The sequence below is a fragment of the Natronobacterium texcoconense genome (assembly GCF_900104065.1).
In the GTDB taxonomy this organism is placed as follows: domain Archaea; phylum Halobacteriota; class Halobacteria; order Halobacteriales; family Natrialbaceae; genus Natronobacterium; species Natronobacterium texcoconense.
In genome coordinates, this window is the sequence record NZ_FNLC01000002.1 from 1 (window position 1) to 55,075 (window position 55,075).

Genomic DNA, 55,075 nt, shown 5'->3' on the forward strand with positions numbered 1-55,075 from the left:
CGTAGAAGACGAGTTCGATAGACTCGGGGTGTACGCGCCAAGGCAACGAGGCGTTGAGCCCGCGAGCACTAACAGATCGAGCCACACACTCATACACTACATCGCATTGGATCCGTGACGCGAGAACGGGTCCGGACGCAAACTGGACTACACGTACACTACGGTCACAGCCTACCGGCATTGGTATGATCGCGGTTCGATTCCGCGAGTCGGCGTTAGGCGGCCAGAGCGGCGGGGTTCCTCCCGTACCCATCCCGAACACGGAAGATAAGCCCGCCCGCGTATCGGTAACTACTGGAGTGGGAGACCCTCTGGGAACGCCGATTCGCCGCCCCATTCATACTCCATTTCAGTAATTGAGAGCCGCAGGTACCGTCGTGGTGCCTGTGGCTTTCTGTATTTATACACAGAAACAGTGACAACGCATCCACTGACGACAGATTCGTCTCATCGTCGAGGAAACGTATCGCCCGGAACACTAACGTCCAGCGTCATCCCGTGGCGGCATGCCGCGTCGGCTGGCTAACCCTCGTGCCGGGCGGAGGAGCGACGAGCTCCTCGATCGGGTGGGCGAAGCCCACCGAGTTACTGTCGCGTGCCCGGGTTCGCCGTACTGTCATCGCACCCGAATGGGTTTGCTCGGACGGGGACTAAAGGCACGCACTCCCTCTAGGAACGTACGCCGTTTAACCCTTTCAGTGATCGTCGTTCGAATCTAATCCGCGCTCATTTCAGTACTTACCGCTGATCGTCAGTCGGATCGTTGTACGTCTTCGGATCCGGTTCCGGAGCGACGACTTCGCCATCACCCGGCTGTTCGGGCACGTACGAGAACTCGCCTCTGCTGTCCGGCGTATCACCCTGCGTCCAGGGGGCGTCTGGATCGGGCTGTGGTTCTCGTCGGGTCGACATGAACGCGTAGTTGAACTCCTGGTTTTCTTCTTCCTGTGGGAAACTCGAGGGGATCGGCACTGGATCGTCGAGGGCTTCGAGCGCCTCGAGCCACTGGTTTTGATGCATCGTATCGCGGGCGATGAGATAGGAGAGCATTTCTCGCATGCCAGGGTCGTCGGTGAGTTCGTAGAGGCGTGTGGCCAGGAGTCGGCCAGTGGATTCGGCCATGACGTTGGCGTAGAGGTCGGCGGCGAGGTTGCCGGAGGCAACGATCTGGCCGGCATCGAAGGGAACGCCGTTGCTGTCGATCGGCATCGCGGATTGGCCGGAGGAAAGCAGGTGTCGTGGCGTCTGTCCGGTCATCGACGCGGCCATAGCTGCGTGTTCTCTGGCCTGTTCTGTCTCTTCTTGGAGTTCATCGGGTGCGCCACGGAGGTTTTCCGTCACGGCGGTCGCGAGCATCTCGATGTGGCCGAGTTCTTCGGTGGCGGTTTCGAGCAACAGGTTTCGAAATTCGCCGTATTCGGGTGGGAGTGCCCAGGCCTGGAACATGTACTGCATGGCGACCCTGATTTCGCCTTCCGCGCCGCCGATGGCTTGCTGAAGTAGTTTCGCGAAGTGGGGGTCTGGCTCTTCGACGGTAACGTCGTATTGCAGTTCCGGCTCGTGGAAGAACATCGGTAGTCTCTGCCTCGAGAACGGGAATAATGGTGTTACTTGCGAATTCGCTACCGTCGGTTATCGTTGTGTTCCCAGGGCAAACGACTATATCCGGAGTGGTGGTCGAGAACGGCGGATCCGAGACATGCGAGAGAACGCGACGACACGGCGAACGATACTCAAGTACGGCGTTGCGTCGACGGGAGCGTTCGCTGGCGCGACGACTGGTGTGACAGCCACAGAATCGACGGCTTCGGACGAGCGACGGACCAACGAAATCGACCGGGCGGTGATGTTTTCCTACCAGTACGTACCGGGGGGTCGGTTTACGATCGAGGATGTACTGGAATGGCAGCCACGAAGCCTCGAGGGGGCCTACCGAACGTATACGATCACGTACGAGAACGCACCGTCGTATCGCGCGTATCTCTTCGTCGACGTGGACGATGACCGAGAGAGTGAAACCGGGGGTCCGGAGTCAGGAACGACGCTTACCACTGGTCGGATTACGGGATCTCCACCCGAGACAAACAGAAGCTACGTTACCGTCGACCTCGAGAAGCCAGCGATGGGGTGAGCATCGCGCGTGACGTGGTGGGGGATTTTCCCACTGAGCGTCGTAGGAGTACGAGGGTAACTCGTGGACGAAAACGGAGAAAAGCGGCGTGCTCCGGTACAGTGTACGAACTGTGGAACGATCGGCATCGTTCGGATTTCGGCCGACGAAACGTACACGCCGATCGGTCAGTCGACGATCTGTGACTGTGACGGGGGGACGCTTCGCGTTCTCGACGAAGAGATAGACGATGGATTCCCCGACGAAACGGTTCGATAGCGATTCCGACGTTGGTTCGTCGTCGAACTGACGGTGTTTTCCGACTCAGTAGACGTAGTCGTCTTCCGCGAACTGGACGTAGCGACCGTTGCGGTAGGTGAATTTGCGCTTCTTGTAGCTCGCGAGGATCTTGGTCGCGTCGATGCCGGCGGAGTACTTGTTCGAGATCAGGGCGTTGTCGCCGCCGTTGCCTTGCATGTCGTTGACGACGCCGAAGGCCCAGTCCCAGTCGTCGGGTTCGTAGTCCTCGACGATGTCGGCGAAGGCGATGTTCCGGAGGAGTTCGTCGCCGATGGCGTCCTTCCAGACGTCGTTGTAGTTCTCGAGCGAGTCGGTTGCGGCGAGTCGGCCGGCGATCTTGCCCGAGCGGACGGCGACGTGATAGCCGCCCTCGTGGAATGCGGAGGTGGTCCCCATCGCGCCGCCGGCGACGGCGATGTTCGCGCCGACGGGCGAGTCGATTGGTCGCGTCGAGGAGATTGGATAGGTCTCGGTTCCCTTGGACTTGCCGCGATCCTCGACGATCGGGATGTCCTCCTCGATGTCGTATTCGTCGCCGTACTCGAGTTCGAGCAGTCGGCTGATGTACTCCGAACCCGACGGTAGCTGGTCGTCGTCGGGCCGGAGGAGTTTGTAGGAGTCGGGGTTCTCGACGTCGTCGAGGGTCATGCCGATAGGCATCGTCAGGCCGACGCGGGCGACCGTACCGTCGTTGGGGAAGACCCACGGGTACGCGGTCTCGCCGGGCATGTATCCCCACCAGAACTTGAGTCGATCCTCGAACTCCTCGAATAGCTCGGGAGGGAACTCCCGGTACTCCTGATAGGCGATGTGGTTTGCCTCGGGCGGCGAAAGGTGATCGGAGGCGCTTCGGCCCGGCGGCGTGAACTGGTCGAGCGCCTCGAGCGTGATTCGGCGCTGGGGGCCGTCCGCGAGGACGACGTACTGGGCTTCGATCTGGTCGCCGTTCGAGAGCGTCAGCGTGTGGGTCGGACCCTTCGAGCTATCGGACCGGAGGTCGGTCTCGAGATCCGAGACGCCGGTACCGACGCGCAGGTCGGCACCCGCGTCGACCGCGCGTTCGTGGAGCCAGTCGTCCATGCGCGCGCGGTGGAAGGTGTAGCCGAACTTCGGATACGCGGCGTCGATCCCGGTCGTCGTCATTTCGACGCTCGTCGAGGGGCCGATGAATTCGGTGGCCTCGAGTTCCCGGTGGATCACCTCGTCGGGGATCTCCTCGTAGTCGAAGTCCATGATATCGATCCAGTAGTCGAGCATCCCGGCGGCGTCGGTCGAGTCGGGACCGAGTTCTTCGCGGTCCTCTCGTGGGACCCCCTGTTCGAACAGGACCGTCTCGGCACCGTGAGACGCGGCTCGTTCGGCCGCAGAAGCACCCGCCGGACCGCCACCGACGATCGCAACGTCGACGTGTTCCATACTCCGTTGGGAGTCCTCGGGCTATATTAAACTGCGTGAAATTCGTGGCCGATGGGGTAACGTGGAATCCGTGTCTCGATTTCCGGGACGAGGGCACGGAGGAGGTCGAACGGCGAGGACGAACCGTTTTGATCGTTCCGTCCGAGTGGACTCACATGGTCGAACGTGAGTCCGACGACAGTACCGAACCGGCGGACGTCCTCGTCCTCCGGAAGGGAACACACGGCGTGCCGATCGAACGGTATGCCGACGCGCTTCGCGACCGGCTTCCAGACCTGACCGTCCGTCTCGCACGGACGCCGGCGGCCGAACGCGAACTGATCCGGGACGCCGAGTTCGTCACGGGCATGGCTCTCGAGGAGGACCGCCTCGAGCGCGCCGAGAACCTCGAGGTGTTCGCGTGTGCCTACGCGGGGACGGGCCACCTGCCGATGGATCGACTCGAGCAGCAGGGAGTGGCGGTAACGAACGCGTCGGGCGTCCACGGCCCGAACATCGGCGAACACGTCCTGGGATCGATCCTCCGATTTACCCGACGGTTCCACGTCGGCGATCGTAGACAGCGCCGACGGGAGTGGCGACACTACCAGGCCCACGAACTCCAGGGGTCGACGGTGACGGTCGTCGGTCTCGGCGCGATCGGCGAGGCCGTCTGTGAGCGACTCGAGCCGTTCGGCGTGGAGACGATCGGCGTCCGCTACTCGCCGGAGAAGGGCGGGCCGACGGACGAGGTCGTCGGCTTCGAACCGGATCCGTTCCACGAGGCACTCGCCAGGACCGACTACCTCGTGCTCGCGTGTCCGCTGACGGAGACGACGCGCGGACTGGTCGATCGCGACGCCCTGGTGACGCTGGATCCCGGTGCCGTTCTGGTCAACGTCGCCCGCGGACCAGTGGTCGACACCGACGCGCTCGTCGACGCGGTGCGCTCGAACTGGATTCGCGGGGCGGCACTCGACGTCACGGATCCCGAACCGTTACCGGAAGAGCATCCACTCTGGAATTTCGAGAACGTCCGTATCACGCCTCACAACTCCGGCCACACGCCGAAATACTACGAGCGACTCGCCGACATCGTGGCGGAAAACGCTCGCCGCTTCTACGAAGATTCTGGCGTAGAACTCGAGAATAGAGTCGATTTCTGATACGGATTGCTGTAACGATGTACCGGCGCAACCGCCGCCTGGATCGTGGTTGCGCCGGAAATGACTTACAGTAAACCGTATGAATCGATCAGGCCGCTGCGTTCTGCTCGGCGAGCAGGGCCATCCCTTCCCCGGTGACCGTAACGGTGTTCGCGTCGGTGTTGAAGGTGACGGCGTCGGCCGCTGCCAGGCGGGGGACGTGATCGTGTCGCAGCGAGATGTGGATACGGCGGTGGGCACCGAGCAGCGCGTCGCCGTACTCTGCGAGTTTGCCCCTGTCTTCCGTTCGCTCCTCGAACGCCACGTGGTCCGCGAGGTCCGAGAGCGAAACGGCCTCCCCGTCGTCCTGCTCCGCGAGATATCGAAGCACCGTCCGGCGGCGGTCGTTGTCCAGCACGCCGGCGGCCGGGCCGCTTTCGTCGGCGGCCGTCGAGGATGTGGTCGACAGGGATTCCGGTTCGGAAGTGACTGGGATCATACTCTCCGTTAGAAGTAGACGCAGTTGTACCCGCTGCCAAACTGTGCAGGTAAACCAGTCACTCGCGTGAAATCTCGGATGATCGTAATCGAACGATAGGGAAGCCGAAAAGCAGCGACGGGTTAGATGTAGCCGTTCTCGAGCAACAACTCGCCGTTCAACACGCTCGCACCGGCGGCACCGCGGATCGTGTTGTGGGCGAGACAGTTGTACTGCAGGCCGAACGGCGTCTCCTGGAGTCCGCCGGCCGCGATAGCCATCCCGTCGCCAAGCGTGCGGTCCATCCGTGGCTGTGGTCGGTCGGGCGCATCGAAGACGTGGATGAGCGGGTCCGGCGAGGAGCGAAGGTCGAGCGAGGGGTACGACTCCATCGCGCCGGCGGCCTCCGCGATGGAGACGTCCTCTTCGGTCTCCACCCAGACGTTCTCGAGGTGGCCGTCGATCGTCGGGATCCGGTTACAGGACGCGGAGACGGACATCTCGTCGTGGGTGAGTTCGGCACCGTCGAACTCGCCGAGCAGTTTCCGGGACTCGGTCTCGAGTTTGTCTTCTTCGCTGCCGATGTGGGGGATAGCGTTGTCGATGATCTCCATCGAGGAAACGCCGTCGTAGCCCGCGCCGGAGACGGCCTGCAGCGTCGCGACGTGGACCTTCTCGATGCCGTACTCTGCGAGTGCGGCCAGCGTCGGGACGAAGGTGATCGTCGAGCAGTTGGGGTTCTTGACGAGCGCGCCGTCCCAGCCTCGCTCGTCGCGCTGGACCTCGAGCAGGTCGAGGTGGTCGGCGTTGACCTCTGGAATCACGAGCGGAACGTCGTCGGCCATCCGCGCGTTCGAGGAGTTCGACGAGACGACGTAGCCAGCCTCACAGAATCCGGGTTCGACCGCCGCGCCGACGCTCGAGGGGAGCGACGAGAAAAGCAGGCCGACGTCGTCCGGTACCTCGTCGGGGTCGGTCGCGGTGACGGTCATCTCCGCGACGTCGTCTGGTATCGGGCTGTCGACGCGCCACTTCGCTGCCTGTCTGTACGTCTTGCCCTCACTGGATTCGCTCGCCGTTAGAGCGGCGATTTCGAACTCCGGATGCGGGTCGAGAAGCTGAATGAGTCGTTGTCCGACGGCACCGGTTGCGCCGAGTACGCCTACACGTGCTGCCATTTTCCGTCCCTCGGAGTTGTGTCCGCAAAACGGTTTGGGTTTCCGACTCACACCTGACAGTGACACGATGAGACATTGGCGGAGCCGCGCATAGAAGAAATTAAGAAATCAGAGTGAAATCTAGCGACCGATGCAACGACAACAGCAACTCGAGACGAACGGCCGTCGGCCTGGGTGGTCGCGATGACGAACGCGACTGCGAACTCGAACGAGAACGACACCGACCTGTTCGATACGCGGTTCAGTATCGGTGCCGCCGTCGTGTCGGCGATTTCGTTCGTCCTCGCACTCCTCTTCATCTGGACGGGGTTCCAGGAGGCGGAACTCCTGATCGTCGGAACCGAACTGACCCTCGTCTCCGGGCTGGCCGGGATGATGCTTCTCTTGCTCGTCTCCGTGACGTCGCTGTTCGCTGCGCTCTACATGGAGCCCGGATTCGACCACTGACCGATCGTTTTCGACTCGCTTTCGATGCCCGTCGCTCGTCAGGCTGTGAACTCGAGACAGAAGAACCGTCTTAGGCAGGGACCTGAGCGCTTTTCTTCCGCGTGACGTAGCCCGCGATGCGGTTGCGGACGCCCTTCGATTCGACGTTGGTGAGCTTTGTGACGCTGTCTTTGTTCTGTTCGAAGTCGGTCGTGAACGCGTCCGGGTACCGCTCCAGGAGGAGGTTCCCGGTCTTCTTGACGTAGGCCGGTTTGATTGCCATGTAGGGGGGTTCCGTCCAGAGGCTCTTAATCCCTTTCTCTTCGGTCGTCGACAGTGCAAGGGTTCGGTCCTCGACGGTGATCAGCCCATCGTATTTCCTGTTGCATGCCGATACGGTGTATTTAGTCTGTTCTGTGGGTACCGCAACCGGTCCGATTCTACCCGTCGTGTCGTCGCTGTTTGCCATTCTTCGATACGATATCGCTTTGCAGTCGTTGAGGAATGTATTAGATCAGTGAATTTAAATAATATAACTAAGCTAAGCAGTTCTATGGTCTTACACTTCAGAGAAGCAACCAGTGTGTACAGGAAAACGTTACCGTACGCCCTTCTTCAGCTCGGGATCGGCGTCATATTCGCGGTTCTCGGCGTGATATACCTGAGCCTCATCGGATGGCTCGCCGTCCGATTCTTCTGGGGCGATGGTGGTCTGAGTCTCGTTATCGTCGGGGGCGTAATGTTGCTCGGCCTCGCGAGTTTCGCGTTCATCTGGCGGCTGATTCAGAAGTACTTCCTCTATATGGTCAAGACAGGGCACGTCGCCGTCATCGCACACGTCGTCGAAGAAGGTGAGGTGCCGGAAAACCAGATCAGCTACGGAATGAAGCAAGTGGGCGAATACTTCGTCTCGGCCAGCGGACTGTTCACCGTCAGCGTCATCGTCGACGCCGTCCTCGAGCAGTTCAACCGGGCGGTCGCACGGGTGCAATCGGTGCTTCCGTTTCCGGTGCCACAGAACCTGCAGACGCTCATTAGCCTGGTCCAGAAGTCGATCCGGCTGGCAGTGAAGTACCTCGACAACGCGATCATCGCCTACATGTTCGTCGACCGAAACGAAAATCGCTGGCAGTCCGCCCGTGACGGCCTCGTCCTCTACGGGAAAACCTGGAAGATGGTGCTCGGCTCGACGCTGCTGATCGTCTTCGGGATGTATGCCCTCTCGTTCGTCCTCCTCACGCTGCTTGCACCGCTTGCCGTCGCGCTCGACTTTCTCCCGACGTCGCTCGAGCTCGTCTCGTGGCTGTTCGTCGGTGGGATGGTCGCCGTCGTCCACACCGGCGTCGTCAAGCCGTGGGTGAAGACGGTCGTGATCACGACGTTCCTCATCGAACAGCGCGACGAAGAACCCGACAGTGAAACGATGGAGTGGATCTCCGAACACTCCGATCGGTTCGACGAACTCCGCGAGAAAGCCGAAAACAACGAGCCGCTGGCCGAAGACGCGCCGGAAACCGGCGGACCGACAGACGCACCCGCCGATTCTGGCAGCGACCTGGCCGACGACTAACTCGGCTGGCTCGTTTTCACCACTCCGAGTGCTCGCGAACCCGCTCGAGTGCCTCTCGCTCCCGGTCGCTGCCAGCTCGTTCGACGACCGAAGCGAAGTACTCGAGTCGGTCACGAAGCTGTTCCTCGTCGTAGCCGTCGACACCGAGCCGTGAGGCGGCGACGGTCGCCTCGATCACGGCTCCGAAACCGCGGTCGATCGTCGGCACCGTCGTTCGCTCGACCGCAGTTTCGACGGGCTCGAGTCGCCATTTCTCCCACTCGGTTCCGTCCTCGGTACCCGTCTCGATCGAGTCGACCTCCACGCGCGTCCAGGCGCACGCGGACTCGAGGACGGGGTCGTCGTACTCGTCGATCGAGAGCGCGGCGTCGGCGAAGACGACCAGGTCGTCGACGAACTGGACGTAGCCCTCGCCCTGGCGGTGGAAGTTGCCGCGGGTACGGGTCGACCCCCAGGTCGTCGCGGTGACGGGGTCGCCGGCGAAGACGCCGAGGGCGGCGGCGTTCCACAGGTCGTTCGGCCCGAGCGTCGTGACGACGGTTTCGGTGACACCGGAAAGCGAGACGGGCCACTCCGTGGCGTCGTTCTCGTCGCTCATACCTCGAGTCCTCCGCGCTCGAGTGCAATGTAGAGTCCGGCAGCGGTAACGTCCGCCGTCGTTCCGGGATTGATCCCGCGTTCGACGAGGTCCTCGGCGAAGGTTTCGACGGCGTCGGGATCGGTCTCGAGAGCGTCTCGCTCGAAGAGCGTGGCAGCGCGGTCGCTCACCTTTCGAGCGACGTCTTCGTCGTGGCGGTTCGCAACGAGCGTGTCCGGTCGCTCCGCGAGCAGGGAGAGGAAGACGCTCGCGGCCCGATCGGTCGCTGGACCCTCGGCCTCAACGAGGCGGTCGGCCGCGGCGAACGAGCGTTCGAAGCCCGTAACCCACTCGCGTGCGACGTCGTCGCCGGGGACGCTGCGGTCCATCACGTCGAGCAAGGTCAATCCTCGGTCCTCGAGTGCTGGCACGGCATCCGAACCACGCCGGACGTCGAGTGGCTCCATCTCCGTGGGCGGATCGGCGACGAAGACGTCGACGTGATCGAACGCACGGTAGAAGCCCGCGGCATCGGCGACGGTCGTCTCCTCGACGACGGATTCGACGGTCGACGGAGAGAGTCGTTCGCCGTCCGCAGTTGCCCGAACGAGCGGGACGAGCAACAGCAGCGCGCCGAACTGGGTGTTGCCGCCGCCCTGGGAAGCCATCCCCTCGACGGCGCGTTCGAACGCGTCACCGACGGAATCGCCGTTCTGGGCCATCTCGAGTCCCTCCTCGGCCCCGACAGTCCCAGCGAGGAAGTGCTCGAACCGGAGGTCCGCGAGGTCGCGACGCCGGTCCACGTTACCCGGTTTGGGCGTGCCGGCGACCTCGAGCAGGAGTGCCAGGCGTGCGTTTTGTGCTGGCGTTCGCATATCTCGAGGGAGTAGTTGGGTGGGCTTAGGGTTAGGGTCTCCAGTCGGGACCACCACCCCTAAACCGCCCGTCTCCTAACTGCCACCGATGACCGAGACCGAGGCCCCACCGGAGCCGGCCCTCCCCGAGGACCTCGAGGCCGTCCGCGAGGCGCTGATCGAGTGGTACGAGGACGACCATCGGGACTTCCCGTGGCGACGTACCGACGATCCTTACGCCATCCTCGTGAGCGAGGTGATGAGCCAGCAGACCCAGCTGGGACGCGTCGTCGAGGCCTGGGATGAGTTCCTCGAGCGGTGGCCGACGACGGCGGAACTCGCGGCAGCCGACAGGGCCGACGTGGTGGGGTTCTGGACGAGTCACAGCCTCGGGTACAACAACCGGGCGAAGTACCTCCACGAGGCCGCTGCCCAGGTTGAGACCGAGTACGACGGTGAGTTCCCGACAACGCCCGAGGAACTCCAGGAGCTGATGGGTGTCGGTCCCTACACCGCGAACGCGGTCGCGAGCTTCGCGTTCAACAACGGCGACGCGGTCGTCGACACGAACGTCAAGCGCGTCCTCTATCGGGCGTTCGACGTCCCGGACGACGACGCGGTGTTCGAGGAGAACGCAAACGAGATCATGCCCAACGGACGCTCTCGCGTCTGGAACAACGCGATCATGGAACTGGGCGGCGTCGCCTGCGAGCAGACGCCAAGCTGTGACGAGGCCGGCTGTCCGTGGCGGGAGTGGTGTTCGGCCTACGAGAGCGGCGATTTCACCGCACCCGACGTCCCGACCCAGCCGTCGTTCGAGGGGAGCCGCCGCCAGTTCCGCGGCCGCATCATCTCGACGCTGAAGGAGTACGACGAACTCGAGCTAGATACGCTCGGTCCACGAATCCGCGTCGACTACACCCCCAACGGCGAGTACGGCCGGGAGTGGCTCGAGGGGCTGCTCTCGGATCTCGAGGACGACGAACTCGTCGACGTCGACCGACGCGACGGCGAGGTCGTCGCGCGACTTCGTCGGTGAGACGCGCTACGCGTTTTTTTCCGGGATCTGGAGTAACAACCTGTCCCCTTGTGACACACCACCACTATTAGTTGGCGGAATATACATTTTATCTTTCCATCAGATTAAAGTAGAATAATTCTGAAGGTAGGGGCATGCAAAGACGTGAAATGATCGTCGGAAGCGGTACCGTCGCAACCTTTGCCCTCACCGGCTATGCCGGCGCAACGACGGACGACGCTGACGACGACGGTGAGACGACCCTGTCGTCTGACCTCGAGTCCGTTCTCGAACTGGTCCCCGCAGAATCGACCCTCGATGCGAGCTATCAGCGACTCCAGTACGTCCACGTCGAGAATACTGACGACGAACTCGACCACCAGACGCGGCGTACTCTCGACGATCTAGAGGAGGTCGATCCCGACACGGTATCGGACGTGATCTCGGTTGTTGCCGACGACGGCCGCGTTCGACTTAGTGCCGTCACTGGCTCGTTCGATCGGCCCGACATCGGCGGAAGCGAGGAAGACGACAACTGGCTGGTCGGCGACCTCGACGGCGAGGACGCGTTCGCGGCCGCGGACGGAAAGATGATCGTCGCCTCCGGTGAAGATGCGAACGAGGTCGTCCAGACGGCGGTCGACGCCGTCCACGGTGACGCCGACTCGATCCTGGCCAGCCCCGAAGAAACCGAGCCGGTATTCGAGCGACTCGAGTCGATGGAGTACGTGACGTTCTTCCCGAACGTCGAGGACTACGCCTACTTCGAGTTCGACGGCGAGGTGTCGTCGTTCGCTGTCGGATTCCAGCAACCCCCGATGGCGCTTTCGGGCACGACGGAAAACGAGTACGTCGTCGCAGCCGAGTCGACCGTCGACGACGACTGGCTCCTCGAACGGATCGAGCGAATCGAACAGGGGCAGTTCGTCGAGACGACGGTCGACCGTTCGGACGGGTTCGTCCACGTCGAGGCAGTCGTCGACCAGCCGCCCGAACGCGACCGCGATGCGGCACCCGACGCGAGCGTCCGCGCTCGAGCCGACGCCGACGAGGGGGTCGTGACGTTCGAACATGCCGACGGCGAAACGATCGATACCGAGAATCTCGAAGTGTGGAAAGACGGCGAACTCGCAGACGACCAGCCTGCCGACGACCACGTGACGTTCGCCGAAGGCGATCGCTTCGAACTCGAGACGGGACCGCTCGCAGACGTCGGCCTTCGCTGGTTCGACGAGAGCGAGGACGTCTATTACTACTACGATACGGCCCTCGTCGGGCGCAACTCGTTCGAGACGAGCCACGACATCGACGACGACACAGTAGAGATCACCTACGTCGGCGAACTCGAGGCCGACCCCGCCCGTCTCGAACTCGTTCATCGGGACGACGAGCGAACCGACCTCGAGCGAAGGACTCTCGATGACGTCCTGGAATCGCTCACGACGGGCGACTCGATCACTGTCGACGACGTCACGCTCGGCGACCGCGTCTCGCTCGAGCTTTCGGTTCCGGCTAACCCGAACCGGGGCCAGCGGTCGTTGGCCAGACACCGCGTTCGACCGCCGCGAATGTTCATCAGCCGTCGTGAATCCGGTGTCGTGGCACGGTACCACGACGATCAAGACCGCGACGCGGACGAGTTCCGCGTGCTCGTCGACGACGAGACAGCATCCGTACAGTTTACCGACGAGACCGACACCCTCTCGGCGGGTGACGAGATCGAACTCGGTGACGTTTCACACGGCTCGACCGTCACCATCGAGTGGCTCGAGCCGGACGAGCCGACTGTCATCGAGGAGACGGTCGTTTATCCCTACAGTCGCGTCGACATGACCTACGACGACGCGTCGGGAACGGTGACGGTCGACTACGAGGACGGTGACGAGATCGATGCCGACGACCTCGAGCTACGGATCGACGACGAACCGGCGGCCGACCAGCCGGCCGACGAGTACGACACCTTCGAGCCCGGCGACGAACTCACGACTGCCGTCGATCCGTTCGCGACGGCCGAATTCGTCTGGGAGGGTCCCGACGACACCGAACACCGGTTCGGCCAGGTCATCGCCGGTCGAGAGTCGCTCGATGCCGCGTACGATCCTGACGCCGAAACCGTCGAGCTCGTCTACACGGGCGAGCAGTCTGCCGACCCCGAGTCCCTGTCGGTCGATCGACGTGACGACGTCAGCTCGGAGGACGACGAGAACCTGTTCGCACAGGAATACGACACGCTGACTACCGGAGACAGCGTCGTCATCGAAGACGTCGGCCTCGAGGAGCGGATCACTGTCATGCTGGTACAGGAGGGAGAGAACCACGTCTCGCGCCGGTCTATCTTCCGGTTCAGGCCGGAACCCCAATGGGCGTTTACGTTTTCCGACCGGGACGACGGTCTCGTCGCCGTCTATCGCGAGGAGTCCGATCGTGACGCCGCCAACTTCGAACTGCTCGCCGATGGCGAGCCAGCCGACGTGCAGCCGTCGGATCGATACGACACGCTGACGCGAGGTGACGAACTCGCGGTCGGCGAGTTCGAGGCAGGTACCGAACTCGTCATCCAGTGGATCGTTCCCGACGAGCCCCGGGAGATCCGTGACCACGTCGTCGTCCCGGAAGCCGAGTTCGAGTTCGAATACCACTCGGACGACGAGGAAGTTACTGTCGAGCACGCAGGCGGCGACGAAATCGCCGCCAGCGAACTGGGCGTGATCGTCGAACCGACCAGTGCCGAGCCGAGTGGCTGGGACGAGGACGGGATGGTCACCGAGGGCGATTCCACGACGGTCGACGCCGAACCTGAAGGCGGTCGTGACCCGATCGGAGTCGCGGTCGTCTTCCGAGAGCAGAACCTGATCGACCGCGAACGGATCGAGGACTAACGAGCCGTTTGCCCGTGTAACGACGGAGGATCGCTCCGTCTCGACGCTCTCAGGCAAAGCCCCTTCTTTCTCGCTCCCGACGACAGGGACATGACGGACGTTCACGTCGTCGGCATCTGTGGCAGCCTTCGCGACGAGAGCAAGACTCGACTCGCCCTCGAGCGACTGCTCGAGGCCTCCAGACGAGCGGGAGCAACGACCGAACTGCTCGGCCTGCGGGAGTACGAACTGCCGACCTTCGACGCCGACCGCGACCGCGAGGGGGCAGGCGACGCCGAGTCACTCGCGAAACGCGTCCGGGAGGCGGACGCGGTCGTACTCGGAACGCCGGTGTATCACGGTTCGTACTCCTCGCCGCTGAAGACGGCGATCGATTACTGTGGGTTCGACGAGTTCAGGGGGAAGACAGTCGGCCTGCTGGCCGTCTCAGGCGGTGCGTTTCCCGTGCTGGCGCTCGATCACCTGCGGTCGGTCTGTCGGGCGCTCAACGCGTGGGTGATCCCACACGAGGCAGCGATCGCAAACTCCGGGTCGGCGTTCGAGGACGGCTCGTTCGTCGACGAGAAACTCGAGCAGCGGGTCGCGACGCTCGGCCGGCGGGCGGTCCAGTACGCGAACATCGAACCGGATCCGGACTCGTTCGAGAGCGACCAGAACGTGGGTGCGGAAGGGAAGTAGCCACTGAACGCCGATGCACCCCCGATCGAACACCGTCGTGCGATCGCAACGAGAACGGCCGTCAGATTTGCGTCTCTCGTCGATACAGTTGCGTCTCGAGCGGTTCGCTATATAATGTAATCGTCCGGTGGTCAAACCGGGTAAATTCGATCGATTCGTAGAACGCACGACCTCGTTCGTTGGCGGAGAGCACTTCCACGAATAACTCGTCTATCTCCCCCGGAATCGCTTTGCGTCCGGTTTCGAACAGCGACGTTCCGATTCCTTCTCTCCAGAATTTCGGGTCGAGATAGAGCGATCGAATCTCACAGCCATCCGGCTTGACGAACTCGTGTGTATTGTCTTCTCCCCAACAGAAGTTGATAATTCCTGCAATCTCATCGTCAGAGAGGGCAACAAAAAAGAGGAGTTCTTCGTCGCTGAGCTTTCGCTGGAACCGCTCTTCCGGGTAGAACTCGGCAGGTTTGTCGGTCAGTTCGATCAGCTGTTCCTCACTAATCAGGCCACCATAGCCCTGTCTCCATGAATTGGCAACAGCGCGTTGAATCCCCGTAATATCGTCGGCAGTAGCACGACGAATCGTTTGACCCATACCTATAGAAGAACAAATTCTTTGATAAGACTTTCACCGATACGAAACGCGCGTTTCAGCGACTATCAACGGATCGTTCAGCAGCCGTTCGCGAGGAGCCGGTAGAACCGCTGTTGATGGGCGAGGAAGGCACAGAGCCCGAAGGCGACGATACCGAGGTGGACGGCTTCGATCTGGATCACGAACGTCGTCACCTCGAGCGACAGCGGCGGTGAGACGATCGTCCAGTCTATGAATTGACTCGAGACGAGCAACGCTGCCGAACCTGCGGCCAGCAACGCGGCGGGGAGTACTGCCCAGGGTGACGGAACTCGATCGGCGTCGATCCGGAAGACGTGCCGCTCGAACGCGAACTGGGCCATGAGGAGGCCGATCAGGACGACTGTGGCGACGACAACGCCGACGATACCGCCGAGCAGATCGGCGACGAGCAGCCAGACGATCCAGCTGCCGGTAAACGCGACTGCGGCACTGAGTCGGCGCGGTTGCAGGAGATCACCCAGCGTGCTGATCGTCGCCTCGAAGAGGCCAGCACGCAAGAGCGCCCCACAGAAGAGAATGCCGAGCGCGGCGAGCGCCGTCGACGCCGTCTGTGCGTCGACGACGAGCCAAAACCAGAGCCCGACGGCAACCGTCTCGAGCGCCGCCGTCGAGATCGCTGCGGTGATCCCGACGACGCGACGTCGAGTCGTCCGACCGAGCACCCCAGGCTGGCGAATGACGCTCATACCTGCTGATAGGTGGGTACCCGTTTCGTTATGCAAGACATTACAGGATTCGAACGGACTCCGTTCGAAACTTCATAGCGGAGTAATCCGTTATTTCCCGTCGCCAGTCCGCTGACTGGCGCCTCTCGACGCGAGCGGATCGGGAGTCTTCGACACACGAGTCGATCTCTCGAGCGAGACCCTCACGAACTGCGCCACGTGATACCGTATCGCGTTACCGTTATCCGGGTCGTCGCACGCCCGACGGTCTCGCGTTCGAGGACGTCGACCGAGTAGGCGGTCGATAACGCCGCTTCCAGTCAGTAAATCAGTCGAAACGTTGAACAGGATTATATACGCCGAAGTGGTCGATGCGGATTATGCCGGAGACGGAGCAACAGGACAAGACGCTGTCCGAACTCGTTGTAAAAGAAGCGGTCGGTAAAGGACTCGATAGCCCCCTACGCGATTCGATACTCGAGGCCGTCGAGGAGACGGAAGGATCGCCCCGATCCCGTCGACTCCCACTCGTGGGTGCGGTGTTCGGTCTGGGCGCGGCGGTTGGATATCTCGCGGGCCAACAGTCTGAGGACCTGATGGATCGCTCTCTCGACGAAATCGAGGAACCCGAGGTCGTCGAGGAGGTCGTCGAACAGACGGATAAAATCACCGAGACGGGAGACGAGGACGAATCCATGGGGATGGAAGGCGAGACCGACGAGGGCGGCTCGTCGATGCTTCCACGAATTCTGCTCGGACTAGGCATCCTCGCGGGTGCCGTGATCCTCCGCCGTCGTCTCAGTGAAAGCGAGGAAGAGGAGTGGGAGCCGATCGAGGAGTTCGAGCCCGCGACAGATATCGACGAAGAGGAAGAAGAGAGCGAAGCGATGGAAGACGAGGCCGAGGACGAAGACGAAAGCGAAGCCGAGTCGGAAGCGGACGAGACCGAAGAGTAACGTCGATCACCCTCCCCGTTCCCGTTCGATTTTCTCGAGTCTTCGTTCGTTGCCCGCTTGCCTCCCGGTGACGAAGGAGCTAAGGGGGCGACGCTGTCAGTGTGAAGCCAATGGAGACGACCCATCGAGTTTTCGTCGGCGACGCGCGGGACCTCTCGGAAATCGAGGACGACACGGCGGAACTCGTCGTCACGTCGCCGCCGTACCCGATGATCGAGATGTGGGACGACCTCTTTACCGAACTCGATCCGGCCATCGGCGACGCACTCGAGTCGGGAGCGGGTCGCGAGGCGTTCGAGGCGATGCACGATCAACTCGATCGGGTCTGGGACGAACTCGAGCGCGTGCTCGTCGACGGCGGTATTGCCTGCATCAACGTCGGCGACGCGACGCGGTCGGTCGACGACAGCTTTCGAGTCTATCCGAACCACGCCCGCGTGCTCGAGGCTTTCGAGTCGCGAGGGTTCGATCCGCTCCCGGACGTCCTCTGGCGCAAACCGGCAAACAGTGCGGCGAAGTTCATGGGAAGCGGCACACTGCCGCCGAACGCTTACGTCACGCTCGAACACGAGTACGTCCTGATCTTCCGCAAGGGCGGAGAAAAACGCGACTTCGAGCCGAAGGCCGACTGCCGCTACGAGGCCGCCTACTTCTGGGAGGAGCGAAACCAGTGGTTTTCGGACGTCTGGACCGACGTCAGGGGCAAACTGCAGGCGCTCGAGGACGACGAACTCCGGGATCGGTCGGCTGCGTACCCATTCGAGATTCCGTACCGGCTGATCTGTATGTACTCGGCCTACGACGACACCGTGCTCGACCCGTTCTGGGGGACCGGCACCACGTCGCTCGCGGCGATGTGTGCCGGCCGGAATTCCGTGGGGTACGAACTCGAGTCGGAGTTCCTCGAGGTCTTCCAGGACCGGGTGACGGACGCGCCCGATCTCTCGCGGTCGGTCGGTCGGGCGCGTCTCGAGCGCCATCGCGAGTTCGTCGAGCGTCGTCGCGAGGAGGGCAAGGAGTTCGGCTACGAGGCCGACTACTACGATACGCCGGTGGTGACGAAGATGGAACAGGGACTGCGATTCCGCGAGGTCGCCGGCCTCGATCGGCTGGACGGCGACCGCGAGTCGACCGGCTATCTGGCCGAACACGTCCCGCTCACGCTCGAGTGAGAAACCGGCCGCTTCACCAGCGTTTTTGGGTGTCGTCCACGCGCACACTCCCATGGACGAATCCGTCGATCTGGACCGATTCGACTCGAGACGCTCGACAGCCTACGGAAACCGGGGTATGGTCGCCACGAGCCAGCCCCTCGCCGCGGAAGCCGGCCTCTCCGTGCTCCGTGACGGTGGGAACGCCTTCGACGCGGCCGTCGCGACCGCGGCCGCGCTCAACGTCGTCGAACCGACCTCCACGGGACTGGGCGGCGACGTCTTCGCGCTCTACCGTACCGCAGACGGCGAGGTTGGAGCGATGCGCTCCTGTGGGCCGGCCCCCGCGGAGGCGACCATCGAGAACGTCAAAGGCGCACTCGAGGAGACCGACGACCTCGAGGAGTACTACCCAGAATCCCGTGGCTACGCCGTCGACAGCGACCAGGACGCCGACGACCTCGGAATGCCGTTTCTCGGACCACACGCCGTCACGGTTCCCGGTACCGCACGCGGGTGGGAGGCAACCGTCCAGGAACTGGGTCGGAAGAGCCTGGGCGAGGTCCTCGAGCCGGCGATCCACTACGCGACGGAGGGCTACCCTGTCTCGGAGATCATCGCCTACTACTGGAGCGGTGCGGAGGACCTGTTTACCGACGAGCACGCACGCGAGGCGTATCTCTTCGACGGCGAGAGCCCCGATCCAGGCCAGACGGTCACGCTCCCACGTCTGGGCGAATCACTCGAGATGATCGCCGAAAACGGCGCCGACGTCGTCTACGAAGGCGAGATCGCCGACGCGATCGTCGAGGAGATCCAGTCCGCCGGCGGCTTCATGACCCACGACGACCTGGCGAGTTTCGAACCCGAGTTCGTCGACCCCGTCAGCACGACCTACAACGGCGCAGAGATCTACGAACTGCCACCGAACAACCAGGGCCTGCTCGCACTCGAGGCGCTGAACATCGCCGAGGAGATCGGGGCCGGAGAGCACGAGTACGACACGCCCGATCGGATTCACGCCTTCACGGAGGCGATGAAACTCGCGTTCGTCGACGGCCACCACTACGTCACCGACCCCGAGTTCGAGGAGATCCCGCCGCTGGAGTCGAAGTCCTACGCCCGCGAGCGCGCGCAGGCGATCGGCGACGAGCCGATTTCGAACCCGGAGGTCGGCGTCCCGAATGCAAACGCCGAGGACGCAGACACCGTCCTGCTGACCGTCGGCGACGAGGAGGGGAACCTCGTCTCCTACATCAACTCCCGCTTTGCCGGCTTCGGGAGCGGACTCGTGGCGGGCGAGACGGGCATCGCGCTGCAGAACCGCGGCGCCTCGTTCTCGCTCGATCCCGACCATCCGAACAGCCTCGAGCCGAACAAACGGCCGTTCCACACGCTCGTGCCGGCGGTCGCGAAACTCGACGAGGACGACTGGATGGCCTTCGGCGTCATGGGCGGCTACATGCAGCCCCAGGGCCACGTCCAGGTCGTCTCGAACCTCGTCGACTACGGGATGACTCCCCAGGCCGCACTCGACGCACCGCGGTGGCGCTACCGCGAGGACGGAACCGTAGGTGTCGAGGAACGGTTGCCGAAGAAGGCCAAACTCGCGCGGCGAGGCCACGACGTCGGCGTCCTGCCGCCCGTGATGTTCGGCGGCGCACAGCTCGTCCGTCGGCAGGGTGACACCCTCGCCGGGGCGACGGAGCCGAGAAAGGACGGCGTCGCGATCGGCTACTAGCCCATCGGTCGGGCGTGGGCCGTCACTAGCGAATACGAAGGGCGATCTCACCCAGTATCGTCGTCCGGAACCGCTCCTTTCCGCGTTCGACGAGCTCTTTCTTCTGGAGTTTCTCGACCACGTCGGCTGCCGGCGGCGCGTCCTCCGGGAGCAGGGTCGGGATGGAGTCGGGTCCGAGTCCGACCTGGACGGCGCCGAGCGCGTTCTCCTCGGCTGCCGAGAGCGCGACCTTTTCCGCCTTTCCGCGAGTGTCCCGGTAGTCGCTCTGGAGGTACTGGCCGAGAAGCTGTAGCTTCCGCGTGTCCGGAGCGGCGACGATCGTCGTCGTCGGCTGTGTCCCGGCTCGATGGGTGCACTCGACCGACGGATAGCTGGTCCGAAACGTCTCCTCGGTCTCGTAGCGCAGGTGGATCACCGACGAGAGGTCGATCGAGAGCGATCCGTTTTTCGTGGAGAACACCGCCTTCCCCCGTTTCGCGGAAATTTTGGCCCGGCGCGACGACGGCTCGAGCATCCGGCCGCTGCGTCTCGCCGGATGGTACAGCAAGACCGTCGTCCCGCGAAGCAACAGATTCGTCAACAACAGCCTGAACTTCTCGGCCATCGCGCCGTCCTTCTCGATGTGGAGGGTCTGACCGCCGCGTTTCGTCCTGTACTTTACCGTGATCGTGTTCGAGAAGAACCGCTCGAGTTTTCCCGAAATCGAGTTCATCGAGACGTGGACGATCCGATCGGTCGGTACGGTGACTTTCTCGTTGCTCGAGACGGCGATGAGCCGGTCGTTGGCGAGAAGCACACGGGAGCGGACGGGCTTGTTGCCCCCCATTCGGGGCGTCACTACCCGTGCCGTAAAGTCTGCGATGACGGAATCTCCCATGCGACCTATCCGACAATCCGTGCATCATCAATTAAGTGTTAAGTCTCGATTCGCCGTTTCGAGTCGTGAATCATATCGTCGGCATTGTCCCAGCCCGTAGCCACTACGAATTGCCGCTACTCGACTGAACGGCACGAACCGGATAATCCAACGCCTGATATGACACTCATTAGATACTGGTCGACGAGTCTCCCCACAGGACGGTGTCAGCGAACGAAGAACGAACGTACTCGAGCCAGTCTCAACGCAGTTCGCCACTCACCAAATCCAGCGCGTCGTCTATCCACCCAGGAAGCGGCCGCGTCGGTGGATCTCGATCGACACAGCGTCCATCCTCGAACTCGAGGATCCACTCGTCTTGGCCGTGTTCGATCGTGACGGTTCGGCGGGTTCCGTCGCCGTATTCGACCTCGAGGGTGGCCTCGCTCGGTACTTCCGACGGAACGTCGTGCCCGAGGTCGCTGCGGAGGTCGATTCGTCGCTCGATAGTTGCCATGACAGTCGACTGTTGGACCGACGGTCCATTAAATGATCCTACAATTTCGGTTCGTGGGAGCGAGAAATATACCGTGTCTCGAGATAGTGGCAGCGTGTCCGAACTCTCTTGTTACTGGTAGAACCAGCATGTTACAGCGGCTTTCGAACTAACACTGATTCAGCGGATCGTCGAAATAGTCAACTGGCCAAAATTTATTAACAGCTTCTATTACGATCACCACTATGGCAAGTGCTCAGATGGAGCGATCAGCCGGAGAAACCGAGAAATATTGCTCGAGTTGTGGAGAGATAATCAAAAAGAAGGCAGAACTCTGTCCCGAGTGTGGGGTTCGAAATGAGAACCCAACTTCCTCGGGAGAGTCTTCAACTATCGGGTATCAGGGCTACCTGATTATTGGGGTCCTTTCAGCGACTCTCGCTCTTCTCTTCGTCCCGCCTGTCTTCGGTGCAGTCGCCATCTTTTGTGGCTATCAGGTCTACAAGAGACACAACGAACTGGGTGGGATCGGGCTGATGATCTACGGCGGAGTCGCGCTCGTATTTGGAATGATACTCGGAATGATTACTTTTTGAGACGATTCGGAAACCAGATCTCGAACAACGCAGTAACCCCGTCGACGTCAGATGACGGTGACGAGCCCGTCATCGAACACGCTGGGCACAGACTACAGACTCGTCACTCGTCTTCGACTCGTTTCGTTTGAGGAGGGCTCCGAACCTACGAGAGAGCAAACTTTCTCGAGCCTACGCTCGCTCGTTTCACTCGCTCGCGAAGACCATCGGGTTCTCCGCCTCCCCGGGCATTTTACGGCGTCGCCACTCACTGCGTTCGTGGCTCCATCGAAAATGCCCGGGGAGGGCTCCGAACCCTCGATCTCCGCATGTCCCAGGTCCGAGGCTCGGCGGTCCTCGTGGGGACACGGAGGCTTCCAAGGCGTACCGCACCGAATCTCTGAACCCTATGAGTGCGGCGCTATGTCCAGCTAAGCCACCCGGGCTCACTCTCCCGTTGTGCGGTTTGACTCTTTAAGCTTCTCATTCGGATCTGTTATGCAACGGGGACCCACGGATTTATCACAGGGCCATGCGAAACATTTCGCCATGAGCTTCCCCGGCATCGTTCAGTCTACTCTCGGTGGTGAGGAAATCGCAGCGCGAGTCTCTCTCGGCGGCGACGACGAACTCTTCGTTACTTCTTCACGCACGCTCGTGTACCGCGCAGACGGACTTCTGAGCGACGAATCGGTCGAAGAATACAGCCACGAAGCCGATCGTTTAACCCTCTCGGAAGGCCGTCGCAAGACCAAGTTCACCCTCGAGTACTCCCTCGAGGACACCCAGAAGTTCACGATCCCCTCGAGCAAGACCGACGCCGTCCTCCACCCGGTGCTTGCTGGCGTCTTGAACGGCAACGGGATCACCGAACCTGGCGAGACGGTCGTCCAGACCTACCGGTTCAGCGAACTCACGCTGATCATTACGAGCGAACGCCTCGTCAAACACATCGGTGAGGCAGTCTGGGACGAGGACTACCAGGAGTATCACTTCTCGAACGTGACCGAACTCGCCTTCGAAGACGGAAGCGTCGCAACCCAGATCGTCCTCACCGTCGACGGTCGCCCACAGCGGATCAAAGCCCCCAACGAGCAGGCAAACGACCTCCGCGAACGGCTCAAACGAGCCCTGTTCGAATACCACGACGTCTCCTCGCTCGAGGAGTTCAACGAACTCGCCAGCGAGGACGACGAGTTCGAACCGGCCGACGACCGCAGTGCCTCGATGGACTTCGGCGACAGCGTCGATCCGCTCACGTCCGACTCGTCTGAGGCTGTCGACGCCGATCCAGATGTCCCACCCGCGAGGGAAAACACGGCTTCGGACTCGACTGCGGACCCGCTCTCCGGTGGCAGCGACGCACAGACGGTCGGTCGCACGGAACCGGCCGAGGAGACACAGGCCGTCGACCAGCAGCGGGCCGAGACACAGAGCCGACAGCAGACCGAACGCGTCGAGTCCGGAACCAGTGAGGGTGACGACGAGTTCGAGCCTGCGACCGTCGAAACCGCGAACGTCTTCGACGCGGAGGCCGAGGAAGCCGAGGCCGGGAGACAGTCCGGAACGGCAACCGAGCCCGAACCCGAAACGGAGCCCGCGTCCAGCAAGACGTCAGCCGCGACCACGACGACGGAGACGGACCCGGAGCTTCTCGAGCGCATCGAGAGCCTCGAGGAGACCGTCCAGCATCAGAGCGACGTCATCGAAAAACAGCGACAGACGATCGAACAGCTGATCGCGGAACTTCGACAGGGCCGATAGCCCACCTCCTTCTTACTCTCTGCCCGTTACTTTCCGAATACAGGACGAGCCAAAGGGTCCGAGTTCGCCCGCCTCGAGGTCGACGAAGTAGCCGGTCGAGAGCCCGGAGCCACAACGCTTGCAGGTGAACTCTCCTTCCTTGGTGATCACGTCGCTGTCGAACCGCACGTACTGGCGGCTCTTCGGGCGAATGATCCCGTCCTCGCGGTCGATGATGCCGTGGAGTTCGGCCTCGTCGAGGATCGTCCGGGTAACTGTCGGATCCGTCGTGACGGTTTCGATCCGGTCGACGACCGCTGGAAGCGGCAGCGACTCGTGTTCGAGTCGCTCAAGCAAGGCGAGACCGAGTTCGACCCGATCGTCGTCGTACTCGCGGCGCTGGCCGTCGCTGCTCGATTCCGCGTCGGTCCCGCTTCCGTCGCCAGCCATCGACCGAGACGTCGGCCCGTACCGACTACTGTCTTTTGGGCTCGCCGGGCGAGCACAAGACCTTCAACACTCGAGGCAGAATTCGGATCGATGATGTTGCCGTCGGTCCCACGTCGAGCGATCGGTGGAGCGGTCGTAGCGGTCGCGGTCGTCACCGCCGGACTCGTGCTGTCGCCGTCGGCGGCGTCCGACACGCTCGAAGCAGTTTCGAACGATCCGTATCTCTTCGGGCTCGTCGTCGCCTCTCTCTATCTCGTCCGACCGCTGCTTGCCTGGCCGACGACGCCGCTCGCGCTGGTCGTCGGTTACGGCTTCGGCGTCGCCGTCGGCGTTCCCGTCGCCCTCGCAGGCGTCGTCGTAACGGTCTTGCCGGTCTTTCTTGCAGTTGGCTGGTTCGCGACCGACGACGAACCCGCCGGTACTGGCGTGACGTGCGACGGCGACGTTCTCGAGCGGGCTGGCGACGTCGTCGCCCGGTACTACGAGACTGCCGGCTCGGTTCGAGGGGTCACGGCCTCGAGACTGGCACCGATCCCGTCGGACGTCTCGACCGCTGCTGCAGCGATTAGTGGCGTCCGACTGCGACACTTCGTGGCTGGAACGGTACTCGGCGAGTTCCCCTGGACTGTTGCGGCGGTCGTCGTCGGCGCGTCCGCCTCGAGCGTCACGACCGACGGTCTCGGCGAGGTCGGACTGGCGGTTTCCGTCGCGTGTGTCCTCGGTGCCGTCGTGTTGCTCGCACGGCCTGCCTACCGGTCGCTGCAGGGTCGCCATCGAACGCGAGACTCGCAGTCCTCGAGTCGACCACCGGACGGGTAGTTCCGTTCCAGCCGTCTGCTGCGGGGTCGAACCGACTCGAAAAGAGGGGGCGCCCCATCAGATCAGGCCTGGACCGCCACTGATCAGTTCGTCTCCCTGCCGTCGGAATCGTCGTTCCTGTTTGCCTTCGAGGCCATGTCGCGTTTCACGTTCGTATCCCACCAGTTCGAGGATTTCTTGTCGTCTTCGTTCTCGTCGGAGTCCGTCCGGTCGTTTCCGTCCGAATCCGACCGTGGTTTCGGCCGCTGTCGCTCGAGAAAGGAAGGGCGTCGTACTCGCTGCGTGCTGTCGACGTAGAACGTGTCGATGTCGAGCCCTCGAAGCGGCCGCGGGAGACCGAGCGTTTCGTCGAGGTCGACCGAGTCCGGCATGTCGTCCGGATCGACCGTCGTCTTCTCCTCGACGAGTTGCTCCCAGACCTGTTCGTCGCGGCTGACGGTCGGCCGCGTGGCACCTGCCCGCTCTCGCCCCTTCTGGTAGGCAATCTCGACGAAACTCCGGTCGTAGGTCGTCTCGGCTGCCTCCGTGAGTCGGTCCAGTTCGCCGGGATACTCCTCACCCAGTTCTTCGGCAACTCCCAGCGCAAACGCCCGTCCGATGATCTGATCGCGATCATCGAGCGTCTCCCAGTCGGTGCCGAAGTTGCGTTCGTACATCAGGATTTGATCTTTTCGTTCGGATTGACGCGGAATCCGCTCTCGGTGAACTCGGCCTCGCGGATGTCACAGTCGATCGACGTCCCTCGCATCTTGATGAGTTGCAGGCCGCGAGTCATTCCGCCCGACTCGAGGTAGTTGTGCATGAACACGACGCCGTGAGCGAGGTAGTGACCGTCGGAGTACGAAGTGGGATCGGTCATCTCCGAGATCAGCAAGACGGTGACGTCGGCCCGCTTGAGCTTCGTCAGGAAGGTTACCAGCTCGTCGGTGTTATCCGAGAAGTAGTACTCGAGCAGCATCGTCGAGTCGATAACCAGGCGGTCGACGCCTTTCGACTCGACGAACGAGACGAGTTTGTTCGAGAGGTTCTCGACGCTCGAGGGGCGGTCGGCGTTGGAGCGAGAAGAAGACAGCAACAGCCGTTTCGTCTCGGCGTCGAAGACGTCGAGGAACTTCAACTTGCCCGAGGAGAGCGCCTGCTCGAACCCGAACTCGAAGTTCGACATGTCGCTGACGAGCTCCTGTTTGGACTCGTGCATACTCAGGTAGAGCCCGGTTTCACCCTCGAAGGCACCTTTCGTGAGCGCCTGCGCACAGAAGGTCGTCTTTCCGCTACCGGGTGGGCCGCTGACGATGTAGAGCCGATCTTTCAGGAGTCCACCGTCGACTAGCTCGTCGAACCCCGGTACGCCCGTAGGTACTCGCATCGTTGAATCGAGGGTCTTTCACGGCTAAATAGGTTCTGGCAATGGAATATTATACTAGAGTGGTTTTGCAGTTTACCAGAAGGTGTCCGAACAGTCGTAGACGACCCCGTGCTGTGGACAGACGTACTTGCAGTGGCGTTTGTACAGCGGTTCGCCACACTGCGGACAGGGCCGGCCACCGGTCTCGCGGCTGTCGTCGTCGGCTGCCATAGCTTTTCGTTGGCGAGGGGGTATGCTAAGTGCTTCGAGCGTTCGTCGAGAGAAGAAATTCGGTCAGGAGTCGGCTACGTCAGCACTCGCTCCAGCCACAGGACTCGCAGGTCTTGCAGCCTTCGGAGTAGTACAGCGACAGCGAGCCACAGTCGGGACACTCGGGAGACTCACCGGCGTCGATGAGATCCTGGGTCGCGTCCTGGTCTGCGTTTGCTCCCGATTCGGAGCCGTCACCGGCTGGAGCGGTCGTCGCGCCGCCGTCGGTCTGTGGGCCGTCGTAACCCGGGGATTCGGCGGACTCTTCTAGGGTCTGCTGGGTCGGGTACGGCTTGTCGATCTCGTTCTCGAGGTAGCGTCGCAGCGCGGTCCCGATGGCGTCCGGGATCGACTGGATCTGTTCGCCCTTGTCCCAGGCGACTTTCGGACTGCGGGTTCCACAGAGTTCGTCGACCATCTCCTCGGGGTCGACGCCGGAGCGCAGCGAGGTCGAGATGACCTTCGCCAGCGCCTCGGTGAAGGAGTTGGTGAAGCCACCCGAGTGACCGATGTTCGCGAACAGTTCGAACGGCTGGCCGGTCTCGGGATCCTCGTTGATCGTCACGTAGAGTTTCCCGTAGCCAGTGTCGATCCGCTGACTGACACCCTGCAGGGCGTCCGGCCGGTCGCGTTTCTCGGTGTAGTCGACCTGGACGGGCTCGGTAGCGTCGCCGAGGACTCCGGAGACGTCTTCTTCGAGGATATCCTGGACGTCCTCACTCTCGAGGAACGCCTCGAGGCCACCGAAGATTTCGTCGATCTGCTCGACGAGGGTCTCAGCGGCTTCGGTCTCGTCGGCGAAGTCGGTGTTCTCGGCGCGGGTCGTCAGCACCTGCTTCGAGCGGGTGCCGTCACGGTAGTAGGTGACGCCCTTGCCGCCGTGTTCGTAGATGTACTCGAAGACGTCCTTGGCGTCCTCGAGCGTCGAGTCGTTGGGCGCGTTGACGGTCTTCGAGATGGCGGAGTCGACACCCTGTTGACAGGCGACCTGGACGCCGGCGTGGTCTTTCGCCGAGAGATCGCCGGTCGTGACGAACAGTTCGCCGATGGCGTCGGGCACCGTCGAGAGCCCTTCGACGCCGTTGAACTGGTTGGTCGCCATCTGCTCCTGGGCCTCTTCCTTGACGGCGTCGACGTCGATGTCGTTGTCCTCCAGCACGCGGAGGAAGTAGTCGTCGAACTCGACTAACATCTCGTCGCCCTGGACGTCGTCGGAGACGTTCTTGTAGTAGGCGACGTTGTAGATCGGCTCACAGCCACCGGTGGTGTTGCCGACCATGCTCGTCGTTCCGGTGGGAGCGATCGTCGTCGTGTTGTGGTTGCGAATCGGGAATCCGTCCTCCCAGTCGTCAGCGTCGAGACCGGTCTGGTGTTCGAACCACTCACGGTACTCGGTCGGGTTCGCGTACTTCGACTTGTCCCACTCGTCGAAGCTCCCGCGCTGCTCTGCGAGTTCGTGGGACGTCCACTTCGAGGTGTGGTTGATGTGGGTCATCAACTGACGCGCGACCTCGTTGGAGGCCTCGCTGCCGTACTCCATGCCAAGCTGGATGTACAGCTGGGCGAGTCCCATGATGCCCAGCCCGATCTTGCGCATCTTCCGGACCTTCTGTTCGATCTTCTCCACCGGGAAGTCCGACATCGTGACGACGTTCTCGAGGAATCGCGTCCCCATCTCGATGCGGTGGTCGAACTCCTCGAAGTCGACGGCGTCCTCGAGGAAGGCGTCGACGGCGGCCTCGATGTCGTCGTACTCGTCGCCGTGCTCGTCGTACCAGACGCGCCAGTCCGGTGCCTCGAGATCCGCGAGCGTCGAGAGGTTGATGTGACCGAGGTTACAGGCCTCGTACTCCTCGAGTGGCTGTTCGCCACACGGGTTCGTCGCGAGGATGCGGTGGTCGGGATGCTTCTCGACGTCGAAGGAGTGTTGTTTGTTGACTCGCTCGAGGTAGATGACGCCGGGTTCGCCGTTCTCGTGTGCGCCCTCGACGATGTCGTCCCAGAGCTCTTCTGCGGGAATCGACAGTTCCTCGCCGACCTCGACGTGTTCGCCGAGGCCGAACATCTCGTACAGTTCCTTGGTTTCCTCGGTGGCGATGTGTGGCTCTTCCGTGCGCGGGTTCGTGAACGTGAACTCCTCGCCGTTCTTGACGGCCTCCATGAAGTCGTCGGTGATGCCGACGGAGATATTGAAGTTCGAGAGGTGGCCCTCGACGGCGTTCCGGAGGTGTTTGGGGACTCGACCCTCGTCGTCGATGAGTTCGCGGGCCTCCTCTAAGGCGTCCTGGAAGGAGGTGTGCGTGTAGTCGTCGGGGTCGTTGAGACGCAGGGTCTCGGCAAGCGAGACGTCCTTGTTCTTGGCGTGGATGAACTGGATGACGTCAGGGTGAGAGACGCGCATGACGCCCATCTGTGCGCCACGTCGAGCGCCGCCCTGGGCGATCGTCTCGCACATCTGGTCGTACGTGCGCATGAACGTGATCGGACCGGAGGCGATGCCGCCGGTCGAGCCGACCGCGTCGCCGTAGGGACGGAGTCGCCAGAACGCATACCCCATGCCGCCGCCGCTCTGGAAGACCTGTGCGGCTTCCTTTGCGGTCTGGTGGATGTCGTCGATGTCGTCCTTCGGAGAGTCGACGAAACACGCCGAGAGCTGCTGGAGTTCGTCGCCTGCGTTCATCAGGGTCGGCGAGTTCGGCATGAAATCGAGGTTCTCCATCATGTCCTGGAACTCGTCGGCGACGTCCTCGACGTGTGTGCGGACCTCGTCGGGGAGTTCGGGGACGACGGTGTCGTAGGCGAACTTGTTGACGTTGTAGATAGACAGCTCCGTCTCGACGTCGTCCGTCGGCGTAGTGCCCGCTCCGAAGACTTCCTCGGCGAGTTCGTCGCGTCGCGGATGGTCGGGCTTGAGCTGGTCGGGCGTGACCGTGATCTCGAGGTCTCGCTTTTCGCCCTCGTAGACGGCTTCCGCGAGTGCGATGTTCTTGCCGACGCGCTCGAAGAGGTCCTCCTGTTCTTCGACGAGTTCGCCGTCGGCGTCCTTGCGCAGATAGCGGGCCGGGAGGATGTTGTAGTAGGCGTTGTCCGTCAATCGCTCCTCGAGCGTCTCCCCTTCGGTACGCTTGATCGGGAGCGTCAGTTCTTCCGCGGAAAGGTCGCTCTGGCTCATGCGCGACGCACCTCGCTGCTATCCCGTCCACAGGTGGCGATTCTGGCGTGGGTCCGAGTCCTGACTCTCATCATTCGTGACGAAGGTTCGGTATTCGTGCATCCATCATAAAGCTGTCCTAGCTGTCCCATTTTTATTGGATTAGTACAACGATGTTTTCAAAGATGTCTCTGTACGATTTCGTTCGACAGTCGACCACGGCCGACGAAACGGCCGCGTCTTCCTTCGTGAGTACCTACGTGCGCGGTGGCCTTAACGATTTTCAGACCAGCCTGAAAGTGGACGGAAGTGTCATTCATCGTCTCGCTTGCTTGCGATTTTCTCTTTCATTCGGCTCATCAACGTTTCCGTTCTCGAGTCAGTCACGACATCCAGAAAGATTACGTCACTGGGATACGGAGTGAGAATATGCTCGAACCACTGACGTCCTCGCCGGTCCTCCTCGTGCTGGCTGCGCTTGCGGCCTTCGCGGTTGCTGTCGTGGCGATTCGAATCGCGATCAAACTCGCCGTCCGAATCGGCATCGTCGCCGCAGTCGTCCTCGCGGCACTGTACGCGACCGGGATGCTCGAGTTGCTCCCCGGCGTCTGATCGGTCGACCGAAACTCTCCGCTTCTCGCGAACTGCTAAACACTCGAGAGGAAGTTCTCGATGACGTCGTGCCCGGCAGCCGTGAGAACGCTCTCGGGGTGGAACTGGACGGCCTCGATCGGATGCTCGCGGTGGCGAACGCCCATCACGAGCGTCTCGTCTCCGTGTTCTGCCGTCGCCGTCACCTCGAAACAGTCGGGTACCTCGGTCGCGACCAGCGAGTGATATCGGCCGGCGCGAAAGCCCTGTTCGATCCCCTCGAAGACACCAGTCTCGTCGTGGTCCACCGCCGACGACTTCCCGTGGATCGGATCGGGGGCTCGACCGACGCTCCCGCCGTAGGCGTAGACGGCCGCCTCGAGGCCGAGACAGACGCCGAGCGTCGGGACTTCGGGGCTGACCTCGCTGAGCACGTCCATCGTCACGCCCACGTCGCGGTCGTTTTTCGGATGGCCGGGACCTGGACTGACGACGATCGCGTCGGGATCGGCCGCGCGAACGTCCTCGAGCGTGGCGGTATTTTTGACGATCTCGGTTTCTGTTCCCGGTAACTGACTGACGTACTCGACGAGGTTGTAGGTAAACGAGTCGTAGTTGTCGACGAACAGGACTCGTATCGTCTCGCCGCCGGCGTCCTGTGCTGTGGTCGACGTCATCGACTCACCTCGGGTTCGGGCACTTCGCGGTCGTCGGCCGGGAGTTCGATTTCCTCGAGTGCGGCCAGCACGCCACCCATCTTCTTCTCGGTTTCCTCGTACTCGCTCTCAGGGTCGCTGTCGGCGACGAGTCCGGCGCCGGCCTGGACAGTGATCCGATCTCGGCCGTCGTCGACGTCTGCTCGCGGGTCGTTCCTCCCCGCTCGCTTTTCCGCGGCGTCTTGGAAGACATCGTCTTCCAATGGTCGGGAACTCTCCGAGTTCCCTCGACGTGGCGCCGCGCCACTTTCTACAGTTGCCGTCCGAATCACGATCGCGAAATCGGCGTCCCCAGTCCAGGAGTAGTAGCCGACACCGCCACCGTACAACCCTCGTGGCTCGGCCTCGAGAGCGTCGATGATCTCCATCGCACGAATCTTCGGCGCACCCGAGAGCGTTCCAGCAGGGAACGAGGCTCGCGTCGCGTCGAACGCGTCGGGAGACGAAGTCTCCCGGGCTGCCGAACGCGGTTCGGCAACATCTGCGTCCGCGGCCAGCCGTCCCGTCACCGTCGACTCGATGTGCTGGACGTGGCTGTACTTGAGGACGTTCATGAACTCGTCGACCCGCACTGTGCCCGCCTCGGAGACCCGGCGGACGTCGTTTCGTGCGAGATCGACGAGCATCGTGTGCTCGGCACGTTCCTTCTCGTCTGCCAGCATCTCGCCCGCGAGCCGTCGATCTTCGACGGGGCTGGTCCCGCGGTCGCAGGTCCCCGCGATCGGGTTGGACATGACCTCGCGCCCGCGTACGGAAACAAGCGTCTCGGGACTCGCGCCGACGACGGTCAGGTCGTCGTGCTCGAGCAGGTACATGTACGGCGAGGGATTGACCTCGCGCATCGCCTCGTAGAATCCGAGCGTATCGACGTCGCCGTACAGCTCTCGCTTCCGGGAGACGACGCCCTGGTAGATGTCGCCGTCGAGGACGTGTTCTTTCGCCTTCCGAACGCTGTCCTCGTAGTCGGCCTTCGAGCCTGCAACCTCGTCTTCGCGGAGGAAGCCGCCGGTTTCGGGCCCCTCGTCGCTGGCCGTCCGTAGCGTCTCCGCTACAGCCTCGGCTTCGGACCGGATCTCGTCGTAGACCGCGTCCGGATCGTCGTCGGGGCCGACGACGGGCGTACAGACGAGCGAGACGGTTCCCTCGCGGTCGTCGAACGCGAGCGTCTTCGTCGTCAGGACGAACTGGGCGTCCGGGAACCGCGAGTCGGGTCGCTCGAGGCCGACCTCTTCGAGCCAGAGGTCGTAGACGGCGTCGTAGGCCAGGAAGCCGACCAGCCCGCCGGTCAGGTGCTGGCGACCGTGATCCGGTGCGTTCTCGAACCGAACGTCGGGCATCGCCGCCCGGAGTGCGTCGACAGTATCACCATCATCACCGACGTCGGTGTCGATCGACTCGAGCGGTGCATCGTCCGAAAGCGCCTCGACGCTCGTTCCGTCCGGATCGACCGTGACGACGGCTTCGGGATCGTAGCCGACGTACGAGAAGCGCGCGTGTCGTTCCGCGTCCGCCGAACTGGGTCTGAACGCACCGTCGGGATCGCTCGAGGCGGTCTTCTCCGCGCTCTCGAGCAAGAACGCGTACGGCGATCGGTCCCGGTCGCTATCAGGGGTGCGACCGGTGAGCGCCGCGTACGCACCCAGCGGCGTCGTCTCGGCCTCGAGGGTTGCGACGGTTCGGACGACGACCGGCCGGTCGCCGCGGTCGACGTGCTCGCGGAACGCCTCTCGGTCGAGATCGAACCTCGTCATGGTGCAGGTTCCACCGTCCGAGAGGCAGTCGTCGCGCGTTCGACGAACGATTCGACCGCCGCGTCGTCTTTGACGCCGCCCTCGGCTTCGACGCCGCTCGCGACGTCGACCGCGAAGGGCTCGACAGTCTCGACGGCGTTCGCGACGTTGTCTGGGGTGAGCCCCCCTGCGAGGACGAGCGGTGACTCGAGGTCGTCCGCGACTTCCCGCGTCCGGTCCCAGTCGTGAGTCTCTCCAGTTCCGCCGCCGCCGTCCTCGTCTACCGAATCGATCACGAGCGCGTCGACGACTCCGTCGTACCGTTTGGCCTCGGCCGGATCGTCCGCGTCGACCGCGTAGAGGACGTCGGCGCCCGTCTGCGAGCGTACCGTCTCGAGTTCATCTGGCTCGAGGCCGTCGTGGATCTGGACGGCGTCGGGGTCGACGGTCTCGACGAGTTCGACTGCGTGTGCGACGTCGTCGGGCATCGTCACGAGTACGGCGGTTACGAACGGCGGGACGGCGTCGGCCAGTTCGGTCGCGCGTTCGACCGACACCTCGCGTGGCGTGTCCACTGGTACGTCACAGGTAATTCCGACGGCGTCAGCGCCAGCGGCGACGACGATTTCGAGGTTCGATTCGGTCGTCACGCCACAGATCTTGACCCGCGGTCGACTCATCGTACCTCCGCTTCCGTCGCCGCCAGCTGCTCGAGTTTCGTCGCGGCATCACCCTCCTCGATCGCTTCGCGGGCGATCGCTGCGCCTTCTTCGAGCGAGTCGGCTTCGCCGGCAACGTAGATCGCTGCGCCCGCGTTCGCCAGGATGACGTCCCGTTTCGCGCCGGTGACGTCGCCCTCGACGATTCCGCGGAGGTCGGCCGCGTTCTCCTCGGGACTGCCACCCGAAATGTCCGAGATGTCGTGGCTCTCGAGGCCCAGGTCGGCAGGCTCGAGGGTGTACTCCTCGACCGACTCGCCATCGACCTCGGCAGCGACCGTCTCTCCGTGGATCGCGATCTCGTCGGTGCCCGACCCGTGGACGACCAGCGCGCGTTCGACGTCCATGCGAGCGAGTGCGTCCGCGAGCACGGGGACGAGGTCCGGATCGTAGACGCCGACGACCTGTGCGTCCGCACCGGCGGGGTTCGTCAGCGGCCCGAGTACGTTGAAGACGGTCCGCATTCCGAGTTCCTTGCGCGGGCCGATGACGGCCTTCATCGCGGGGTGAAAGACCGGCGCGAGCATGAAGCCGATGCCGTCGCGTTCGATAGCGTTCTCGACGGCCGGCGGTTCCGCCTCGACGTCGACGCCCGCGACCTCGAGGACGTCCGCGCTGCCGGACGACGAGGAGACGGAGTAGTTGCCGTGTTTCGCGACCGGGACGCCGGCACCCGCGGCGACGACCGCGCTCGTCGTCGAGACGTTGATCGTGTCGTAGTCGTCGCCACCGGTTCCGCAGGTGTCGACCAGCGGTTCGCGATCGGGCGAGATCGTTCGGGCCGCCTCGCGCATCCCTTCGGCGAAGCCAGCTATCTCGGCTTCTGTTTCACCTTTCGCGCGCAACGCAGCCAGCAGCGCGCCGATCTGTGCCTCCGTTGCATCCTCGAAAACGGCTCTCGAGGCCGCTCGAGCGTCCGCCTGGGTGAGATCCTCGCCCTCCGTGACGCGTTCGACGTATTCCTGCATAGTGGACACCAATGTACGTAGTTGTCTTGTGATGTTCAAATGAGTACATCAACTTAAGGGTATCGGAGGTTCGGCCATGGGGGCCACTCGCGTACGGCGTCCGATTCGAAACCTTCAATTACGGTGGCCGGCAACGAATGAATGCAGACAGAGAACGAAGCCAGGCGGGTTGGTGGTCTAGTCTGGTTATGACACCTCCTTGACATGGAGGAGGCCGGCAGTTCAAATCTGCCCCAACCCATTTCTGACGGAACAACAACCGACGAGCGGAGCGTGGCGATACCGCCACGCGGCGCGAGTCATTCAGTTCCGTCAGAAATTGTTACGGGAGATTTGAACCAGACGAGTCGCAGCTCGCACAGCGAACGAAGTGAGCGAGCAAGAACGTCTCGGCGTGGTTCAAATCTGCCCCAACCGTTTCTCCCGGACTAGCGGCCGGTCAGCCGTACTCAACTCCGACTCGAGTCGCCTCGAGCCAATCACTCGATCGAGACGATTCGCCACGTAGCGACGACCACAGTTACTCGAGCGGCCAGCCCGAAAAACACCGTAACCGAATCGCGCTCAACTCGAGAACAACCGCTTGAGACGACCGATCAGCCCTGATTCCGATTCCTCACGGTCTGTCGCACTCGAGTCGTCGTCCTCGTCGGTTCCGGCGTCGATCGATCCGGCGAGTGGGCCGGCAGCGTCGCTGCCACCGGTCGTCGAATCCGACGTTCCGACCTCGAGGTCGTCCAGCGAGAGGTCGACGTCGTCGATGTCGGGCGTCGATTCGCGTCCCTCGCCGGCTTCGGCGGCGCGAACGTCGGCACCGGTGACGTCGCCGCGTTCGATCCGAGCGGCGAGTTCGTCGGGGTCGATGGTGGCGTCCTGGCTCGATTCTGGCTCTGTGTCGTCGATGCGTTCCGAATCCGGGTCCGGCGTTTCGACTTGACTCGAGGGCGCCGGTTCTGACTCGAGTTCGGGTTCGGTCTCGGAGTCGCCACTCGAATCGTCGACGTTGTCGTTTTCGTCCTCTTCTCCGGTCGGGTCGACGAAATCGTCCGGTTCGTTCGCTGTGGTATCCGGAGTCGTCGTGAGACTCGAGTCCGACGTCGAATCGTCGAGTGAGTCGAGGATGTCGTCGACGCTCTCCTCGGAGACGACTCGCTGGGGGCCGCCGCCGGTTTCGATTCCGCCGGCGACCAGTTCTCCGGATTCGGCGTCGTCGGCCCCGGAAGACTGTTTTGATCGGTCGTCGCTCATCGTCTTGAATAGACGACCGAGTGAACATAATCTTTCTCCTGAATACTCGATTCGAACGGTAGTGACGGTCAGCCCCGGTCTGATAGGTTGGCGCCTGTGCGGGCGGTTCGCTCCATCCGTCGACGGGTGAAACGGGACTAGACTGCAAGCGAGGGACGGGACCACACGACGTTGAGGACGGCCCCGGCCAGGATGATGATGCCGGCGAAGTAGAGCCAGGTGACGAAGAGGAGGACGGCACCGACGGCGCCGTAGGCCTGGTAGCGCCCGGCGAAGGTCGTGTAGAGTTGAAATCCTGCTTGCAGGATCGACCAGCCGATTGCCGTGAAGATCACGCCGGGGAGGATCTCCCTGGCCGTGACGGTGATCGGCGGCAACACGTAGTAGACGGGGACGAAGACGAAGACGAGTCCGAGAAACAGCGTGATCCAGCTTATCGTCCCCGCGAAGGGAATGGTGTTTTCGGCGAGTCGGAGGGCCGCTCCGACGACGATCATCAGCGCGACTGCACCGACTCCCGCGACGATGACGATAACGCCGTTTCGGGCCTCCTCGAGCAAGGTAACTTCACCGACGTCGTTGTAGATCGCTTCGAACGCGAGGCTGAGTCCCCGAAACACCTTGAGTACGCCCCAGAGACCGACAGCGAGTGCGACGACGGTCGCCTCCGTGCGACCGGCTTCGGTCTCCAGGGCTTCGACGAGGAGTTCTTCGCCCGCTTCCGGGAAGAAGTCACCTGCGACGAGAACCAGTTGTTCTGCCGCGTCCTGGCCGCCGAGCAGAGAGCCGACGACGAGTGCGAGCAAGACGATCGGAATCAGCGATACGAACGCGTAGTAGGCGAAACTAGCCGCGAGGAAGGTAATCTCTCGCTCGCTCGCTGTCCGATAGACCGAGGTAAGTGTCTCCCGGATCCCCTCGACGTCCATAGGTTCGTTACGACGAGTAGGGACAAGAGTGTGACAACACTTTCGCAATCAGTGGAACTCCTCACATCGTCAGACAGAAATTGTGCGAGGCGTAGACCGAACCGTCGTCGGCGACGTAGACGCCGACACCGCCACGATCCCAGCCGTGGGAGGCGTGTTCTTCGAGGATCGCCTCTCGATGTGCGGTGGAGTTCATCCACTGATTCACGAGGCCGGTCGCGACCCCTTCGGCCGTTCGGTACTCGACGAGGTCGTCGTCGCCCGGTCGTTCGACCGGCCTGTCGACCCACGTCAGGGCGATGTTCTCGCCGTAGGCCCGGCAGTAGCCGTCGACGTCGTTGAACCGGTCGTAGGGTCCCTCCTCGTCGGGGTTCGTGTGCGCGAAGTAGTCCCGTTCGGCCATGTCGTGGCTGTGGGCCCGCGAGACGGAGGCAACGGTGCCGTCCCACTCGAGCGGTTCGAGGCCGTGTTCGGCCCGACGATCGTTGACCTCGGCGTGGACGAAGTCCTCGACCGTCTCCGAGGAGATGCTCTCGACGTCGGTCCCGTAGGTCGACTCACCGGGGTCGTCCGGATCGGTCGTCTCCGGGTTTCGCTCGCCGGCCGGCGGCGGATCGGCGCTCGGACTCGGTCCGTCGACGATTTCGACGTCGTCGATCCGCTCTAAGTCGTCCAGGCCATCGAGCAGCACCGGTGCGAACGCGGCGGTCGCGAGGACCACTGCACAGAGTACGAGGACGAGAACGAACAGTCGCAACAGTCCCCGCAGGAGGGCCCGGTCGGATCGGTCGCGAGGACCGGGCGAATCTCGCATCCGGCGTGGTGGCCTCATTGGAATAGACGTCCGTCGCTCGGACCATGAGGGCGACGGTCAGTTGCAGGAACTGATACGCGCCAGTTCTCCTACTGATTCCCGTCGCCGAAGATCGTCTCGTGGACGCCGAGGACGAGTCCCGGCACGACGGCCATGAAGAGGTGTTCCTCGAGCGGAATGCCTGCAACGTCGATCCCAGTCCGAAGTTTGATGTCGAAGACGCCGACCGCGAGCGTGTACCGATCCCAGACGTACGCGATGGGGTACAGCGCGAGGATCGTCACCGCGGCTTTTCGCAGGGCGTTCGCGCGCCGGAGCAACAGGGCGGCGATCGTTCCCCAGAACAGTTCCGTCGCGAGGTACGTGTAGCGACCGAGCACGCTGATGTCGGGTGCCATGGGCACGCCTTCCAGAGACAGGGTCAAGAACGTTCTCGAGGCAAGTGGGAACAGGCAATATCTTCAAAACCCCGGCCACAGTACATCCACTCGTAACGATGAATATCGCTGATATCGCCATCGAGGATTACATTGAGGTCGACGTCGGGACGCGCATGGGGAAGGTCCGTTCTATGTTCGAGAACGGCAACCCCAAGGGAATTATCGTCATGAACGACGGGGAGTACGAGGGCGTCATCAGCGAGCGGGAGGTCCTCCAGTCCCACGTCGAGGACGACGCGAAGGTGTCTGCACTCATCAAACCGAGTCGGAACGATCCGGCCCCCCAGATCGACCGGGACGAAGACGTCCGGGAGACTGCCCGACTGCTGATCGAAGGCAACTCGAAGGTCGCTCCCGTGTTCGAGCACGGCGACCTCTGGGGTGTCATCACGAACGACGCCATCCTCGAGGCCGTCCTCGAGAACCTCGAGACGCTGACCGTCGAGGACATCTACTCGGCGGACCCGGTCACCGTCAAAGAGGACGACGGCGTCGGCAAGGCGATCAACCTCCTCCGGGAACACGGCATCTCGCGGCTGCCGGTGCTCAACGAGAACGGCAAGCTCTCCGGCGTCGTCACCACCCACGACATCGCCGACTTCGCGATCCGGAAGAACAACAAGACGACGACCGGCGACCGCGTCGGTGACAGCCAGCGGCTGCTCGACGTCCCGATTTACGACATCATGAACAGCCCGGTCGAGACGACGACGCTCGACGCGACCGCAAAGGAGGCCGTCGAGCACATGCTCGAACTGGACTACGCCGGTCTGATGGTCACGCCCGAAGACGACGACCAGGTCGTCATCGGCGTCGTCACGAAGACCGACGTCCTGCGTGCGCTGACCTTCACCGAAGAGGAGCGCATGGACGTCCAGATCACGAACGTCTCCCTGCTGGATACGATTACCCGGGAGTCGATCTACGAGAGCATCGAGGAGGTCGCCGACAAGTACGCGGACATGCAGGTCCTTCACGCGCACGTCCGGTTCAAAGAACACAAGGAGAAACTCCGCGGAACGTCGCTGGTTCACTGCCAGATTCGGCTGCGAACCAACAAGGGACAGGTCGCCGGAACCGGCGAAGGCTACGGCGCGGAGAACTCCTTCCGCGTCGCCCTGGACAAACTCGAGCGCAACGTCCTCGAAGTCAAAGGCGTCACGAGCGACGAGGAGTACCGCGGCCAGCTCCTGCGTAAACTGAACGAACTGTAAGTCGACACCGACTGCGCGTAGAACTTTTAGTTTTTAGAACCGCTGACTTTCATCGCCGCCTTCGAGCCCCGTATCCGTAATTTTGAACTGTACCGACTCGCCGACTGGCTTCGAGCGGTGCTTCTCGAGCGTCGCCCGTCGATTTCCGCCACGGAATCGCTCGAGACGGACGACGACGCCGGTCCAGTGCTCCAGGGTATTTCCACCGAGCGCGCGCGTGCGATCAGAGTCGGGATCGGAGAACACCTGGTTCGTCAGGACGACTGCGAGGTCGTGTTTGCGGGCAAGCGAGAGGAGATGCGTCACCTGTCGGGTGACTCGTCGCAGGGCTTCACCTTCGTCGCCGTCGCCAGTTCGCTCGAGTCGGTAGAAACCCGTCGCGCTGTCTAAGACGATCAGGTCCGCGCGTTCGGCGAACTCCTCGGTGTCGCGGACCGCTTCGGCCTGTTCCTCGAAGTCGACGGCGTCCTCGATGACGATTCGGGATGCGATCGACTCGACGTCGAGGCCGTCCTCCGCCGTCGCGGACGCTTCCTCGAGGCCTGTGCCGTCTTTCGCCAGGGTCGGATCGCCGTCGGCGTCCGCTCGAGCCGACAGCAGTTGCTCGAAGCGGTCGACGGAGACGCCTTCGGTGTCTATGTAGACGACCGTCCCGCCCGCGGCGGCCGCTTCGACGGCGGCCGATAGCGCGAGGTTCGTCTTCCCCGCGGCCGGCGTCCCGTAAATTTGGGTGACGGTCCCGCGCTCGAACCCTCCATCGAGCAGGTCGTCGACCGGGCCACAGCCGGTCGGGATTACCTCGTCGTTCACGGGCAGAATTGGTCCGTTCGGCGCAAAAAGCCCCCGGAACTGACTGGGATCGGCGTCGGGACCGACTCGAGTGCTTGCCGCCGTCCGGATACGTTTATTCCGGCCGGGAGCAAACGTCCACTCGTGATCGTCGTTGCAACGTCGGACTTCGAAGTGTACCACGGCGTCGTCAACGAGCTACGGGACCGCGGGACGACGTTTACGACCGTCGAACCCGATGAGAGCCTTCCCGAGGAAACCGCCGTCGTCGTCACCGGGGACGATCACGCCGACGACTTCCCGAACGTGACGACGATCGTCGCGGACCCCGACGATCCGCGACGGGCGATCGACCAGGCGCTGACCGCAGTCCGTGGCGACGGCGGTCGAACCATCATCGGCGTCGATCCGGGGCGCAAACCCGGCATCGCCGTCCTCGCCGGCGAGATGGTCGTCGCCGCGTTTCAGGTGCCACTCGCCGACGCCGTCGACGCCATCCAGCGCGAGGTAGCCGAGGCTGCCGACCCGGTCGTCCGGATCGGCGACGGCTCCCGGCTCCAGGGTGCAACGCTGGTCAACGACCTCGAGGACGTCCGCGTCGAACTCGTCGACGAAACCGGAACGACTCCCTACCTCGGCACGGGCGCCAGGGGGATGGAAGACGTCCTCGCCGCGGTCAATATCGCCCGACTCGAGGGCGAAGTCGTCGACGCCCGCGAGATCGAGCCGACGGCGGGCGAGTTACAGGTGATCAAGGATCGCTCCCGCGAACAAAGCGAGACGAACCGGGCGATCGACGAGGTCCTGGCTCGACGGGTTGCGGCCGGCGAGTTGACGATCGAAGAGGCACTCGACGAGCACCGCAACGGCGGCGAGACGAACGGCGGGACGGAGCCTGACGACTAGCGACAGTTCGGTCCCGGTTACAGACCGCAGGAAAGAAACGAAAACCGAAAACGATCCGCGTCGGTCACGTCGGCCGAAAACCGACCGAGTGACGGGCGAAACGGAACGTGTGACTCTCGAGTTACGATGCAGCCCAGACGTTCGTCGCAGCGACCGAGGCGAACTGGACGTTCTCGTTCTCCTGGATCGCTAGCTGGGCAGCGTCGGCGCTGTCGCCGTTCTCGGCGATGGCGACGGCGGCCTGCTGTTCGTTGATGTTCTGCTGGTTGACGAACTGGACCTGCTCGATCTGGGCGCTCGCGTGCTGTTCGACGTCGTTGGTCTGGGTGGCGTCGGAGTCGTAGGCGATTCCTTCGAAGCCGTCGACCTCGTCACCGCCGAGGTTCACGCTGGTGGTCTCGGAGGCGATGACGCCGTCCTGGACGTGACCGGGGCCGGCGTAGACGTTCAGCGCCTCGGCGAAGCCGACCTGGGCGTTGATGTTCTGCTGGTAGGACAGCTGGATCGCGGTCGCTTCGCTACCGTTGGTCGCGTACGCCAGCGCGGTGTTTTGCAGGTTGACGTTCATCTGCTCGACCTCCTGGCTCTGGGTCACTTCGGAGGTCGCAGTCTGGACGCTGTCACCCTTCTTGTGGTGGTCTTTGTCCTTGTCACCGTGCAGGTTCTCGAGCTTTTGTTCGGTCTGGACGATGCCGTTGTCGCCGTCGAAGCCGGCAGTCGCGACGTTCATGCCCGGCATCGCGTCGATGACGTTCGAGGCGTCAGCCTCACCGATCTGCTGGTTGAGGTTGGTCTGTTCGGTGAACTGGAGCGCGGTCGCCGTACTGCCGTTGCCGACGGCGATCGCGACGGCGCCGTCCTGCTCGTTGACGTTCATCTGGTCACCTTCCTGTCCCTGCGCGACCGACGCGCTCGCGGACTGATCGGTGAACTCGCCACCGGAGTAGACGTTAGTTGCGTTAGCGACGCCCTGTTGCAGGTTCTGGTTTGCCTGCTGGGACTGCTGCAGGGCGATCGCTTCGCTCTCGTTTTCGGCGATCGCGAAGGCAACGTTCTGTTCGTTGTAGTTCAGCTGGCCGACTTCCTGGACCTGGGTCACTTCGGCGTCGGCAGCCTGGTCAGGGTCGACGTCTGCCTTGTCACCTTTCTTGTCCGCGATGCCCCAGCCGTCGAAGTGCTTGCCGTCGCCGTTACCCATGACGACGAACACGTTACCGACGTCCTCGAACTCCGTGGTCTGGACGTTCGAGGCCGACGCGTCACCGAACTGGATGGCGTCGTTCTGCTGGGTCGACTCCTGGATCGCGGTGGCTTCACCGCCGTCGATCGTGATCGCAGTCGCGTTCGCCTGCTGGTTGATGTTTACCTGATCGACGTCCTGGTACTGCGTGACCTCAGCGTCGACCTCCTGTGCTGCATCGGACGCGTGCGCTTCGATGTACTCCTCGAGCGTCATGTCGCCGAGATCGGCTCCGAAGACCAGGTAGAGGTCTTCACCGTTCTCGAGCGCGTGGACTGACTCTGCCGTGGCGTCGTCGCCGGCAGCAACTGCCGGTGCGCCACCGGCTACCATCGCTAAGGCGACTATACAGGCAATAAGAACCGTCGTACACTGTGAACGTATCGTCGTCGTGTTGGTCATGATTCGTTTGACTTGAGCCGTGAGAGTCTTTTGTTTCTGCATCTCCACGGCGTGAACCTTCGTATCCCGATGACAGACTTTGTTATCTGTCAGTTGATTCGGATATGATGCGGCCTACTCGAGACGGCTCGAGTGCGGCAACTTCGAAAGCGGAAACTTCGAATTACAGGCGGCGAATACGCGGTCTGTGGTGTGTGGTATCAATGAACAAGAAATGCGGCGAGTAGCGTTCGCGAACTCGATCGGCCAGTTGTATCGAGGGCTGTGAGTATCACAGTCGTCAACGGGTGCCTGTTGTTGGTGGGTTGAACACTACCCGGTCTCTACTCGGTATTTCGGGGACGTGATGGAGCAATGAATCGACGTAACTGGGCAAAACAACACAATAGGATCGTCGTACCGGCGACGGAAGTTCGTTCGTCGCCAGTGGATTCTCTCGGAAAACAACTAAATTGTAGCCTCAACGCCTCTAATCAGGTAATTCCCTCCGAAACCGTTCTTCGGGTTGAAGTAGGTCTCCGTGATGAGTGGCGATTGGGCAACGCGTCACAGCGGGAGTTGCAGGGGAGATGGCGGAGCCTACCCCGACGAGCTGTAGCTCTCTCAGGGCTCAGCTCTGTTACGGCCCGCCCGCGTGATGCGTGCCTAATAGATAATCCAAAATTCAACTATGAAGCGCGCACTCACACTCGCACTGGTAGTAGCAGTCGTCGGCGGCCTCACGTTCATGGGGCTCGCTGGAACAGCAGCGGCACACGACTACGACAAGAACGGCGTCGCCGAAGAGCAGGTCGCCGCAGACGTCCCGCAGGTCCAGATCGGCCAGGCTGCCGATGCGTCGGTGAACCAGGCCCAGGACGGTAACCAGGTGAACCTCAACAACCAGGAAGCCGGTATCGAGCAGTCCGCTGACGCGAACGCTGGCGATGGTGGCGAAGTTGTCATTGAAGCGCCGGATGATGCTGACGAAAACGCTACTGACGATAATAACACCAACACTGCTGGTGCTGCACAGGCACCTGTCAACCCAGGACCGGTCTTCGGTGACGAGGTCGGTGACAACGTGACTATCGACGCACCTGTCGATACGACTATCACTGCTGACGGTGGTGACGCTACGGTCGAGAACGTGACCCAGAATGCGGATATCACCCAGAGCGCTGAGCAGAGCAACACTGCTACCCAGAACGGCGAAGCCTCTGCCTTCAACCTCATCGGCAGCTAATTGCAGTAGCCGATAGCAACAGAGCAGAACGAATTTCACTTTTTCTTCGAGAAACTGAAACGGGTAGACTCGAGTCCGTTCACCGAACGGTCCGAAGACGGTCCAATATTGGCTATCGATAGTAGTCGCTACGGTCGTTCGCCGGTCTGATTACTCCGTATCGAACGAACATCGCCGTTTCAAAGTCGGTGCTTACCGACGAAACAGTTCTCGGCGTTCAAATAGCAGGGTGTGAAGACCGAAGATAGCGGCCGAACCGAACAATCGATCAACTCATGAAACGAATCGCACTCGGCGTCATCGCACTCGTCTGTCTGGCTGCTATCGTCGGCGCCGGCATCGGTGGTGGGGTGGGAGACGAGACGACCGACGACGCCGAGACAGACGAGGACACGTCCATGTGGAACGTACTGATCAACATCACGAGCAGCGACGACGATGACGAGGTGACCGTCTCGAGCGACTCCGAGGTCGTCGTCTCGAACGAATCGGGCGAGAAACGGATCGTGACGAACTCGAGTTCGAACGCGAGCATCTCGATCACGCAAAACGCGTCCGAGGCGGCCGAACAGAACGTATCGATCTCGCAATCGGCCTCGGCGGAGGGTGGCGACGCCGAGGTAACCGACGTCGACCAATCCGTCTCGGTGAGCCAGTCGACGTCCGTCTCGAGTTCGGGGGAAGACGGTAGTGACGGCGAAGATGGCTCGGTCAACGTATCGATCTCTACCGGCGACGACAGAGACGACGCGTAGCCGGTGGAGATCGCTTCGTCGCCTCGGGTGAATAACCGCTATCGACGGGACCGCCCGGTGAACTGCATACCGCCGTCGACCTCCCGGCGAACCCGAACGGCCGAACGGGTATCGCTCGCGACTGATCCTCCATACGCTACTTACGGGACTCTCGACCCGGAGTGAACCGATCTCCGGCGCTCTCGTTTCGTCGGCCACAGAATTCATTTGTAATTGACATACTATGAACACTCGAGCGTCGATACGCGTGGGCAGCGACACGCCGAACGTCGTCACCGTCACGTCTCCGACGTTCGCTCGAGTCAGCCGCTCGTCTGACGTACAGTCCCGCCGGTGCCGTCACATCTATGTATCTTCCAGCCGTTACTTGACGTGGTAGCATCCCTCAAACTCGAGTGAGCAAAAAACCTATCCGATCACGAATCGGAGTCATTGACATCGCCGTCCATCCCGAATCATGAACGAAGTTCAACTGGAGGTTGCGAAGGCATACCCGAACGACTCGGGTCGTGGTATCGCCCGACTCGACCCGGACACGCTGTTGCATCTCAAGCTGAGTCCGGGCGACATCATCGAAATCGAAGGTGCGGATACGACCGCCGCGAAGGTGTGGCGTGCAGACCGGCAGGACTGGAACACGGACACAGTTCGCATCGACGGCTTCACCCGTCAGAACGCCGACGTCGGCATCGGCGAGCGCGTCACGATCCGGAAGGCCGAGGCGACGAAAGCCGAAGAACTCGTCCTCGCACCGCCCGAAGAAGCGTCGGTCCAGTTCGGTTCCGACGCTGCCGGCATGGTAAAACGGCAGATCCTCAAGCGGCCGGTGGTCGGCCGAGACATCGTCCCGGTCATGTCCTCGACGAATCATCCATTCATGCGGTCGCCCGGCCAGGCGATTCCGCTCATCGCAGTCGAGACTGAACCGGAAGGTGTCGTTCTCATCACCGAGGACACCGACGTCGAACTCCGGGAGGAACCGATCTCCGGCTTCGAGAAGACCGGTGGTGGGATCACCTACGAGGACATCGGCGGGCTCCAGAGCGAGATCCAGCGGGTCCGCGAGATGGTCGAGTTGCCGATGAAACACCCCCAGATCTTCAAGAAACTGGGGATCGAGCCGCCACAGGGAGTCTTGCTCCACGGGCCGCCGGGTACCGGGAAGACCCTGCTGGCGAAGGCCGTCGCCAACGAGACCTCCGCGAGTTTCTTCTCTATCGCCGGCCCGGAGATCATCTCGAAGTACTACGGCGAGTCCGAACAACAGCTCCGGGAGATATTCGAGGACGCAAGCGAGGAGTCACCGGCGATCATCTTCATCGACGAACTCGACTCCATCGCACCCAAGCGGGAGGACGTCACCGGCGAGGTCGAACGCCGGGTCGTCGCCCAACTACTGACGATGATGGACGGCCTCGAGGCCCGCGGCCAGGTGATCGTCATCGCCGCGACGAACCGCGTCGACAGCGTCGATCCTGCCCTGCGCCGTCCGGGTCGATTCGACCGCGAGATCGAGATCGGCGTCCCCGACGAGACGGGTCGCGAGGAGATCCTCCAGATCCACACGCGCGGAATGCCCCTCTCGGACGACGTCAACCTCTCCCATCTGGCCGACGAGACCCACGGTTTCGTCGGTGCCGACATCGAGAGCCTGACGAAAGAGGCCGCGATGAAGGCGCTTCGGCGGTACCTCCCCGAGATCGATCTCGACGAGGAGGACATCCCGCCGAGCCTCATCGACCGGATGATCGTCAAACGCGAGGACTTCCGTGGCGCGCTCAACGAGGTCGAACCCTCGGCGATGCGAGAAGTCCTCGTGGAACTCCCCAAGATCTCCTGGGACGACGTCGGCGGCCTCCACGAGGCCAAAGACCAGGTCAAAGAGTCCGTCGAGTGGCCGCTCTCGAACCCCGGCCGGTTCGATCGGCTCGGCATCGATCCGCCGGCCGGCGTCTTGCTCTACGGCCCGCCCGGGACGGGGAAGACCCTGATGGCGAAAGCCGTCGCCAACGAGACCAACGCGAACTTCATCTCGGTCCGTGGCCCACAGCTGCTCTCGAAGTGGGTCGGCGAGTCCGAGAAGGCGATCCGCCAGACGTTCCGGAAGGCCCGTCAGGTCTCGCCGACGGTGATCTTCTTCGACGAACTCGACGCGCTCGCGCCCGGTCGCGGCGGCAGTGAGAGTGGCTCGAACGTCTCCGAACGCGTCGTCAACCAGCTGCTGACCGAACTCGACGGCCTCGAGGAGATGGAGGACGTGATGGTGATCGGCGCAACCAACCGGCCGGACATGATCGACCCCGCACTCCTGCGATCGGGCCGGTTCGACCGGCTGGTCATGATCGGCGAACCCGACGTCGATGGACGGGAACGCATCCTCGATATCCACACCCAGAACATGCCGCTGGCCGCGGACGTCACGCTCAAGGAGATCGCCGAGATCACCGACGGCTACGTCGGCAGCGACCTCGAGTCGATCGCCCGCGAAGCGGCGATCGAGGCCCTGCGCGAGGACAAGGAGGCCGACGTCGTCGAGATGAGTCACTTCCGTCAGGCTATGGAGAACGTCCGGCCGACGATCACCGACGAGATTCTCGACTACTACGAGCGGATCGAAGAGGAGTTCAAGGGCGGCTCCAGCGGACCGGATCCGACCGGTCGCCGCAGCAGTCGCATCGGATTCCAGTAACTCGCGCCGGGGGTTACTCGAGCCGTTTTCGCAGGCTACTCCGGTGAAACGTGTGCCTACCGCGATGCAAACCGATATTGTCCGATGTCGGCAGTCCGTGACTCGAGTGGCGGCTGTCCCGAGGTCGACGAGTGAACCGGTTGGCGTCGATTTAGTGCGATTATTCGGCTGAATCGCTACCAACCGAGCGAAACCGTTGTGCCGATATATGCGACGTCGGCGAGAACCATCGCTGCCTAGCAGGTGTTTCGATGCCGGATGTGAACCAGGCGACCGCAAACGAACCGGACGACGATCACCGTGGCGCTCTCGAGCAAGCGTTCCCGTCGCTCGCACCGTCGATCCGGAAGGTTGGGTTCTGGGCGGGAATCGGTTTGCCTTTTCTCCACGTTCCGGTGCTTCTGACGGGGCTGTCGACGTCGATCGAGACGCTCGTCTTTCTCGGACTTCTCGCTCTCAATCTGGGAGCGTTGTACGTCGGTCACTCTTACCGGCGATAGCTCACTCTCTCGAGTAGATCCGGTTGACGTGATCGAACTCCTCTCGGAGCGCCCGTCGCTTGACGACCGCGAAGCCGGCGACGATGAGCGCGAAGCCAAGCAGCGTCGTCGCGTCGACGACTTCGCCGAGGTAGAGCCAGCCGACGATCGCCGTGAAGATCGGCGCGACGTACGAGACCATGTTGATCTCGACTGCGCCCAGTCGCTCGAGCAGATCGAAGTACAGCAGGAAGCCGAGCGCGCTCGCGACCAGCGCGAGGTACGCGAGTGCGCCCAGCGCTTCCGGGTGGGTCCAGGCTGCGGGCTCGATCGGTTCGCCGAGTCCGAGACTGATCGCGTGCATCACGAGGGCACCGCCGAGCATCGACCAGGCTTCCATCGTCTCGATCGGGAGCGAGGCGTCGATTCGGCGCGTGAGGACGCTCCCGAGGGCAAACGAGGCTGCAGCACAGAAGACGAGTAGTTTCGCGACGAAATCGGGGGCCAGCAGGTCCGCGGGATCGGGCTGTGAGATCACTGCGACGCCGACGAGCCCCAGGACGACCCCGAAGACGCCGACGACCGACAGGGCGTCCGAGGGAACCAGCGCACGCGCGAACCCGGTGGTCAACACCGGCGAGAGACTGACGAGGATCGCGGCTGCTGCCGCAGTCGTATTCTGCTGTCCGACGAAGAGAAACGCATGGTAGGCCGCGATCAACAGGACGGCACCGACCGCCACGACCGCCCACTCGTCGCGGCCGTGTGGTAGCCACTCGTCACCCTCGAGCGTATAGGCTGCGTACGCGAGCATGACGATGCCTGCGACGTCGTACCGTAGCGCCGCAAAGAGGACGGGTGGAAAGTGCTCGAGACCGGCGCTGATCGCGACGAACGCCGTTCCCCAGCAGGCTGCAAGCGTCAGGAAGAGACCGAAGTTACGATACCGGCTCACACCGGTACTCCCGACCGATGTCTCCTATGTATTTCGATTCGAAATCGACCGGCCGCGTTACAGCAGTGGCCGTTCGCGGAGTTCCGGCTCCTCTTCGGTCTGTTTGAACTGCTCGAGAAGTGGCTTGATGTCGTCGAACCCTTCCGCGAGGACGATGTCGCCGCTGCGGAGGTCGTAGTCGATGATGTCGTAGTCTGCGAGACGAGGGAGGTGGTTGTGAACCAGCGAGACGTAGGTTCGCTGTCTGGTTTCGCCGGTGATTCGGTCGACCGATTCGTCGTGTTCCCACGCGGCGACCTGGGTGACGAGGTCTTCGATGTGGGCGGATTCGTCCTGAGCGAGCTGATAGAGCACGTAGCGGCGCTTCGACTTGGCGAGAAGAGAGCAGGCAGCCTCCATTCGGCTATCGGTGGTCTCGTTCATACTTGATCCAGACCCCCGTCGGTATTACACCTGCTGCCAATACAGATTGGTTCCCCCGGTATTACGGGTACTATGGGGCGTCTATCCGTCGATTAGTGAGACGGTCGGGTGATGGAGATAGTCCATCTGGAGCGATCGAAGTGTCGATACAGGTGCTTCTGAACGTCACTGTGTATCCGGTCGCACGACGGGAGTGTGGTTCGAAGGAGCGAGAACCCGGCGACTGGGATCGATGTCCAGACGGTGTCAATCGGTCTGATAGTCGTCCGAACCGGGCTCGCCCGGAACCGACGCATCGTAGAGGTGGCAGGCAGCGGGGTGGTCCGAATCCGCGTGCGATACGGCGAGTGGCGGGTTCTCTCGTTCACAGACGCTCTCGTACGTTTCACGGAGCCGCTGTGCAGCACCGTCCCAGTCTGACTCGGCAAGATGCGCCAGCGCTTCCTCGACGACGGCGTCGTGTTCCGCCGGTAGCTTTCGGTCGAGCAGGCGGTCTTTCAGCGCCGCGACGAACGCATCGACGTCTCCGCCGGACACCTGCCCGTCCTCGAACTCGAACTCGCCGCCGTCGCCGACCGTCTCGAGCGAAACGTCCCGTCCCTCGACGCGCTCGCGAAGATCCATGAGATCACGGAAGACGTCCTGGTCGATATTCATGTCCGCCGGCGGGATCACCTTCGGACACCGAGTCCGGAACCGGCAGCCGCTGGGTGGATCTCGCGGGGAGGGGACGTCGCCGGACAGCGTCTCGATGTCGCGGTCCTGTTCGGCTGTCGAGGCTCGCGGAACGCTCTCGAGCAAGGCCCTCGTGTACGGGTGTTTCGGTTCCTCGAAGATTGCCTCGACCGGCCCGATTTCGACGATTTCGCCGAGATACATCACGGCGACGCGGTCACAGATGTGCCGGATCACCGAGAGGTCGTGGCTGATCAGCAGGTAGGTGAGATCGAACTCTTCCTGGAGGTCGTCCAGCAGGTTCAGCACCTGCGCCTGAACCGAGACGTCCAGCGCGCTCGTCGGTTCGTCCAGCACGAGGAACTCGGGCTCTAAGGCGAGCGCCCGCGCGATACCGATCCGCTGGCGCTGGCCGCCGGAGAACTCGTGTGGGTATCGATCCAGCTGGTCGACCGAGAGACCCACCCGATCGAGCAGACCCGTCGCGTGGTTCCGGCGGAGCTCTCCGGTCGAACGATCGACCGAGACGTGGACGGTGATCCCCTGGTCTCGAGTCACCTCGACGGTGAGATCCTCCTCGACTTCGGCGACGACGCCGTCCGCCACGTCGACGGTGTGGTCGGCAGCGACGTCCTCGGCGAGCCGTTCGACGTCCGCGTCGGCACGGACGGTTACGTGTGCCGTCGCGACGCCGTCCGTCGGGGTCACCAGCTTGTCGATGTCGTCGGCCGCGGTCGCGGTGACGATGTCGTCGGAAATGCCGTCGGTTCGCACCTCGACTCGCGTCTCGACCCCGGGGTCGGTCCAGGGCCAGTCGTGGATCTCGAGTGGCTGGGTGACGATCTCACCGATCGTCATCCGCGGGTCGAGACTCGAGAACGGATCCTGGAAGACGACCTGTGCCTCCCGTCGGAAGTCGTTGAGCGCGGCCCCCTCGAGGTCGTAGACGCTCCGGCCGTCGAACTCGACGTCACCGTCGCTGCGGTCCTGTAACCGAAGCAGCGTTTCGCCGGTCGTCGACTTCCCACAGCCGGATTCACCGACGAGACCGAGGGTTTCGCCCTCGTGAATGTCGAAGCTGACGCCGTCGACTGCTCTGACGGCAACTGGTTCGTCGCCGAGCAGTCGATCGAGCAGCGAGTCGTTCTCCCAGAAGTACTTCTGGAGGTCGTCGACGCGGACGAGTGGTTCATCGGTACTCATCGGGTCTCACCTCCGGATTCCTCGATCTGTGTCTGTGCTCGCTCTTCGATGGCTCGCTCGTCGTCCGTGATTTCGTCCCGTTCGTCGAGCGGGGTTCGGTCGTCGGTCGCGAACCAGTCGTCCGGAACGGCACGGGACTCGTCGTACGCCATCTCCGCGAGGACACACCGTACCTCGTGCTGGTCGCTGCCCTCGGCGTCGTACTCCGGCGGATGGTCGAGACACTCCTCCATGGCTTTCGGACAGCGATCGGCGAAGTAACAGCGGTCTTCCATCTCGTGATCGAGCAGGCTCGGCACGTTGCCCGGAATCGGATCGAGCCGTCCACCTGCGTCCTCGAGGTCGGGGATCGACCCCAGCAGACCCTCGGTGTAGGGGTGGACGTAGTCGTCGAAGACGTCCGCCAGGGTGCCGCGTTCGACGATCTCGCCGGCGTACATCACGCCGACGCGGTCGCACATCCGTGCGATGACGCCGAGGTTGTGCGTGATCAGGAGGATCGTCATTCCGGTTTCCTCCTGGAGGTCGGAAAGCAAGTCCAGTACCTGAGCCTGAATCGTCACGTCCAGCGCGGTCGTCGGCTCGTCGGCGACGAGCACGTCGGGTTCGCCCGCAAGCGCCTGGGCGATCATCGCCCGCTGGAGCATCCCGCCGGAGTACTCGTGTGGGTACTCGTCGGCCCGTTCGACGGGATCGGGGATGCCGACCATCTCGAGGAGTTCGATCGCTCGCTTCCGACTCGCCTCGGTGACGTACTTCTGGGAGGGCAACATCGTCGACAGCACGAAGTTGCCAAGCGAGTACTCCTCGGACTGGGTTCGGGCTCGTGTCGATCGCGGGTTCGCGCTGGCGCGTTGCTGGACTTCGACGGCTTCGGCGATCTGTTCGCCGACCGTGAGACTCGGGTTGAAGCTGCTCTCGGGGTCCTGGAAGATCATGCTGAAGGTCGTCCCCCGGAGCGATCGCCTGGTCTCGTCGGGTAGCTGCCGGAGGTCGACGAAGTCGCCGTCGACCGCTTCCGGCTGGTCGTCCCGAACGGTTTCTGCCAGTTCGGGGTCGTTGAACCAGACCTCGCCGTCGGTGATCTGGCCGGGTGACTCGATCAGGTCGACGATCGAGCGTGCGGTCACGCTCTTCCCGGAGCCGCTCTCGCCGACGATGCCGAACACGTCGCCGCGTTCGATCCTCAGATCGAGATCCTCGACGGCGTTTACCTGTCCCTGTTCGGTGAAAAACCGCGTCGAAAGTCCGTTGATGCGTAGTATCTCCTCAGACATGATTATCCCGCGCCACCTCCTTCGCCCTCGATGTTCGGGTCGAGGGAGTCCCTGAACCAGTCGCCGAGCAGATTGATGCTAACCACCGCGAGGACGATCCCGATTCCGGGGACCGTCGAGACCCACCAGGCCGTCCGGAGGTAGTCCTGGCCCTGCTGGATCTCGTACCCCCACGAGAGCGTCGTCCCGGAGAACCCGAGATAGGACAGCGAACTCTCGAGCAGGATGACTGCCGCGACCTGGATCGTCGCGAGTACGATCACCGGCGTGAGACTGTTCGGAAGCACGTGTTTCAGCAGGATCTTCCGGTTGCTCGCGCCGAGGCTTCTGGCGGCTTTCACGTACTCTTCGTTGCGTATCGACATGGCCTCGCCGCGTGCGACGCGGGCGAACCAGACCCACGTGACGAGTCCGACGACGATCGTCACGGTCCCGGGGAGGATCGTCGACTCGGGCATTCCATCGCCGAAGCCGGCCATCACGAGTGGATCGGGCACCGGTATAGCGAGCGATCCGAAGACGCCGATCAGCGCAAGTGCAAGCACCAGCGACGGGAACGCGAGCATCACGTCGGCGACTCGCATCATCGCATCGTCGATTCTGCCGCCGTAGTAACCCGATATCAACCCGAACGGAACGCCGATGATGACGGCCAGCCCGGTTCCGAGGATGCCGACCATGAGCGACGTTCGAGCGCCGTACAGGAGTCGGGAGAAGACGTCCTGACCGACGTTGTTCGTCCCCAGCAGATGCTCGGTACTGTATTCAGCGGTGTAGGTCACGCGCTCGCCGTCCTCCCACTGGTGGCTCTCGTAGCTTACTCCGACCGGTGGATACGAGTTTCCGCTATCGTCGAAGTGGCCGGTCGTGTTCGGGTTGTGGGTCGCAAGCACCGGCGCGAAAAGCGCCATGACGAGTATGATCAGCAAGATGACGAGCCCGAGTTTCGCCAGGAGGCTCTGTCGGAACTCCTGGCTGAGATTCGACTTGATTCGATCGGAGATCATTCGTCGATCACCCGTGGATTGAGTTTTGCGTAGACAGCGTCGACGCCGATGTTGATGACGACGTAGCCGACACCGATGAAGATGATGATGCCCTGGATGAGCGGCCAGTCGAGGTTGTGGATCGCAGAGATCAGCCGCAGACCGAGTCCGGGCCAGGAGAAGACCGTCTCCGTGATCACTGCACCCCCGAGCAGGGTCCCGAGTTGCAGGCCGAGTACGGTGATGATGGGAATCATCGTGTTTCGCAGCACGTGTTTGTACCGGACCAGTACTCTCGGAATCCCCTTCGCCTCGGTCGCCGTCACGTAGGGTTTCCCGTACTCGTCTAACATCCCGCTTCTGGTCAGGCGAGTGATTAGGGCCGTGAAGTACGTTCCTAACGTGACCGCCGGCAGTATGATGTGCCGGAGCCAGGTCAACAGGTCACCCACGTAGAACGTCGTCAGGAACGTCCACAACGCAGCGTGGAACGCGACCGGGCGACGACCCGTCGGGAAGAGATCGAACTGGACCCCGAGCAACAGGATCAACATGATCCCGAGCCAGAAGTTCGGCGTACTGATCCCGATCAACGAGAACGTCGTCGCGCCATAGTCGGCGGGTTCGTTCCGCCGGGTTCCGCTGATGACGCCGAGTGGAATCGCGATCACCAGTGCGATGATCGTCGCTGCGATCGCCAGTTCCAGCGTCGCCGGGATCCGCTCGATGACCATCGTCGACACCGGCCGACTCGCCTGATAGGAGTAGCCGAGGTCGCCGACGAGAAGTCCCTGAAGATAGTCGAGATACTGGACGTATATCGGCTGATCCAGCCCGAGTTCCTCACGGATGCGATCCCGCGTAGCCTGGTCGACCGCCGGGTCGACGATGAGATTGACCGGATCGCCCGGCGTAATCGCTCGCAGCCCGAACAGTACGGTGACGACGCCCCAGATGACGACGATCCCCTGTAACGATCGCTTGAGTAGAAACTTACCGAATGACATTACGAGACGAACAATAATTCGAAGGCGATTTCATGGATTGGACGGTTTGATCGATTCCGGATTTTCTCCGGACGCCAAAAGCGGTTGCGATTCCCGTGTTCTACGTTTCCATCTCCCAGAGGTAGATGCTCTCGTCCATCCGTGGCTCCCAGTCGATGTCCTCCCGGACGCCGTAGACGCTGTCCTGGGAGTGCAGGAAGACCCACGGGGCCTCCTCGCGAAGTTCCTCGTTGATATCCTGCAGTGCCTGTTCGCGTTCGCCTTCGTCCTCGATCTCCTGGCTCTCGAGGATCTGCTCGGAGACGTCCTCGTTACGCAGCGTCTCGAGTGGGGCCTCCTCGACGAAGAACGGTGCGAGCCCGTAGTCGGAGTCGCCCGTGATGACGCCCCAGCCGATCAGGAAGAACGGCATCTCTTCGTCGTCGTAGCCCGCGCTGTTCGCGTCGGAGATATCGGGGAAGGGAACGATATCCACGTCGCAGTCGACGTTGTCGAGCTGGTCGATGTGGTCCGCCGCCGTCTGAGCGACGTCCGCGTCGTTGAGGTACCGGCCTTCCGGCGCGTGGAGCGTGATCTCGACGTCTTCGTGGCCGCTCTCCTCGACCAGTTCCTCGGCACGCTCGAGGTCCTGCGAGTACGGATCTAGGTCCGGGTTGTAGCCGAACACGCCTTCGGGAATCGGCTGGGACATCGGGTCCGCGAAGCCGCCGAGGACGGTTTCGATGATCTCCTCGTTGTCGACGGCGTAGTTCATCGCCTGGCGGAACTCCTGGCTGTCGAACGGTTCGACGCCGGATTTCATCACGAGGAAGACGTTCCGGAGGCTCGTTTCGTTGCGAATCTCGATGCCGTCGGTTTCGTCGACGTCGGCGACGTCCTCGGGGATGACGTTGTCGACGATGTCGCTCTCGCCGGCCTCGAGTGCGTTCACGCGACCGCTGGATTCGCCGTCGGCGTTGAAGACGACGCGCTCGATGTCCGGAACCTCGCCCCAGTAGTCCTCGAACGGCTCGAGGACGATCCGAACGTCGGGTTCGTACTCGACGACTTCGAACGGACCGGTGCCGTTGAAGGCGTCGGCGTCGTCACCGGCGACCGGCTGTTCCTGGTCTTCGATCCACTCCTGGTTGACTGCGCGACCGTAGTTTGCGTACTCGTACTCGGCGAGCGACGGCGCGACGCCGTGCTCGAGACGGACGGTCGTGTCGTCGACTGCTTCGGCTTCGTCGATCGCA

Annotated in this window: 54 protein-coding genes, 2 tRNA genes and 2 rRNA genes (1 of these 58 cut by a window edge); 24 read left to right on the forward strand and 34 right to left on the reverse strand. The window is 62.6% G+C overall.

The features are described 5' to 3' along the window. Positions 1-92, forward strand: a 23S ribosomal RNA gene (locus tag BLR35_RS20885); the annotation flags it as partial. Positions 93-215: 123 nt separating this feature from the next. Beyond that, a 5S ribosomal RNA gene (rrf, locus tag BLR35_RS07365) occupies positions 216-337 on the forward strand. A 401-nt stretch (positions 338-738) separates the two neighbouring features. On the opposite strand, the gene BLR35_RS07370 is transcribed toward rrf, so the two are convergent. After that, entirely contained in the window at positions 739-1,572 is an 834-nt protein-coding gene (locus BLR35_RS07370; protein WP_090379801.1) for a manganese catalase family protein, read from the reverse strand. 211 nt (positions 1,573-1,783) lie between these two features. Here BLR35_RS07370 and BLR35_RS07375 point away from each other — a divergent pair, with 211 nt between their 5' ends. Further along, positions 1,784-2,131 (forward strand): hypothetical protein, encoded by a 348-nt coding sequence (locus BLR35_RS07375; RefSeq protein WP_139169254.1) that lies wholly within the window; start codon positions 1,784-1,786, stop codon positions 2,129-2,131. Positions 2,132-2,194: 63 nt separating this feature from the next. Continuing rightward, entirely contained in the window at positions 2,195-2,389 is a 195-nt protein-coding gene (locus tag BLR35_RS07380; protein WP_090379807.1) for a hypothetical protein, read from the forward strand. Positions 2,390-2,434: 45 nt separating this feature from the next. On the opposite strand, the gene BLR35_RS07385 is transcribed toward BLR35_RS07380, so the two are convergent. After that, entirely contained in the window at positions 2,435-3,826 is a 1,392-nt protein-coding gene (locus BLR35_RS07385) for an NAD(P)/FAD-dependent oxidoreductase (RefSeq protein WP_090379810.1), read from the reverse strand. Between the two features lie 155 nt (positions 3,827-3,981). On the opposite strand from BLR35_RS07385, the gene BLR35_RS07390 reads away from it, so the two are divergent. Then, positions 3,982-4,971, forward strand: coding sequence for a D-2-hydroxyacid dehydrogenase (locus tag BLR35_RS07390; protein ID WP_090379813.1), 990 nt, complete (start codon positions 3,982-3,984; stop codon positions 4,969-4,971). A gap of 88 nt (positions 4,972-5,059) precedes the next feature. Here the strand turns inward: BLR35_RS07390 and BLR35_RS07395 are convergent, their stop codons facing one another. Beyond that, positions 5,060-5,449, reverse strand: a complete 390-nt coding sequence (locus BLR35_RS07395) for a DUF7344 domain-containing protein (RefSeq protein ID WP_090379816.1) — start codon at positions 5,447-5,449, stop codon at positions 5,060-5,062. A 122-nt stretch (positions 5,450-5,571) separates the two neighbouring features. Then, the gene (asd, locus tag BLR35_RS07400; RefSeq protein ID WP_090379819.1) at positions 5,572-6,606 is read right to left on the reverse strand and encodes an aspartate-semialdehyde dehydrogenase; all 1,035 of its coding nucleotides are present in this window, start codon (positions 6,604-6,606) and stop codon (positions 5,572-5,574) included. A gap of 183 nt (positions 6,607-6,789) precedes the next feature. Between asd and BLR35_RS07405 the strand changes: the two genes are divergently transcribed. Next, positions 6,790-7,053, forward strand: a complete 264-nt coding sequence (locus BLR35_RS07405) for a hypothetical protein (protein ID WP_090382837.1) — start codon at positions 6,790-6,792, stop codon at positions 7,051-7,053. Positions 7,054-7,123: 70 nt separating this feature from the next. On the opposite strand, the gene BLR35_RS07410 is transcribed toward BLR35_RS07405, so the two are convergent. Then, a complete protein-coding gene (locus tag BLR35_RS07410) occupies positions 7,124-7,315 on the reverse strand; it encodes a 30S ribosomal protein S17e (RefSeq protein ID WP_090382839.1) in 192 nt (63 codons plus the stop codon). A gap of 270 nt (positions 7,316-7,585) precedes the next feature. Here BLR35_RS07410 and BLR35_RS07415 point away from each other — a divergent pair, with 270 nt between their 5' ends. Then, a complete protein-coding gene (locus BLR35_RS07415) occupies positions 7,586-8,602 on the forward strand; it encodes a hypothetical protein (protein WP_090379821.1) in 1,017 nt (338 codons plus the stop codon). A gap of 16 nt (positions 8,603-8,618) precedes the next feature. On the opposite strand, the gene BLR35_RS07420 is transcribed toward BLR35_RS07415, so the two are convergent. Both BLR35_RS07420 and BLR35_RS07425 read right to left on the reverse strand, forming a co-directional pair. After that, positions 8,619-9,200, reverse strand: a complete 582-nt coding sequence (locus tag BLR35_RS07420; protein ID WP_090379824.1) for a DUF447 domain-containing protein — start codon at positions 9,198-9,200, stop codon at positions 8,619-8,621. After that, positions 9,197-10,054, reverse strand: a complete 858-nt coding sequence (locus BLR35_RS07425; RefSeq protein ID WP_090379827.1) for a triphosphoribosyl-dephospho-CoA synthase — start codon at positions 10,052-10,054, stop codon at positions 9,197-9,199. The genes BLR35_RS07420 and BLR35_RS07425 overlap by 4 nt, the downstream gene beginning before the upstream one ends. Before the next feature lie 88 nt (positions 10,055-10,142). Here BLR35_RS07425 and BLR35_RS07430 point away from each other — a divergent pair, with 88 nt between their 5' ends. From BLR35_RS07430 to BLR35_RS07440, 3 genes are all read left to right on the forward strand, one after another. Beyond that, positions 10,143-11,072: an HhH-GPD family protein gene (locus BLR35_RS07430; protein ID WP_090379830.1), complete on the forward strand. Its 930-nt coding sequence runs from the start codon at positions 10,143-10,145 to the stop codon at positions 11,070-11,072. A gap of 134 nt (positions 11,073-11,206) precedes the next feature. Further along, positions 11,207-13,930: a hypothetical protein gene (locus BLR35_RS07435; RefSeq protein WP_090379833.1), complete on the forward strand. Its 2,724-nt coding sequence runs from the start codon at positions 11,207-11,209 to the stop codon at positions 13,928-13,930. A 90-nt stretch (positions 13,931-14,020) separates the two neighbouring features. After that, positions 14,021-14,608, forward strand: coding sequence for an NADPH-dependent FMN reductase (locus tag BLR35_RS07440; RefSeq protein WP_090379836.1), 588 nt, complete (start codon positions 14,021-14,023; stop codon positions 14,606-14,608). A gap of 61 nt (positions 14,609-14,669) precedes the next feature. Here the strand turns inward: BLR35_RS07440 and BLR35_RS07445 are convergent, their stop codons facing one another. Together BLR35_RS07445 and BLR35_RS07450 are read right to left on the reverse strand one after the other, a co-directional pair. Then, the gene (locus BLR35_RS07445) at positions 14,670-15,200 is read right to left on the reverse strand and encodes a GNAT family N-acetyltransferase (RefSeq protein ID WP_090379839.1); all 531 of its coding nucleotides are present in this window, start codon (positions 15,198-15,200) and stop codon (positions 14,670-14,672) included. A 77-nt stretch (positions 15,201-15,277) separates the two neighbouring features. After that, positions 15,278-15,928 (reverse strand): hypothetical protein, encoded by a 651-nt coding sequence (locus tag BLR35_RS07450; RefSeq protein WP_090379842.1) that lies wholly within the window; start codon positions 15,926-15,928, stop codon positions 15,278-15,280. Positions 15,929-16,287: 359 nt separating this feature from the next. Between BLR35_RS07450 and BLR35_RS07455 the strand changes: the two genes are divergently transcribed. From BLR35_RS07455 to BLR35_RS07465, 3 genes are all read left to right on the forward strand, one after another. Continuing rightward, the gene (locus BLR35_RS07455; protein ID WP_090382842.1) at positions 16,288-16,863 is read left to right on the forward strand and encodes a hypothetical protein; all 576 of its coding nucleotides are present in this window, start codon (positions 16,288-16,290) and stop codon (positions 16,861-16,863) included. Between the two features lie 110 nt (positions 16,864-16,973). After that, positions 16,974-18,035 carry a DNA-methyltransferase gene (locus BLR35_RS07460; protein WP_090379845.1) on the forward strand — a complete coding sequence of 354 codons (1,062 nt, stop codon included), beginning with the start codon at positions 16,974-16,976 and terminating at the stop codon, positions 18,033-18,035. 52 nt (positions 18,036-18,087) lie between these two features. Then, positions 18,088-19,755, forward strand: coding sequence for a gamma-glutamyltransferase family protein (locus BLR35_RS07465; protein WP_090379848.1), 1,668 nt, complete (start codon positions 18,088-18,090; stop codon positions 19,753-19,755). A 25-nt stretch (positions 19,756-19,780) separates the two neighbouring features. Here BLR35_RS07465 and BLR35_RS07470 read toward each other — a convergent pair whose 3' ends face one another. Both BLR35_RS07470 and BLR35_RS07475 read right to left on the reverse strand, forming a co-directional pair. Next, entirely contained in the window at positions 19,781-20,632 is an 852-nt protein-coding gene (locus tag BLR35_RS07470; protein ID WP_090379851.1) for a CheF family chemotaxis protein, read from the reverse strand. A gap of 241 nt (positions 20,633-20,873) precedes the next feature. Next, positions 20,874-21,128 (reverse strand): hypothetical protein, encoded by a 255-nt coding sequence (locus BLR35_RS07475; protein ID WP_090379854.1) that lies wholly within the window; start codon positions 21,126-21,128, stop codon positions 20,874-20,876. Between the two features lie 224 nt (positions 21,129-21,352). On the opposite strand from BLR35_RS07475, the gene BLR35_RS07480 reads away from it, so the two are divergent. Then, positions 21,353-21,703, forward strand: coding sequence for a zinc ribbon domain-containing protein (locus BLR35_RS07480; RefSeq protein WP_090379857.1), 351 nt, complete (start codon positions 21,353-21,355; stop codon positions 21,701-21,703). Between the two features lie 274 nt (positions 21,704-21,977). On the opposite strand, the gene BLR35_RS20615 is transcribed toward BLR35_RS07480, so the two are convergent. Continuing rightward, positions 21,978-22,128, reverse strand: a tRNA-Met gene (locus BLR35_RS20615). Positions 22,129-22,231: 103 nt separating this feature from the next. Here BLR35_RS20615 and BLR35_RS07485 point away from each other — a divergent pair. After that, positions 22,232-23,446 carry a DUF7115 domain-containing protein gene (locus BLR35_RS07485; RefSeq protein WP_090379861.1) on the forward strand — a complete coding sequence of 405 codons (1,215 nt, stop codon included), beginning with the start codon at positions 22,232-22,234 and terminating at the stop codon, positions 23,444-23,446. Positions 23,447-23,458: 12 nt separating this feature from the next. On the opposite strand, the gene BLR35_RS07490 is transcribed toward BLR35_RS07485, so the two are convergent. Beyond that, on the reverse strand, positions 23,459-23,875 hold the full coding sequence (locus BLR35_RS07490; protein WP_170830990.1) for a DUF5830 family protein: 417 nt from the start codon (positions 23,873-23,875) through the stop codon (positions 23,459-23,461). Between the two features lie 90 nt (positions 23,876-23,965). On the opposite strand from BLR35_RS07490, the gene BLR35_RS07495 reads away from it, so the two are divergent. Then, a complete protein-coding gene (locus tag BLR35_RS07495; RefSeq protein ID WP_090379864.1) occupies positions 23,966-24,694 on the forward strand; it encodes a TVP38/TMEM64 family protein in 729 nt (242 codons plus the stop codon). Between the two features lie 83 nt (positions 24,695-24,777). On the opposite strand, the gene BLR35_RS07500 is transcribed toward BLR35_RS07495, so the two are convergent. The 4 genes from BLR35_RS07500 to BLR35_RS07510 all read right to left on the reverse strand — a co-directional run bounded on the left by BLR35_RS07500 (position 24,778) and on the right by BLR35_RS07510 (position 29,481). Next, complete coding sequence (locus tag BLR35_RS07500; RefSeq protein ID WP_090379867.1) at positions 24,778-25,350, reverse strand: DUF8057 family protein; 573 nt, start codon at positions 25,348-25,350, stop codon at positions 24,778-24,780. Then, on the reverse strand, positions 25,350-26,060 hold the full coding sequence (locus tag BLR35_RS07505; RefSeq protein ID WP_090379870.1) for an RAD55 family ATPase: 711 nt from the start codon (positions 26,058-26,060) through the stop codon (positions 25,350-25,352). Before BLR35_RS07505 ends, BLR35_RS07500 begins: the two co-directional genes overlap by 1 nt. Positions 26,061-26,132: 72 nt before the next feature. Next, a complete protein-coding gene (locus BLR35_RS20620) occupies positions 26,133-26,270 on the reverse strand; it encodes an HVO_2523 family zinc finger protein (protein WP_170830991.1) in 138 nt (45 codons plus the stop codon). 79 nt (positions 26,271-26,349) lie between these two features. After that, positions 26,350-29,481 (reverse strand): adenosylcobalamin-dependent ribonucleoside-diphosphate reductase, encoded by a 3,132-nt coding sequence (locus tag BLR35_RS07510; RefSeq protein WP_090379873.1) that lies wholly within the window; start codon positions 29,479-29,481, stop codon positions 26,350-26,352. Between the two features lie 408 nt (positions 29,482-29,889). On the opposite strand from BLR35_RS07510, the gene BLR35_RS07515 reads away from it, so the two are divergent. Further along, positions 29,890-30,072 (forward strand): DUF8029 family protein, encoded by a 183-nt coding sequence (locus BLR35_RS07515; RefSeq protein WP_090379876.1) that lies wholly within the window; start codon positions 29,890-29,892, stop codon positions 30,070-30,072. A gap of 35 nt (positions 30,073-30,107) precedes the next feature. Here BLR35_RS07515 and trpG read toward each other — a convergent pair whose 3' ends face one another. From trpG to trpD, 4 genes are read right to left on the reverse strand one after another with little or no spacing between them, the layout of a single operon-like run. Continuing rightward, positions 30,108-30,728: an anthranilate synthase component II gene (gene trpG, locus BLR35_RS07520; RefSeq protein WP_090379879.1), complete on the reverse strand. Its 621-nt coding sequence runs from the start codon at positions 30,726-30,728 to the stop codon at positions 30,108-30,110. After that, positions 30,725-32,518, reverse strand: coding sequence for a chorismate-binding protein (locus tag BLR35_RS07525; RefSeq protein ID WP_090379882.1), 1,794 nt, complete (start codon positions 32,516-32,518; stop codon positions 30,725-30,727). Before BLR35_RS07525 ends, trpG begins: the two co-directional genes overlap by 4 nt. After that, a complete protein-coding gene (locus tag BLR35_RS07530) occupies positions 32,515-33,177 on the reverse strand; it encodes a phosphoribosylanthranilate isomerase (protein WP_090379884.1) in 663 nt (220 codons plus the stop codon). Before BLR35_RS07530 ends, BLR35_RS07525 begins: the two co-directional genes overlap by 4 nt. Beyond that, positions 33,174-34,184 (reverse strand): anthranilate phosphoribosyltransferase, encoded by a 1,011-nt coding sequence (gene trpD, locus BLR35_RS07535; protein WP_090379886.1) that lies wholly within the window; start codon positions 34,182-34,184, stop codon positions 33,174-33,176. The genes BLR35_RS07530 and trpD overlap by 4 nt, the downstream gene beginning before the upstream one ends. A 166-nt stretch (positions 34,185-34,350) precedes the next feature. Between trpD and BLR35_RS07540 the strand changes: the two genes are divergently transcribed. Further along, positions 34,351-34,425: transfer RNA gene (locus tag BLR35_RS07540), tRNA-Val, on the forward strand. Between the two features lie 323 nt (positions 34,426-34,748). Here BLR35_RS07540 and BLR35_RS07545 read toward each other — a convergent pair. From BLR35_RS07545 to BLR35_RS07560, 4 genes are all read right to left on the reverse strand, one after another. Continuing rightward, positions 34,749-35,432, reverse strand: a complete 684-nt coding sequence (locus tag BLR35_RS07545; protein WP_090379889.1) for a hypothetical protein — start codon at positions 35,430-35,432, stop codon at positions 34,749-34,751. Between the two features lie 137 nt (positions 35,433-35,569). Further along, on the reverse strand, positions 35,570-36,361 hold the full coding sequence (locus BLR35_RS07550; protein ID WP_090379892.1) for a YihY/virulence factor BrkB family protein: 792 nt from the start codon (positions 36,359-36,361) through the stop codon (positions 35,570-35,572). A 61-nt stretch (positions 36,362-36,422) separates the two neighbouring features. Next, a complete protein-coding gene (locus BLR35_RS07555) occupies positions 36,423-37,193 on the reverse strand; it encodes a CAP domain-containing protein (RefSeq protein ID WP_090379895.1) in 771 nt (256 codons plus the stop codon). Between the two features lie 71 nt (positions 37,194-37,264). Beyond that, positions 37,265-37,573: a lycopene cyclase domain-containing protein gene (locus BLR35_RS07560; protein ID WP_090379898.1), complete on the reverse strand. Its 309-nt coding sequence runs from the start codon at positions 37,571-37,573 to the stop codon at positions 37,265-37,267. 98 nt (positions 37,574-37,671) lie between these two features. Between BLR35_RS07560 and BLR35_RS07565 the strand changes: the two genes are divergently transcribed. Then, positions 37,672-38,829, forward strand: a complete 1,158-nt coding sequence (locus BLR35_RS07565; protein ID WP_090379902.1) for a CBS domain-containing protein — start codon at positions 37,672-37,674, stop codon at positions 38,827-38,829. Positions 38,830-38,862: 33 nt separating this feature from the next. Here BLR35_RS07565 and radB read toward each other — a convergent pair whose 3' ends face one another. Further along, on the reverse strand, positions 38,863-39,639 hold the full coding sequence (radB, locus tag BLR35_RS07570) for a DNA repair and recombination protein RadB (RefSeq protein WP_090379905.1): 777 nt from the start codon (positions 39,637-39,639) through the stop codon (positions 38,863-38,865). A 123-nt stretch (positions 39,640-39,762) separates the two neighbouring features. On the opposite strand from radB, the gene BLR35_RS07575 reads away from it, so the two are divergent. Continuing rightward, positions 39,763-40,524 carry a hypothetical protein gene (locus tag BLR35_RS07575; RefSeq protein ID WP_090379908.1) on the forward strand — a complete coding sequence of 254 codons (762 nt, stop codon included), beginning with the start codon at positions 39,763-39,765 and terminating at the stop codon, positions 40,522-40,524. A 121-nt stretch (positions 40,525-40,645) separates the two neighbouring features. On the opposite strand, the gene BLR35_RS07580 is transcribed toward BLR35_RS07575, so the two are convergent. After that, positions 40,646-42,097 (reverse strand): hypothetical protein, encoded by a 1,452-nt coding sequence (locus BLR35_RS07580; protein WP_244510205.1) that lies wholly within the window; start codon positions 42,095-42,097, stop codon positions 40,646-40,648. A 739-nt stretch (positions 42,098-42,836) separates the two neighbouring features. On the opposite strand from BLR35_RS07580, the gene BLR35_RS07585 reads away from it, so the two are divergent. The 4 genes from BLR35_RS07585 to BLR35_RS07600 all read left to right on the forward strand — a co-directional run bounded on the left by BLR35_RS07585 (position 42,837) and on the right by BLR35_RS07600 (position 47,335). Beyond that, positions 42,837-43,391 (forward strand): hypothetical protein, encoded by a 555-nt coding sequence (locus BLR35_RS07585; protein WP_090379914.1) that lies wholly within the window; start codon positions 42,837-42,839, stop codon positions 43,389-43,391. A gap of 275 nt (positions 43,392-43,666) precedes the next feature. After that, entirely contained in the window at positions 43,667-44,146 is a 480-nt protein-coding gene (locus BLR35_RS07590) for a hypothetical protein (protein ID WP_090379917.1), read from the forward strand. A 457-nt stretch (positions 44,147-44,603) separates the two neighbouring features. Continuing rightward, entirely contained in the window at positions 44,604-46,835 is a 2,232-nt protein-coding gene (locus BLR35_RS07595) for a CDC48 family AAA ATPase (RefSeq protein ID WP_090379921.1), read from the forward strand. A 251-nt stretch (positions 46,836-47,086) separates the two neighbouring features. After that, positions 47,087-47,335: a DUF8028 family protein gene (locus BLR35_RS07600; protein WP_090379924.1), complete on the forward strand. Its 249-nt coding sequence runs from the start codon at positions 47,087-47,089 to the stop codon at positions 47,333-47,335. 1 nt (position 47,336) lies between these two features. Here the strand turns inward: BLR35_RS07600 and BLR35_RS07605 are convergent, their stop codons facing one another. From BLR35_RS07605 to BLR35_RS07635, 7 genes are all read right to left on the reverse strand, one after another. Then, positions 47,337-48,269 carry a DMT family transporter gene (locus BLR35_RS07605; RefSeq protein ID WP_090379926.1) on the reverse strand — a complete coding sequence of 311 codons (933 nt, stop codon included), beginning with the start codon at positions 48,267-48,269 and terminating at the stop codon, positions 47,337-47,339. A gap of 57 nt (positions 48,270-48,326) precedes the next feature. After that, positions 48,327-48,692 (reverse strand): DUF7344 domain-containing protein, encoded by a 366-nt coding sequence (locus BLR35_RS07610; protein ID WP_090379928.1) that lies wholly within the window; start codon positions 48,690-48,692, stop codon positions 48,327-48,329. Positions 48,693-48,938: 246 nt separating this feature from the next. Continuing rightward, the gene (locus BLR35_RS07615; protein ID WP_090379931.1) at positions 48,939-50,570 is read right to left on the reverse strand and encodes an ABC transporter ATP-binding protein; all 1,632 of its coding nucleotides are present in this window, start codon (positions 50,568-50,570) and stop codon (positions 48,939-48,941) included. Beyond that, complete coding sequence (locus BLR35_RS07620) at positions 50,567-51,847, reverse strand: ABC transporter ATP-binding protein (protein WP_090379934.1); 1,281 nt, start codon at positions 51,845-51,847, stop codon at positions 50,567-50,569. The genes BLR35_RS07615 and BLR35_RS07620 overlap by 4 nt, the downstream gene beginning before the upstream one ends. Positions 51,848-51,849: 2 nt before the next feature. Beyond that, positions 51,850-52,854 carry an ABC transporter permease gene (locus tag BLR35_RS07625; protein ID WP_090379936.1) on the reverse strand — a complete coding sequence of 335 codons (1,005 nt, stop codon included), beginning with the start codon at positions 52,852-52,854 and terminating at the stop codon, positions 51,850-51,852. After that, entirely contained in the window at positions 52,851-53,840 is a 990-nt protein-coding gene (locus BLR35_RS07630) for an ABC transporter permease (RefSeq protein WP_090379939.1), read from the reverse strand. The genes BLR35_RS07625 and BLR35_RS07630 overlap by 4 nt, the downstream gene beginning before the upstream one ends. A gap of 100 nt (positions 53,841-53,940) precedes the next feature. Further along, a protein-coding gene (locus tag BLR35_RS07635) for an ABC transporter substrate-binding protein (protein ID WP_090379942.1) crosses the window boundary here: on the reverse strand, positions 53,941-55,075 show its 3' portion. Its footprint extends 434 nt past the window's final position; the window shows 1,135 of its 1,569 coding nt (coding positions 435-1,569); the start codon falls outside the window, past its right edge; its stop codon occupies positions 53,941-53,943.

What these genes read in the sequence shown, in the direction of transcription:
- asd (WP_090379819.1), bottom strand. Translation starts at nt 6,606, where the DNA reads ATGGCAGCACGTGTAGGCGTACTCGGCGCAACCGGTGCCGTCGGACAA.
- BLR35_RS07395 (WP_090379816.1), bottom strand. Translation starts at nt 5,449, where the DNA reads ATGATCCCAGTCACTTCCGAACCGGAATCCCTGTCGACCACATCCTCG.
- BLR35_RS07525 (WP_090379882.1), bottom strand. Translation starts at nt 32,518, where the DNA reads ATGACGAGGTTCGATCTCGACCGAGAGGCGTTCCGCGAGCACGTCGAC.
- BLR35_RS07590 (WP_090379917.1), top strand. Translation starts at nt 43,667, where the DNA reads ATGAAACGAATCGCACTCGGCGTCATCGCACTCGTCTGTCTGGCTGCT.
- BLR35_RS07620 (WP_090379934.1), bottom strand. Translation starts at nt 51,847, where the DNA reads ATGTCTGAGGAGATACTACGCATCAACGGACTTTCGACGCGGTTTTTC.
- trpD (WP_090379886.1), bottom strand. Translation starts at nt 34,184, where the DNA reads ATGCAGGAATACGTCGAACGCGTCACGGAGGGCGAGGATCTCACCCAG.
- BLR35_RS07615 (WP_090379931.1), bottom strand. Translation starts at nt 50,570, where the DNA reads ATGAGTACCGATGAACCACTCGTCCGCGTCGACGACCTCCAGAAGTAC.
- trpG (WP_090379879.1), bottom strand. Translation starts at nt 30,728, where the DNA reads ATGACGTCGACCACAGCACAGGACGCCGGCGGCGAGACGATACGAGTC.
- BLR35_RS07610 (WP_090379928.1), bottom strand. Translation starts at nt 48,692, where the DNA reads ATGAACGAGACCACCGATAGCCGAATGGAGGCTGCCTGCTCTCTTCTC.
- BLR35_RS07485 (WP_090379861.1), top strand. Translation starts at nt 22,232, where the DNA reads ATGAGCTTCCCCGGCATCGTTCAGTCTACTCTCGGTGGTGAGGAAATC.
- BLR35_RS07405 (WP_090382837.1), top strand. Translation starts at nt 6,790, where the DNA reads ATGACGAACGCGACTGCGAACTCGAACGAGAACGACACCGACCTGTTC.
- BLR35_RS07415 (WP_090379821.1), top strand. Translation starts at nt 7,586, where the DNA reads ATGGTCTTACACTTCAGAGAAGCAACCAGTGTGTACAGGAAAACGTTA.
- BLR35_RS07565 (WP_090379902.1), top strand. Translation starts at nt 37,672, where the DNA reads ATGAATATCGCTGATATCGCCATCGAGGATTACATTGAGGTCGACGTC.
- BLR35_RS07625 (WP_090379936.1), bottom strand. Translation starts at nt 52,854, where the DNA reads ATGATCTCCGATCGAATCAAGTCGAATCTCAGCCAGGAGTTCCGACAG.
- BLR35_RS07490 (WP_170830990.1), bottom strand. Translation starts at nt 23,875, where the DNA reads ATGGCTGGCGACGGAAGCGGGACCGACGCGGAATCGAGCAGCGACGGC.
- BLR35_RS07445 (WP_090379839.1), bottom strand. Translation starts at nt 15,200, where the DNA reads ATGGGTCAAACGATTCGTCGTGCTACTGCCGACGATATTACGGGGATT.
- BLR35_RS07425 (WP_090379827.1), bottom strand. Translation starts at nt 10,054, where the DNA reads ATGCGAACGCCAGCACAAAACGCACGCCTGGCACTCCTGCTCGAGGTC.
- BLR35_RS07370 (WP_090379801.1), bottom strand. Translation starts at nt 1,572, where the DNA reads ATGTTCTTCCACGAGCCGGAACTGCAATACGACGTTACCGTCGAAGAG.
- BLR35_RS07410 (WP_090382839.1), bottom strand. Translation starts at nt 7,315, where the DNA reads ATGGCAATCAAACCGGCCTACGTCAAGAAGACCGGGAACCTCCTCCTG.
- BLR35_RS07440 (WP_090379836.1), top strand. Translation starts at nt 14,021, where the DNA reads ATGACGGACGTTCACGTCGTCGGCATCTGTGGCAGCCTTCGCGACGAG.
- BLR35_RS07385 (WP_090379810.1), bottom strand. Translation starts at nt 3,826, where the DNA reads ATGGAACACGTCGACGTTGCGATCGTCGGTGGCGGTCCGGCGGGTGCT.
- BLR35_RS07450 (WP_090379842.1), bottom strand. Translation starts at nt 15,928, where the DNA reads ATGAGCGTCATTCGCCAGCCTGGGGTGCTCGGTCGGACGACTCGACGT.
- BLR35_RS07470 (WP_090379851.1), bottom strand. Translation starts at nt 20,632, where the DNA reads ATGGGAGATTCCGTCATCGCAGACTTTACGGCACGGGTAGTGACGCCC.
- BLR35_RS07455 (WP_090382842.1), top strand. Translation starts at nt 16,288, where the DNA reads ATGCCGGAGACGGAGCAACAGGACAAGACGCTGTCCGAACTCGTTGTA.
- BLR35_RS07515 (WP_090379876.1), top strand. Translation starts at nt 29,890, where the DNA reads ATGCTCGAACCACTGACGTCCTCGCCGGTCCTCCTCGTGCTGGCTGCG.
- BLR35_RS07550 (WP_090379892.1), bottom strand. Translation starts at nt 36,361, where the DNA reads ATGGACGTCGAGGGGATCCGGGAGACACTTACCTCGGTCTATCGGACA.
- BLR35_RS07545 (WP_090379889.1), bottom strand. Translation starts at nt 35,432, where the DNA reads ATGAGCGACGACCGATCAAAACAGTCTTCCGGGGCCGACGACGCCGAA.
- BLR35_RS07390 (WP_090379813.1), top strand. Translation starts at nt 3,982, where the DNA reads ATGGTCGAACGTGAGTCCGACGACAGTACCGAACCGGCGGACGTCCTC.
- BLR35_RS07495 (WP_090379864.1), top strand. Translation starts at nt 23,966, where the DNA reads ATGATGTTGCCGTCGGTCCCACGTCGAGCGATCGGTGGAGCGGTCGTA.
- BLR35_RS07585 (WP_090379914.1), top strand. Translation starts at nt 42,837, where the DNA reads ATGAAGCGCGCACTCACACTCGCACTGGTAGTAGCAGTCGTCGGCGGC.
- BLR35_RS07505 (WP_090379870.1), bottom strand. Translation starts at nt 26,060, where the DNA reads ATGCGAGTACCTACGGGCGTACCGGGGTTCGACGAGCTAGTCGACGGT.
- BLR35_RS07530 (WP_090379884.1), bottom strand. Translation starts at nt 33,177, where the DNA reads ATGAGTCGACCGCGGGTCAAGATCTGTGGCGTGACGACCGAATCGAAC.
- BLR35_RS07465 (WP_090379848.1), top strand. Translation starts at nt 18,088, where the DNA reads ATGGACGAATCCGTCGATCTGGACCGATTCGACTCGAGACGCTCGACA.
- BLR35_RS07580 (WP_244510205.1), bottom strand. Translation starts at nt 42,097, where the DNA reads ATGGTAGCCGGTGGCGCACCGGCAGTTGCTGCCGGCGACGACGCCACG.
- BLR35_RS07600 (WP_090379924.1), top strand. Translation starts at nt 47,087, where the DNA reads ATGCCGGATGTGAACCAGGCGACCGCAAACGAACCGGACGACGATCAC.
- BLR35_RS07420 (WP_090379824.1), bottom strand. Translation starts at nt 9,200, where the DNA reads ATGAGCGACGAGAACGACGCCACGGAGTGGCCCGTCTCGCTTTCCGGT.
- BLR35_RS07435 (WP_090379833.1), top strand. Translation starts at nt 11,207, where the DNA reads ATGCAAAGACGTGAAATGATCGTCGGAAGCGGTACCGTCGCAACCTTT.
- BLR35_RS07595 (WP_090379921.1), top strand. Translation starts at nt 44,604, where the DNA reads ATGAACGAAGTTCAACTGGAGGTTGCGAAGGCATACCCGAACGACTCG.
- BLR35_RS07560 (WP_090379898.1), bottom strand. Translation starts at nt 37,573, where the DNA reads ATGGCACCCGACATCAGCGTGCTCGGTCGCTACACGTACCTCGCGACG.
- BLR35_RS07555 (WP_090379895.1), bottom strand. Translation starts at nt 37,193, where the DNA reads ATGAGGCCACCACGCCGGATGCGAGATTCGCCCGGTCCTCGCGACCGA.
- BLR35_RS20620 (WP_170830991.1), bottom strand. Translation starts at nt 26,270, where the DNA reads ATGGCAGCCGACGACGACAGCCGCGAGACCGGTGGCCGGCCCTGTCCG.
- BLR35_RS07475 (WP_090379854.1), bottom strand. Translation starts at nt 21,128, where the DNA reads ATGGCAACTATCGAGCGACGAATCGACCTCCGCAGCGACCTCGGGCAC.
- BLR35_RS07480 (WP_090379857.1), top strand. Translation starts at nt 21,353, where the DNA reads ATGGCAAGTGCTCAGATGGAGCGATCAGCCGGAGAAACCGAGAAATAT.
- BLR35_RS07430 (WP_090379830.1), top strand. Translation starts at nt 10,143, where the DNA reads ATGACCGAGACCGAGGCCCCACCGGAGCCGGCCCTCCCCGAGGACCTC.
- BLR35_RS07460 (WP_090379845.1), top strand. Translation starts at nt 16,974, where the DNA reads ATGGAGACGACCCATCGAGTTTTCGTCGGCGACGCGCGGGACCTCTCG.
- BLR35_RS07500 (WP_090379867.1), bottom strand. Translation starts at nt 25,350, where the DNA reads ATGTACGAACGCAACTTCGGCACCGACTGGGAGACGCTCGATGATCGC.
- BLR35_RS07630 (WP_090379939.1), bottom strand. Translation starts at nt 53,840, where the DNA reads ATGTCATTCGGTAAGTTTCTACTCAAGCGATCGTTACAGGGGATCGTC.
- BLR35_RS07510 (WP_090379873.1), bottom strand. Translation starts at nt 29,481, where the DNA reads ATGAGCCAGAGCGACCTTTCCGCGGAAGAACTGACGCTCCCGATCAAG.